Here is a 41,844-nt window from a genome sequence, read left to right as displayed (position 1 = left end):
GATCCTGCTCAACACCGCGCGCGGCGGCATCGTGGACGAGCGGGCCCTGGCCGAGGCCCTTCGCGACCCGGCGCACCCGCTCGCGGCCGCCGCGGTCTACCACTGCGTGGTGGTCACCAACAACTTCCACGCGTTCCGCGCCGCGCTGACCGCCCGCAAGACGGGCGTCAACGGGCACGTGTTCGGGTCGCCGACCGCCGCCTACTACTGGCCGAGCGCGACGATCCGGGAGTTCGCCGCCGTCTTCCTCGCCCACAAGCTGGTCAACTTCGGCATCTGCGGCCTCCTCGCGCTCTGCGGGGTCCTCGCCGCGCTCTGAACCGGCGCCGCGGTCCCGAGTGCCGTGGCCCGGAGCACCGTGGCCCCGAGCACCGTGGCCCGGAGCACCCGAGTCCCGGGCACCGAAGTCCCGCCCGTCGCCGTCCGGAGCACCGCGGTCCGGGCCGGCCGGGTGCGGGCCATGGCGGTCGGTGCCATGACGGGGCAGTGGAGGCCGGGTGGCCGTCACATGGCGTCGCGGCGGGTGGCGCGGCACGCTGCACGGCAGCCGCTCCCACTCCTCCCCCACCCAGGAGCCACCATGCGCCTCCGACCCGTCCTCGCTGGGCTGTTGACGGCCGTCGCACTCACCGTCGGCGCCCCGGCGCCCGCCCCGGCCGGCGCCGACACCGCGAGCGGGACCTTCCAGCAGGTCACCGGCTTCGGCGCCAACCCCGGCAATCTGGCGATGTACTCCTACACCCCGGCCGGTCTGCCCACCGGCGCACCGCTGGTGGTCGCCCTGCACGGGTGCCTGCAGAGCGCCGCCGACTACTACCGCGACTCCGGTTGGACCACGTTCGCGGACCGCTACGGCTTCGCGGTCGTCTTCCCCCAGACCGGCAGCGCCAACAACAGCCTCTCCTGTTTCAGCTGGTTCGACGCCGCCAAGGACGCCCGGGGCGTCGGCGAGGCGGAGTCCGTCGCCGAGATGGTCGCCAGGGCGAAGTCCCTCTACGGCTCGGACGGCAACCGGGTGTTCGTCACCGGCCTGTCCGCCGGCGGCGGGATGGCCGCCGACCTGCTGGCCGACTACCCGGACCTGTTCGCCGGCGGGGCGATCGACTCCGGCCTGCCCGCCCGGTGCGCCACCACCCAGGCCGCCGCCTCCGGCTGCCAGAACTCCGACCAGGGGCTCACCCCGGCCCAGTGGGGTGACAGGGCCCGGGCCGGCTACCCGGGCTACTCCGGGCCGTGGCCCAGAGTCGCGATCTGGCAGGGCAGCGCCGACACCGTGGTGAAACCGGTCAACGCGACCGAGCTTCGCGACCAGTGGACGGACGTCCAGGGCGTCGGCCGACGCCCGACCGGCACCCGGAGCCTGCCGGGCGGCACCACCGAGGACGACTACGCCGACGCGGCGGGCCGGCCCGTCGTCGCGGTGTTCACCGTCGCCGGCATGGGTCACGGACTCGCCGTCGACCCCGGGTCCGCGGCGGACCAGTGCGGGGCGACGGGCGCCTACTTCCTCGACGCGATCTGCTCCAGCTACCACACCGCACGGTTCTGGGGCCTGGACGGCGGCGGACCCACCACGCCCGGCCTGCCCGCGCCGTCGGGACTGACCGCCGCCCCCGCCGGGGCGAGCTCGATCGCCCTGGCCTGGCAGGCCGTCAGCGGTGCGGCCTCCTACCGGGTCTACCGGGACGGGGCCGTCGTCGGCGGCACCACCGGTCCGTCCTTCACCGACGGCGGGCTCGCCCCCGGGACGGCGTACGGCTACGCCGTCGCCGCGGTCGACGCCGCCGGGGCGGTGGGCGCCCGCTCGGCCACCGTGACCGGAACCACCGGCGGCGGCGCACCCCCCTGCTTCACCGACGACAACTACGACCACGTGCGGGCCGGCCGGGCCACCCAGAGCGGTGGCCAGACCTACGCGCTCGGCTCGGGCCAGGGCATGGGGCTCTGGAACACCTTCGTCACCCACACGTTGCGGCAGACCGCGCCGGGCTACTTCGTGCTCGCGGACGGCCAATGCTGATCCTCCCCTCCTGAACGGATCCCCGCGAAGAGGTCGGTCTCGACCGCTCCGCCCACCGGTGGGCCCCCGACCGAGCCGGAGGGACCACGCCCGCCCCCACCGGGCAGCAGGCTCCGGGCGAGGTGGTAGTCCTCCGTCGGCCAGACCTCGCGCTCGACGTCCCGCGGGTGGGCCATGAAGGCCACCCCGGGCTCGACCTGGGTGGCGTGCGCCAGCATCGCGGCGTCCCGCACGGCGAACCGGTCGGCGCACGCTATCCGGGTGGTGGTGGCGAGGGCGGGCGGGGTGTCCGGCCAGTCGGCCAGCAGGCCGCCCATCCCGGACGGCAGGCCCCTCGCCGTCAGGGCGTCGTGGAGGGTCTGGAACCAGGCCCGGGACAGGGCCAGGTGGTAGTAGAGCTTCACCGCCTGCCAGGGCTCCCCCGCCTCCGGGTGGCGGCCCGGATCCGCGGCCGCCTCGAAGGCCTCGACCGTGACCCGGTGGGTCATCACGTGGTCCGGGTGCGGGTACCCGCCGGTCTCGTCGTAGGTGACCACCACGTGCGGACGGAACTCCCGGATCAGCGCGATCAGCGGGGCCGCCGCGACCGCCACCGGGAGGGCCGCGAAGCAGCCCTCCGGCAGCGGTTCGCCGGGCCCGGGCAGGCCGGAGTCGACGAAGCCGAGGAAGCGCTGCCGGACCCCGAGGACCTCCCGGGCCGCGGCCATCTCCTCCCGTCTGATCCTGGCGAGGTCGGCCCGGACCTCCGGGCGGTCCAGTGCCGGGTTGAGCACGGACCCGCGCTCGCCGCCGGTGCAGGTGGCGACCAGGACGTCGACCCCCTCCGCCGCGTAGCGGGCCAGGGTGGCGGCGCCCTTGCTGGACTCGTCGTCGGGGTGGGCGTGGACGGTGAGCAGGCGCAGACCGCCGGGGTGCTGGGTGAACAAGGGCCCTCCCGGGCGGTGGTCGACGGGATCGTGCGCGCCGGAACGGCGGTCGATCCCCCGGTGGACGAGCGGCCGGGCGGCCCCCCGAGGAAGAACTTAGGACGGACCCATCGAGTGGGTCAAGCCTAATTACTGTGCCCGACCCAGCGAACCGCGCTAGGCTGCCGCCATGACCGAGACCCGGGCGACCCCGAACCTGCGCGAGCTCAACAAGCGCCGCACCCGCGAGGCGATCTCGCACGCCGCGACGAGGCTCTTCATCGACCAGGGCTTCGAGCGCACCACCATCGCGGAGGTCGCGGCCGCCGCCGGGGTCGCCAAGATGACCGTCACCAACCACTTCCCGCGCAAGGAGGACCTGCTCCTCGACCTGCACGAGGAGCTGGTCGGCCGGCTCGCCCGGGCGGTCCACGAGCGGGCGCCCGGCGAGTCCGCCCTCGCCGCCCTGCGCCGCGACTGCCTGGGCGGGCTCGACCGGCACGACCCCCGGCTCGGCTTCTCCGGCCGGGCCTTCGCCCGCACCATCACCGACAGCCCGGCCCTGGTCGCCCGGCTGCGCGAGCTGCACGAGCAGGGCGAGGCCGCCCTCGCCGAGGCGCTGGCGGCGGCCGGCGCCGCCGGAAGCGGCACCGCCGACGGCGACAGCACCGGCAGCACCGGGAGTCACGCCACCGGGGCCGCCACCGACTCGACCGCGATACCGGGCGGCGCCCCGGTCGACTTCGAGAGCCGGGTCGCCGCCGGGCTGCTCGCCGCGGTCGACCGCGCGGTGTTCACCGAGGTGTTCCACCGCGTGCTGGCCGGCGAGGAGGCCGGTGCGATCGCGGCCGCGGTGCGCCCCTCCGCCGTCCGGGCCTTCGACCGCCTGGAGGGCGCCCTGGGCACCTTCGCCGTCCGCCCCGGCCCCTGACCTGCCCGGGAGCACCCGCCCGCCGCCGGTCCGCACTTGACGAAAGGTTGACCTGCTCACGGCAGAAGGTTGGTGATGCCCACCCCTATCGTCGGCCCATGCCCTCACAGCCCATCAGGCCCACCACCCTGCCGGTCCTGCCCTACCGCAAGCCCACCCGCGGCCGGGACTACTGGGTCCTGGACAACGTCCTCACGGACCCGGACGCCGTCCGCGAGCGCGTCCTGTCCCGCGGCGACTGGACCGAGGGCTATCCGCACCGCCCCGAGACCTGGCCCGGCCTGCGCACCATGCCCGGGCTGGAGCCGGACGAACTGGCCCGCGTCGAGGCACTGGTCCGCAAGGCCACCGGCGCCCCCCGGCTCTGGGTCCAGAGCACCCCGGGCGGGGGCACGCTCAACCACAACTGCGTGCAGGTGGTCGGCGCCGGGGAGTCGGAGTCCCGCCCGCACACCGACTCCCGCGCGCTCTGCCGCTACGCCGCCGTGCTCTACCTCAGCCCCGGCGCACCCAAGGACGCCGGCACCAGCTTCTACCGGCAGCAGTTCCCCGGCGGCCGGCTCGGCGGGAACCACGTCAACGCCCCGCACAACAACCTGGTGGAGGCGCTCGGTACCCGGCACGTGCCCGCCGACCACTTCACCGAGGACGTCCGCGTCCCCAACCGGTACAACCAGCTGCTCCTCTACCACGCCAACCTGATCCACAGCGCGACCACCTACTACGGCACCGAGCTGCCGGAACGGCGGATGACGGCCGTCTTCTTCTGGATGGCCTGACGGCGCCCGACCGCACGCCGGAGCCCGCCCGATGACCCGACCGCACGTCCTGCTGCTGGACGCCGCCCCCGGAGAACTGCTGCACCGCGAGCTGGAGCGCCTGCTCGGCCACGGCCTCGACGTCACCCTCAACCTGCGCCGGGTCGACGACCGGGCGGGCGCCCATGCGGCCTGGGGCGGCCGGGTCGGGTTCACCGACCTCGACGCCTTCGACGAGGCCGCCCTGGTCGAGGAGTTCCGGCGCGGCGCCGGCTACCACGCCGTCAAGTCGCGCGGCGGTGTGCCCCTGCGCGCCGCCGTCCTCGCCGCGGCGACCGACCCGGGCCGGCCCGCCCGCCTGCGGGTGATCGGCCGGGCCGGGGCCGGTACCGACCACGTCGACCTCGCCGCCGCGGCCCGGCACGGCGTCACCGTCACCCACACCCCCGGCTCCAACGCCGCCGCCGTGGCCGAGTTCGCACTCGCCCAGCTCCTCACCCTCATCCGCGGCCTCCCCGCCCATGACCGGGCCGCCCACCAGGGCCGCTGGGGCGCCCCCACCACCCCACCGCGCGAACTCTCGGAGCTCACCCTCGGCATCGTCGGCCTCGGTCGCACCGGCCGGGCACTCGCAGCCCGGGCCGGCGCACTCGGCATGGCCGTGCAGGCCCACTCCCGCCGACCGCCAGTCCCGCCGGTGCGGTCGGCCGCCTCCCTGGACGCCCTCCTCGCCGGCAGCTACGTCGTGTCGTTGCACGTGCCACTCACCCCGCAGACCCGCGGCCTGCTCGGCCGCCGCGAACTCGCCCTCCTGCGGCCGGGATCGATCCTGCTCAACACCGCGCGCGGCGGCATCGTGGACGAGCGGGCCCTGGCCGAGGCCCTTCGCGACCCGGCGCACCCGCTCGCGGCCGCCGCGGTCGACACCTTCGAACGGGAACACGCCGCGTTCGACTCCCCGCTCCTCGGGCTGCCGAACGCCCTGCTCACCCCGCACGTCGCCGGGATGACCCGGACGGCGATGGCCGAGGCCGCCGTCCGCTGCGCCGACCACCTCGCCGCACTCCTCTACGGCCGACCGGAGGGCATCCCGGTGGCCACCCCTTCGGCCACCCCTTCGCTCGCACCTTCGGCCACCCCGGCCGCGCCTCCGGCGCAGGCCGACAGCTGAAGCAGCCCACCCGCAGCCACGGACGGTCAGAGAGACGGCGGTGGCGTCCAGCCGAGACCGCTCCGGTCGACCTGGCGAAGGATCCAGGCCCGCCGCTCGGGACCGCTGACGTTCCAGACGTGACTCATCGGTCGCTCGGTCAACGCCCGCTCACGCGGGCTGCAGAGGTCCCCCAACCGCCGCCGCCGGCGTGTTCCGGAAGCCGCCAGCAGCTCGGTGCAGAACTTCGCCCAGGCGTCGATCTCATCGACGACCTCGGCGGCAGGTCCTTCGTCCGGGTGCCGGCCTGCACGAACGGCGAGCGAACGGATCTCGAACAGGGCTTCCCCCGCAAGACGGGCCGCGAGCTCCCTGTCCTCGTTGCCCGCCGCCCGCAGGCGCCATCGCGACATCAGCATGCGCGGAGTCTGCCACGAGGCCACCCGCCGGCCGGCGAGCGCACCTCCGCTGCAGGAGGACCACCGGGCAACGTGCCACCGGTGGGAAGCCTGAGCAGTCCTCACCCATGCGGGGGAGGCCGGTGGAGGCATCGACCAGCACCCATCGCGGGCGTCCTCGTCCGGGGGCGCCCGGTGGGGAGCGGGCGACGAGCCGGCCGCCCTCCTCCCGGGTGCCGGGCCGGATTGGCCGTCGTCGCCCCCGGGGACGCTGGCAGGCATGAACCAGAACGCCGTGCCGCCCACCGAGACGATCCGCGCCGACTGGGCCGGGATCGACCGGCTGCCGACCGTGGACCTGCTACGCCTGATGAACACCGAGGACCGGACCGTCCCCGCCGCGGTGGCCGGGGAGCTGGACCGGATCGCCGCCGTGGTGGACGCGGCGGCGGCCCGCATGGCGGACGGCGGGCGGCTCGTGTACGCGGGGGCGGGGTCGGCCGGGCGGCTCGGGGTGCTGGACGCCGCCGAGTGCCCACCGACCTTCGGCACCGAACCGGCCCTGGTGGTCGGGCTGGTCGCCGGCGGGCCGGCCGCCGTGACCGCGGCGGTCGAGGGCGCCGAGGACCGCCCGGAGCTGGCGGAGGCCGATCTGGCCGGGCTCGGCCTGACCCCCGCCGACACCGTGGTGGGCGTATCCGCCTCCGGTCGCACGCCGTACGCGGTCGCGGCCGTACGCACCGCGCGGGCGGCCGGGGCGCTGACCGTCGGTCTGGCCTGCAACCGGGGCTCGGCACTGGTGGCGGCGGCGGAGCTGGGGATCGAGGTCGAGGTCGGCCCGGAGGTCCTGGCCGGATCGACCCGGCTGAAGGCCGGCACCGCGCAGAAGCTCGTGCTCAACATGCTGTCGACCGCGGTGATGGTCCGTCTGGGCCGGACGTACGGCAATCTGATGGTCGACGTCCGCGCCACCAACGCCAAGCTCCGCGAGCGGGCCCACCGGATCGTCACCGAGGCCACCGGCGCCGACGAGGCGGCGGTCCGGCGCGCGCTCGCCGCCACCGGAGGCCGCGCCAAGGACGCGATCCTGGTCCTGCTCGCGGACGTCGACGCCCCGACCGCCGCCCGACGCCTCACCGCCTCCGGCGGGCGGCTGCGCGAGGCCCTGCACGCGCACCGCCCCTGAGCGTGCTCCAGGAGGCGGGACGGAGCCCGGGCCCGCGGTGCGAGGAGGTCCGCGACCCGGCCGTCAGGACACCAGCCCGAGAGTCACGCCCACCGCGCCGAGTGCGGCTTGACACGCTCCGATGCGCTTCATCGTCCGCAGCGTCACATCGGCGCCGCGGTACTGGTGGTTGATCAGCTGCCACCACTTGGCGGCATGACGGACGTCGAAGGCGGTGGCGAGCCCGTTGAGGGCGAGCGCCGCCCCGGGGACGATCAACTCGGTGGTCACAGCGCGAGCATAGGGCTGCGCCCGACGGGCTCTCCTCACCCGCTGCCGGCTCCGGATCCGCCGTCCGCCGTCCGCCGTCTCGCGCGATCTCGGCACGGAAGCCCTCGATCAGGACGCGCAGTCAGCCCTCCCCGGATCCCGGCGAGGACCGCGCCCCTCGCCGGATCCCACCCTGGACCCCGCACCGTGAGCCGCGCCCCGTGAACCCCGCCGGCAGCAGGGCGCGCACCTGCCCCGCCCGCCCGCTCCCCGCCCGGTGACGCGAATCCGCCGCTGCCGCCGCCGCACCCGTTGACCGCGGACGCCGGCGACGGTTGGCTCGGCCGGAGCCGGCCATCCAGTCGGCCGCCGGTGCGCCCGACGGGGAGGTCGACGCGAGCCGGCGCGATCCCAGGGGAGGGACGACAGATGACCCGAACGACCTCCGTGCCGCGCCTGCTGCGCGCGGCCTGCGTCCTGGCGGCGGCCGCACTGGCCGCCGTCACCGCCGCGACGCCCGCCGGGGCCGACCCGTCCCGCGGCCGCACCGAGCGGGTGTCGGTCGGTTTCGGCCAGTCCGCGCCCGGTGGCGCCGCCCAGCCCGACGGCGCCTCGTACGCCGCCGGGCTGAGCGCCGACGGCCGCTTCGCCGTCTTCACGTCGGAGGCCACCAACCTGGTGCCGGGCGACTCCAACGGCAAGTCCGACGTCTTCGTCCGCGACGCGTGGAGCGGCCGCACCGAGCGGGTCAACACCGGCCCGGGCGGGGCGCAGGCCGGCGACCACTCCTACGACGCCGCGATCAGCGGCGACGGCCGCTACGTGGCGTTCAGCTCCTACGCGACCAACCTCGCCCCCGGCGGGAACCTCGGCTTCGAGGACGTCTACGTCCACGACCGCTGGACCGGGAGCACCGAGCTGGTCTCCACCGGCCACGGCCCGGCGGTGCCGCAGACCGACCGCCAGTCCGGCCACCCGTCGATCAGCTGGGACGGCCGGTACGTCGCCTACCAGTCCAACCGCTCCGACCTGGCGCCCGGCACCGTCACCTGGACCGGCGGCAACATCTACGTCACCGACCGCTGGACCGGCCGGACCAGGGTGGTCAGCCTCGGCGCGGACGGCGCCGAGGCGAACGCCTCCTCCGCAGAACCGGTGATCAGCGCCGACGGCGGATCGGTCGGCTTCGTCTCCAAGGCGACCAACATCATCGGCCAGGGCCGGCCCGGCGCCCTCGCCGCCGAGGCCACCGCCCGGCTCGACGCCGTCTCCGACGAGGAGTTCGTCCGCGACTCCTTCCGGCACGACCGGGGGGCGGCGATCCTGAAGCCGCGCCTCTACCCCCTGTACGTGCGCGACCTCCGCGCCGAGCAGACCGTCCTGGCCAGCCCCGACGGCGCGGGCGGCTACCGGGGCGCGGCCCGGCCCGCGCTCGGCGCGGACGGCCGGTACGCCGTCTTCTCCACCCTGGTCAACGACGGTGGCGACCCCTGGGCGCGCCACTACGAGGTCTATGCGCGCGACCTGAAGCGCGGCACCGAGACCCTCGTCAGCGCCGGGCTCCCCGGCACGACGACCACCGCCGACTCCCTCGGCGCGCAGATCACCGCGGACGCCCACTGGGTCTACTTCGGCTCCGCCGCGGAGAACCTGGTGCCCGGCGACACCAACAACACCCGGGACGTCTTCCGGCGCGACCTCTGGACGGGCCGCACCGAGCGGGTCAGCGTGGCGGGCGACGGCTCGCAGACCGCAGGCGCCTCGGACGACCCCTTCGTCGACGCCCTCGGCACCACGGTGCTGTTCACCTCGGAGGACGGCACGCTCGCCCCGGGCGACACCAACGGCGTGACGGACGTCTTCCTGCGCCGGCTCTCGCTGTTCTGACGCCGCTCGGCGCTCACCGGACGCCGGACGCCGCCCCGCCCGCACCGGGTGGGGCGGCGTCCGGCGTCCGTCCTCACCACCCGTCGGGACCGGCGCCACCCACCCGTTCACCGCCCGTCGAGCCGCGCGCCACCCGGCCGACCGCCGCCCGTCCACCCGGGCCGACCGGCGCCGCGTGGGCACCGCACTGCCCTGCCCCGTCAAGCCAAGAACACCCAAAGGATCATTGACTGACGCTTGGTCAAATATTCACCACTTCCGGTCTACCCGCATAGACCGACCGGTGATGGCATGGACACACCGCTTGGCCGACCGAGCCGAGCCCCTTCAGGGAGCCCCCATGCCTCGCCCCCACCGTCTCGCCCCCGCCCTGGCCACCGCCGTGCTCGCCGCGGCCGCCCTCGCCACCGGCGGCACCGCGCACGCCGCCCCCGCGGCCCACACCGCCGGACGCGCCGCCACGGCCGCCACCTGCTCGCAGGCCTACCTGCCGCTGCCCGACCCGGCCTGTACGCCCGGCGCCACCAACCCCGACGTCACCCAGGACACGATCGACGACACCATCTGCGTCGGCGGCTACAGCACCTCGATCCGCCCCTCGACCAGTTACACCAACCGGCTGAAGGTCCAGCAGATCGCCCAGTACGGCTACGCCGACACCAGCACCGCCGACTACGAGGAGGACCACTTCATCCCGCTGTCGCTCGGCGGCCACCCGACCGACCCGCGCAACCTGTGGCCCGAGCCGCACTACGCCACCGGCTCCGGCGACGGGACGTCCCTCGACAAGGACTCCGTCGAGTACAAGCTCTACCGGGCCGTCTGCAACCACCAGGTGGACCTGGTGCCCGCCCAGCGGGCGATCGCCACCGACTGGACCACCGCCCTGTCCGTCCTCGGCCTCGCCTGAGCCGCGCGGCGGCCCGCTCCTACGGCCCCGCGCCACTCCGAAGCCCCCGGCCGGTGCCGGTCCCGGCCCGGTGCACCGCACCGGGCCGGGTGGCCCGACGACCGGAGGGACGGCGGTCGCACCTCAGGACGCGGCCGCGAGGGAGGCGGCGGGCTGCCAGGCGAACCCGTCGGGGTCGGTGAACGACGTGCCGGAGCTGCCGATCACGAGGCCGTGCGGCCCGTCGCCCTCCGGGGAGACGCCCGCGTCCTTGGCGAGCGCGCGACGCCGGTACAGCGCGAGCTTGACCGCGCCCCCGCCGCCGTCGAACTCCACGTACATCTTGCTGAAGCTCTTCGCGACGGTGAGCCCCTGCTCGACGTAGAAGCGCTTGCTCGCGCCCACGTCCGCGACGCCGATCAGGATCACGAACTGGTCGATCTTCCGGGTGACCGGGCCGGTGTCCTTCTTGGCCGAGGTCGCGATCTTCCAGATCGCCCCGTCCGGGGCCTGGAGGACGGCGCCGTAGCCCCAGAGGGACTTCGCGGCGGGCTTCAGGGCGGTGGCGCCGTTCTCCAGGGCGGAGCCGACGAGGCTGTCGACGTCGCCCGGCTGGGCCACCGTGAGCGAGAGCGTGAACCCACGGTAACCGTCGGTCGGGGCCTGGATGCCCTGTACCCGCAGCTGCGCGTCCAGGCCGAAGGCGGTGGTGTAGAAGTGCTTGGCGGCCGTGGGGTCGGCGGCCTCGAGGATGATGCTTTCGATGGAGGTCATGTCCATCAAGCTAGTTGCAGCCCGCTGACCGGCGCTTCTCGATTCCTGACCGGTCTCGCCGACTGCGCGGGCAGCCGTACCGGCCCCTGCGCCGCGCCGCCCGACGTGCGTCGGAGGTAGGCGCCGGGGGACATCCCGACCAGCTCGGTGAAGCGCGCGCTGAAGCTGGCCGGCGACGAGCAGCCGACCGCGGAGCAGACCTCGGTGACGCTGAGCTCACCACGCCGCAGCAACGCCGCGGCACGCTCGATCCGGCGCGCCATCAGGTACCCGTACGGCGATTCGCCGTACGCGAGCCGGAACGCGCTGCTCAGGTTCCCGGTCGACATCCCGGCGCCTCGGGCGAGCGCCTCGACGTCCAGGGGCTGTGCGTACTCCCGATCGATCCGGTCACGGACGCGGCGCAGCAGCGCCAGGTCGTTCAGGCGCTGCGCCGCGGCGCGGGCGCGCCCCCACCCGGGGTGACACATGACAGAACTCCTCTCGTCGACGTCGACACGTGCCTGGGGTGACTTCCTGCTCGGCGGCGGGGTGCCCGCCGGTCCGCGCCGGTGTCGGGCTCAGCGCACCTCCTGGATCCGGATCATGTTGCCGGCGGGGTCGCGGAACGCGCAGTCGCGGACCCCGTAGGGCTGGTCGGTCGGCTCCTGGACCACCTCGGCCCGGCTGGCCCGCACCTTCTCGAAGGTGGCGTCGAGGTCGGGGGTGGCCAGCTGGATCCAGCCGTAGGTGCCCTTGGCCATCATCTCGGCGATGGTGCGGCGCTCGTCCTCGGTGATCCCGGGGTCGGCGGCCGGCGGCGCCAGCAGGACGGACGTGCCGGGCTGGTTGACGGGGCCGACGGTGATCCACCGCATCCTGCCGTGTCCGACGTCGCTGCGGACCTCGAACCCCAGGGTGTCGCGGTAGAAGAGCAGCGACGCGTCGGGGTCGTCGTGCGGGAGGACGGTCGTGAAGATGGTGATGTCCATACTGCCCATGCTAGGGGCAGCCGCGGGGCGGGCGCTTCTCCGCGTCTGCCCGTTTCGGCACCGTTCTCCGGCCACCGAGGGGCCGTGCCGTGCCACCCCGGCCGCGGCGTCAAGTGGCCGACGGGCCCGGGCCGGTGGACTGACCGGCGGGAGCCCGCGGCCGGCGCGCCAGCCGTGCTCGTCCGGCCGGAACACACCGGCCATCCGGAACACACCCGGAACGACGACGCCGGGGGTGCCGTGGCGGCACCCCCGGCGTGCGTCGAGGGCGAGGAAAGCGAACGGACTAGTTCAAGTGGAGTGAGAAGGAAGCCCGTTCATGGCCTCACCGAGGTCCACCGTAGCAGTCAGGCGGGGATCAGGTCGCGCAGGTTTTCCGGCGTGACCACCACGGAGTCGGGGTGCAGCCCCTCCGGCCGCGCCAGACCGACGTAGGTGACGGGGCCGGGCGGCACCGCCCCGCCGTCCCAGAGCGTGGTGGCCGCGGCCTGCTCGCCCAGCAGGCCCGCGAGATGACGGACCGTCAGGAAATCCCGTTCGACGATGCCGCGCAGCAGTGTGGCCACCGACACCCGGTTCCCCTCGACCTGGTTGGCGCTCGGGGTGCCCCGGAGGTACAGGTGCAGCCACTTGGCGTGCCAGCGGCCGTCCCCGTCGCGCAGGAACGCCAGCGGCAGCGCGACCCGGCCCGGGCCGCGCAACTCCGACTTCATCCGGACGGTGCGCGCCTCGAACGGCATGCCCTGCTGCTCGGACTCCCGCAGCATGAAGCCGAAGAAGGACTCCTCGACCTCCTCGAAGCCCTCACCGTCGTAGATGTTGACCTGCGGCACGATGAAGGAGCCGCGCACTGCGCCCAGGCGCAGGTTGATGAACTCCGAGGCGCCGTGGGTGGCGTCCGTGATGTCGCCGGAGTGCTCGCCCTCGACCTGGGTGAGCGTGGTGTAGGACAGCCAGCAGACCGTCCGGTAGGCGCCGTCCAGCATCAGCGCGGACAGGTCGAAGTCGGTGCTCTTCCTGGTCTGCTTCCAGTACACGAAGAACCGCAGCAGCTCGCCGTCGACCGGGGAGAGCGAGCCGCGCGGCAGCACGCCGAGGCCGCCGGTCGTCGCCCGGCCGCTGAGCGGCAGCGCGACGTCGAGGACGGCGGGGTCGACGAGCAGGTGCCCCGGGGCGGGCAGCCGGCGGCCGGTCTCCGCGTCCAGCGCCTCGATCAGCCGCCTGCGCTCGGGCTCGGGCAGCGGCACGCGGGTGTCCGCGGCGGCCCAGGCGCGGCCGAGCCGGTTCACGAAGAGCCGGCGCCCGTCCGTCGCCCCGGTGCGGTTCTGCAGGTGTTCCCGGAGCGAGAGGAGGACCCGGCCGGAGACCTGCGGGGCGGCCCGCTCGACGGCGGCGACCACGGCGTCCCGCTCGTCCCGGGTGCGGCAGGCCCGCAGCAGGTGGTCCAGGGCGCGGAACAGCCGGCCGGGGGCGGCGGCCAGCAGTCGCACCGCTCCGGTGACGTCGCCCGCGCCGAGCAGCTCCTGGACCAGGCTGTCGAGGGAGCGGGCCGCCCGCTCGCCCCGGGCGACGGCGAACACCTCGGCGGCGTGCGGCCAGCGCGGGTGCTCGTGCGGGTGCAGGCGCTCGCCGAGCCGCTTGAACGCCTCGCGGTGCGCGGTGACGTCGGCGAGCTTGGCGGGTGCCGCGGCGACCACCGCGTCCAGGCCGGCCAGCAGCGCGCGGCGGACGGGGCGGGGCATCGACCGGAACCTGGTCGGCTCGACCAGGGTGACGTCGCCCCCGGACAGCGCGCAGGCCAGCCGGAGCACGTCGGTGACGGTGTCCAGCAGGAGGTCCGCGCCGGCGTCGAGGCGCACGCGGTTGACGACGGCGCGGTTCTCCCGCACCGGTATCTCCGCGGGCTGCGGCCCGGCGACGCAGTGCCCGGCGAGCACGCCGAGGTCGCGCAGGTGCTCCTCGCCGAGCGGGCTGGCGCTGCCGGCCAGGGCCAGGTAGAGCGCCGCCACCTCGTCGTCCGGGGCGCCGCCGAGGTGCAGGACCGTCAGCCGGTCGCCGGCGGCGGCGATCAGCTCGTCGTGGGCGGCGAGCACGTCGGCGTACGCGTGCCCGTAGACGCCGTACCCGGGGAGGGTCAGCAGGTCGACCGTGCCGGTGCTCAGTTGCGCGAGCACGCCCTCGCGTGACGCGTGGTCGTCGAGCGCGCCGACGATGCACCGCATCCAGAAGTCGAGGGTGTCCGGCACGTGGCGCGGGAAGTCGACGAAGTAGACGTTGTGCGCGACGTGGTCGCCCACCATGGCGCGGACGGTCGCCAGGGTGCGCACGGCGGTCTCGCGGACGGCCTCCTCGGCCGTCCCGGACAGCCGTTCCAGCAGCTCCGCCGACAGCTTGAAGCCCACGGACATCAGTGCGGAGTCGAACTGCCGCGCCGCGGCGGCACCTTCGCCCGCCGGGCCGGGCGGCACCGGGACGCGGTGCGTGTGACGGAGGACCATGGCCTCCAGGAGCTGGGACATCCCGGCATGGTCCCAGACCGGCGCGGGCCGCCGCACCCCGGTTTCCCGCACCCGCGCCCGGACCCTGACGCGGCGGGGGCGAGGACGCGGACAGGGCGAGCGCGCGGACGGCCCGCGCCCGGCTCAGTGCGCGGCGAGCGGGTAGTGGTCGGAGAGGTCGGTGTAGGTGTAGCTCTTGCCCCAGCTGCTCACCGTCCACGGCGCGCTGTGGGTGCGCACGACCTGGTTGGTGTACTGCTGCGGCCGGGCGTGGTCGGCCCGGTAGAGCACGTAGTCCAGGTCCTCCTTGGGCTCGCCCGGGTAGCGGTAGGCGGCGATGGAGTTGTCCGCGGTGTCGAAGGAGTACGGCCAGCCGGTGCGGGCGGAGGCCGGGGCGAGGTTCCCGTTGTCGAGCAGGGCCTGGTACTCGGAGCCGTGCGAGTCGATGTTGAGGTCGCCGGCGAGCAGCACCGGCTCGTCCGCCGGGATCCGCTTCGCGTCCAGGAAGTCCCGCATGGCGGTGAGCTGCTTGGCCCGGACGTCGGCCGGCTGGCCGCTGGAGCAGCCGGAGTCGGTGGACTGCAGGTGGGTGCCGACCACGTGGGTGCGCAGCCCGTTGACGTTCAGCACGGCGTAGACGAAGCCCTTGTTGGACCACCAGTCGGATCCGCAGGCGTCCTTGAAGACGTACTGCTCCTTGCGCAGGATCGGCCACTTGCTGAGCAGCGTGACACCGCCGTCCTCGGGGGTGGTGGAGCTGTAGCTGCCGGAGGTGGCGTCCCATCCGCCGGTGGAGCGGCCCACCACGGGCGTGTGGTACGGGTACGCGGCCGAGGCCCCGGCGGTCAGCGCGTCGGAGGCCGCGTTGTCGAAGGCCTCCTCGAGCACGACCACGTCGTGGCCCTGGAAGAAGTCCGCGGCGGCGATCGCCTGGGCGCGGTGGTCCTGACCCCAGTTCGGGTAGAGGGACTTGCTCATCAGGAACACGTTGTACGTGAGGACGTCCAGGGCGGGCGCGGTGACCGGGGCGCTCTCGGCCGCCACGCCGGTGGCGGCCGTGGCGGGGGCGGCGGCGACGGTGCCGAGCACGGCGGCGGCCGCGCAGACCGCGGCGGCCTTGCGGGTGGCGTGGCGGACGGACGACAGGGGCATCGGGGCTCCGTGACAGGTGACGTGAACGCGACGGACGGCGGAATGTCGTCCATCCAACGTCGCCGCCCGCACACCGCACAAGACGTCGGGCGAGCATTCGGTGAACGCACCCGGAACAATGCGCTCGCGCCGTCCTGAACGGGCTGGTCAGCGTGCTGGTGGGACGGTGGCGTGAGCGGACCCGTGGTCGCGGTCGTTCTTCCGGTCCGGCCCCTGTCGTCCGCCCCTGCCGTCCGCCCCTACCGTCGGCGCGGCACGAGTCCGGTGTCGAAGGCGATGATCGCCAGGTGGACGCGGTCCCGGGCTTCGAGCTTGGCGAACAGCCGCGCGACATGGGTCTTCGCGGTCGCCGCGCTGATCACCAGCCGCTCGGCTATCTCGGTGTTCGACAGTCCCTGTCCGACCAGTGCCAGCACCTCGCGCTCCCGGTCGGTGATCCCCGCGAGGGGACTCGGGTCCACGGCGGGCCCGGCGTCCGGTCCGGGGGCCGCGGGGCCGGACGTTCCGGCGAAGTCCGCGATCAGCCGTCTGGTCACGCTCGGCGCGATCAGCGCGTCGCCCGCGGCCACCACGCGGATCGCTTCCAGGATCGCGTCCAGGGCCATGCTCTTGAGCAGGAATCCGCTGGCCCCGGCGCGCAGTGCGCCGTAGACGTACTCGTCGTGGTCGAAGGTCGTCAGCACCAGGACCTTGGGCGGGTCCGGCTCGGCGGTCGCCTGCCGGGTCGCCTCGATCCCGTCCACGCCCGGCATCCGGATGTCCATCACCACGACGTCCGGCCGCAGTTCGCGCACCAGGCGCACCGCCTCGCGGCCGTCGCCGGCCTGGCCGACCACCTCCAGGTCGTCGGTGTCGCCGATCAGGATCCCGAGCCCGACCAGCATCAGCGGCTGGTCGTCGACCAGCAGTACCCGCACGCTCATGCCGGGAGCCTCGCCGTCACCCGGAACCCGCCCTCCGGGCGCTGGCCGGCGCTGAACTGGCCGGACAGCAGCGTCACCCGTTCGCGCATGCCGAGCAGGCCGAAGCCGCTCCCGCCGGCCGCGGAGGGCCTCGGACGGCCCGGCCCCCCGAGACCGTCGTCCCCGTCGTCCACCACCTCGATCGTCACCCCTTCCGGCTCGTAGCCGACCGCGACCCGGCACATCCGCGCCCTGGAATGCCGCACCACGTTCGTCACCGACTCCTGGATGATCCGGAACGCCGACAGTTCGATCTCCGGCGGCAGTTGACGCCGCTCACCCCGCCAGGTCACCTGAACCCGCACCCCGGCGCCGGCCGTGCGTTCGGCGAGCTGCGGGACGTCGGCCAGGCTGCCGGCCGGCGTCAGCGGAGCGGCCTGCGGCGTGGCGTCGTCCGGCTCGGCGCGGCGGAGCGCCCCGAGCATGCGCTGCAGCTCCAGCAGCGTCTCCCGGCTGGTGGTCTCGATGCCGGTCAGCGCCTGCCGCGTCTGCTCGGGCTTGGTCTCCACGACCCGTGCCGCCGCTCCCGACAGCACCGTGATGATCCCGATGCTGTGCGCGACGCTGTCGTGCAGCTCGCGGGCGATCCGCAGCCGCTCGGCCATGACGACGCGGGCCGCGGTCTGCTCCTGCAGGGCTTCGAGGTATTCACCGCGTTTGCGGTAGACCCCGCCGAAGACCCACGCGACGGCGAACCACAACGCGAACTGCCCGGCCCACTGGGACGCGTCGCCGACGGTCTGCTCGCGGCCGTGGAGACAGTTGAGGAACGCGGCCGCGACGGCCGCGACGGAGCCGACGGCGGCAGCCTTCGGCCGCCGGACGGCGAGGTACCAGCCCAGGCCGACGAGCAGGACGAACACGATCAGGGGCCGCGCGCCGAAGAGATCGCCGAGGACCGCTTCGCCCAGGACCGCGGCGAAGACCGCCGCCGGCAGACGGCGCACCAGAAGCACCGGCAGGGCGAGCACGACGCAGAGACCGAGCATCTGGAAGGGCTCGATGTCGGGGAACCGGAACAGGCCGTCGTAGTGCGCCCAGTCGGTGGGCAGCATCGTCAGGGCGAGGATCAGCGCGTACAGGCATGCGGTGGCCAGCACCGCGGCCTGCGACATCAGCCAGGTCACGCGCTTCGATGTCGACAGACGCTGGAGAAGCTGTTCCATGCGGAGATCGTATTCAGTGGCCCCGGCTCCTCGCGTCGCCCCGGGGATGTACGCCGGGTACGCCCCCGGGCCGACGGCCCGGAAGAGGTGACATCCGCCGGCCGACGCGGTGGATCGCGGTCCGTTCCTAGGTTCGGGGCCATGACGAACGCACCGATGATCGATCTTCGCGACACGACGAAGACGTACGACGACGGCCCGCCCGCACTGGCCGGCGTCACCCTGTCCGTGGCGGCCGGTGAGTGCGTGGCGGTCCTCGGCCATTCCGGCAGCGGCAAGTCCACGCTGCTGAACCTGATCGCGGGTCTGGACAAGCCTTCCAGTGGCACCGTGACCGTCGACGGCACCCGCGTCGACCAGCTCGGCGAGGCCGATTCGGCGAGGTACCGCCGGGCCTCCGTCGGCATGGTCTTCCAGTTCTTCAACCTGCTGGACGACCTGACCGTGCTGGACAACGTCATGGTTCCGGCGCAGCTGGCCGGGATGGGCAGGCGCGAGGCGCGGCGGCGGGCCGTCGAGCTGCTCGGCTCGCTGGACATCGACCGGCACGCCCAGGCCTATCCGCAGCGGCTGTCCGGCGGGCAACGGCAGCGGGTGGCGGTGGCCAGGGCCCTGATGAACGAGCCGGCGCTGCTGCTGGCCGACGAGCCGACCGGCGCTCTGGACTCGAGCTCGGCCGAGGACGTGCGCCGGCTGCTGCTGGAGCTGAACGCCGACGGCCAGACCATCCTGCTGGTCACCCACGACGTGCAGCTGGCCGCGAGCACCGCGCGCCGCACGATCGAGTTGGTGGACGGCGCGGTCGAGCGGGACGTCGTCGACGACGGCAGCGGTACCGGCCAGGCCGCCCGCACGCCGCTGACCCGTCCGGCGGGAGCGGTCGGATGACGCTGCGCAAGCCGCCGATGCCTCGGCGCGTCTCCGGGGTCGGTTTCCGGGCCGTGGCCCGCCCGCTGCCGGCGGTGAGCCGGTGAGCGCTCTGGGCAAGGTCGTACGTTCCGGCGTGGGCCGCCGTCGGGTCCAGTCCCTCGTCATCGCTCTGACGACGTTCGCCGCGGTGACGTCCTCCGTGCTCTCCCTCGGTCTGCTGGCTGTCGTGCAGGCCCCGTTCCAGCACGCCTTCAGCGCTCGGAACGGGGCGCACCTGGCGGTCCAGTTCGACGCTTCGAAGGTCACGGCCGCACAGGCCGCCGCCACGGCTCACGCCGCCGGCGTCACCGAGGCGGCCGGGCCGTACCCGGTCGCCGCCGCCCTGGACACGACCGTCGGCACGGACTGCCCCGAGAACGACCTCGCCGGTACGGAGAACCATCCGATCACCGTCACCACCCGGCCCGACCTGGGCAGCACCTCCGGGATGGACCAGCTGGCGCTGACCCGGGGGCGCTGGCCGACCGGCCCGGGCGAGATCGCCCTGCCGTGGCAGCACTACGCCGTCGCCTGCTTAGGCAGTTCGGTGGTGTTCTCCTCCCTGCCGGGCAAGCCGTCGTTCAAGGTCGTCGGCTTCGGCGGCTCGGTGACCGACAGCGCGACCGCCTTCGCCACCGCCGACGGTTTCGCGCGGCTCACCGCCGCCGGTGCCAGGTCCGACGAGCAGATGCTCTACCGGTTCGCCGAGGCCGGGACCGCCGCCGACATCGCCGTCGACAAGCAGGCGGTGGCCGCCGCCGCGCCGACCGGCGCGGTCGAGGCCGGACAGTCGTACCTGACCGCGGAGCAGCAGGCGACCGGCAACGCCAAGGCGTACGTGCCGTTCCTGGTCGCCTTCGGGATCCTCGGCCTGCTCATGTCGGTGCTGATCATCTCGATCGTGGTCGGCGGGGCCGCGGCCTCGGGAACCCGGCGCATCGGGATCCTGAAGTCCTTGGGCTTCACCCCGTCGCAGGTGGCCCGCGCCTACACCGCGCAGGCCGTGATCCCGGCGACACTCGGCCTGGTGCTCGGCACGGTCTCCGGCAACCTCCTGGCCGTACCGATCCTGGACGGCGCCACGAAGCAGCTCGGCGCGGCCAGTGCCACGATCCCGTGGTGGGTCAGTGCCGTGGTGCCGCTGGGCACCCTGCTGATCGTCGGCGTCACGGCCTCGATCCCGGCACTGCGGGCCGGCCGGATGCCGACGGTACGGGCCCTGGTGGTCGGCCGTGCCCCCGAGACCGGCGGCGGTCGGGCGGCGCAGCGTCTGGCCTCGCGGCTGCCGCTGCCCCGGGCCGTGTCGTTGGGGCTGGCCCAGCCGTTCGCCAAGCCGGTCCGGGCCGTACTGGTCGGTGCGGCGGTGCTGTTCGGCGTGGTGAGTGCCACGTTCGCGGCGGGTCTGGAGACCGGGTTCAACAAGTACCTGGACGCCAGCACCGCAGGCTTCAACGTCGGGTCGGAGTTCGTGATCCCCACGGCCGCCGTGGGCATGCCGTGGGGCCTCTACGGCCCCGACGACCCGCGCCACCCGTACCTGGATGCCGACGAGGTGGCCGCCGCGCTCGCCGGGACCCCGGGCACGAAGGCCGCGTTCGGCTGGGGCGAAAGCGGCGCGACCATGGTCGGCGCCCCGCCCGGCGGCGAACCGCCGAGGGTGTTCACGGTCACCGGCGACTTCTCCTGGACGCACATGGAGCTGCTGTCCGGCCGCTGGTACACGGCGCCCGGCGAGGCCGTGGTCGGCGACAAGCTGGCCTCGGCGGCGGGGATCCACGTCGGTGACGACGTCGCCGTGGTGCAGCACAACGAGCACCTGTCGCTGAAGGTCGTCGGCATCAACTTCGACACCAACCAGGGCGACTACACGGTCATGACGGATGCGGCCACCTTCACCGCCGCCGGTCTGACCCCGCGCATCGACCAGTTCAACGTCGAGCTGGCCGACGACGTCGACGGACCGGACTGGTCCGCCTCGGCCGCCGCCGCGCTGACCCCGCTGAACGCCTCGGTCCAGCCGAACTCGGACGGGGGCAAGAACATCGTGGTGATCACCATGGGCGCCCTGGTGGTCGCGCTCACGCTGATGATGATCGCGGTCGCCGCGCTCGGGGTGCTGAGCGTGGTGGTGCAGGACACCCGGGAGCGGAGCCATGACCTGGGGATCCTCAAGGCCCTCGGGATGACGCCCGGGCAGACCGTCGCGATGGTCCTGACCTCGGTGACGCTCACCGGCCTGGTCGCCGGGCTGATCGGGGTCCCGCTCGGGGTCGCGGTGGAGAGGGCGACGCTGACCCCGATGGGGAGCGCGATCGGCCGGCACCTGCCGCCGAGCGTGTCCCACGTCTACACCGCCGGGCTGCTCGTCCCCCTGCTGGCCGGCGGGATCGTGATCGCCCTGCTCGGGGCACTGCTGCCGGCCGGCCGGGCGGCCCGGTCGCGGACCGCCACCGCGCTGCGGACCGAGTAGGGCCGAACAGGGCCGAACAGGGCCGAGTAGGACCGAGTAGGGCCGGACAGCGCCGCTGGTCGCCGCGGCAGAAGCGGTGCTGCGCCGGTCCCGCCCGCGCCACCGACCTCCCGCGCACCCTGACGGACCGTCGGTCACAGGACGAGGGAGCGGGCCGAGGCTCGGATCGGGGCGGGCAGTTCGGTGGCACCGCGCAGGTAGCGGTCGACGGCGGCGGCGGTGGACCGCCCCTCGGCGATCGCCCAGACCAGCAGGGACTGGCCGCGGCCGGCGTCGCCGGCGACGAAGACGCCCGGGGCGGGCGCCGCGAAGTCGTCGTCCCGGGCCAGGGTGCCGTCCGGGGCGGTGGTCAGGCCGAGTTGGGCGGCGAGCGGCTGGTCCGGGTCCGGTCCGGTGAAGCCGAGGGCGAGGAGGACCAGTTGGGCCGGAAGGGTCCGCCCGGTGCCGGCCCGGGGCGTTCGGTCGGGCGGCTCGGCCTCGGCGACGTGGACGGCCGCCAGCCGGCCGTCGGGACCGGGCCGGAAGCCGAGCGTGGTCGTCGCGAAGATCCGGCCGCCCTCCTCCGCCGTGCCGGACTCCTCGTGCGAGGTGGTCTCCCGGTACAGCTTGGGGTGGGTCGGCCAGGGCTGGCCGGGGGCGCGGTGCACGGGCGGGCGAACGTTGATGTCGAGTTGGGTGACGGAGGCCGCGCCCTGGCGCAGGGCCGTGCCCAGGCAGTCCGCGGCGGTGTCGCCGCCCCCGACGATCACCACCTGCCGGCCCTCGGCGGAGAGCGGCGGGGCCGGGAGGTCCCCCTCGTCCACCCGGTTCGCCCAGGTCAGGTAGTCGATGGCCTGGTGCACCCCGGGCAGCGCGCGGCCGGGGGCGGGCAGCTCGCGGCAGGCCGTCGCGCCGACCGCGACCACCAGCGCGTCGCAGTCGGCCCGCAGCCGGTCCGCCGGGACGTCCCGGCCGACCAGCACCCCGGTGCGGAAGACGGTGCCCTCGGCCCGCATCTGTTCCAGGCGGCGGTCCAGCCGGTGCTTCTCCAGCCGGAACGGCGGGATGCCGTAGCGCAGCAGCCCGCCCGGGCGGTCGGCCCGCTCGTACACCGTGGTGGCGTGGCCGGCCCGGGTGAGCTGCTGGGCGGCGGCCAGCCCGGCGGGGCCCGAGCCGACCACCGCGACCCGGTGGCCGCTAGCGCGCTCGGCCGGCTGCGGGCAGTCCCAGCCCTCCTCCCAGGCCCGGTCGGCGATCGCCAGCTCGATGTTCTTGATCGTCACCGCGGCGGCGTCGATCGCCAGCACGCAGGCGCTCTCGCAGGGCGCCGGGCAGAGCCGGCCGGTGAACTCGGGGAAGTTGTTGGTGGCCAGCAGCCGGGCCGCGGCGGCCCGCCAGTCCGCCTCCGCCACCAGCCGGTTCCACTCCGGGACGAGGTTGCCGAGCGGGCAGGCGCTGTGGCAGAACGGCAGCCCGCAGTCCATGCACCGGGCCGCCTGCCCGCCCACCACCGGCAGCAGCGCCCCGGGCCGGTAGACCTCCCGGCGGTCCCCCAGCCGCTCCCGCGCGTCCCGCCGCTCCCGCTCCGCGCGCGGGGTGGTCAGGAAGGCCATCCGGTCCGCCATCACGGCCTCCGGCGGTGCGTGCCGACTCGAACCCGGCGGCACGGGCGGCCCGGGCGGTCGCGGAGGGCACCGGCCGGACGCCGGGACGCGCACCGCGGCCGCGTCCGACGGACGCGCCACCGTGTGGCCACCGTACGCCCCCGAACGAGCGCGCGGAAGCTCCCGACGGCGGCCGGCCCGCGCTCCGCGGTCTGGACGCCGCACCGGCGCCGCTGGCATCGTGCGTCGGTGAGGTCCGGCCGTCTGCTGCGCGCCCCGGCCGGCGGCCGGACGACCGCCCGGCCGCCGCCGTCCGCCGTGCCCGCGGCCACGCCCACCCGTGCCCCCGGCCCCGCCGACCGCCCGCCCGTGCCGGGCCCGTCCGGGCGCCCGCGGCACCCCGGGGCGGCCGGCCCCGCGGGCCCGACCCGCCCGAAACCGTCGTGAGCACGCCAGGGAGAATCGGCCCCATGACCCACACCGTGCTGATCGCCGAGGACGATCGGGCCATCCGCGACTCCCTCACCCGCGCCCTCCAACTCGAGGGCTACCGGGTGAGCACCGCCGCGGACGGCGCGCAGACCCTCGCCGCACTCGCCGCACAGCGCCCGGACGTGCTGGTGCTGGACGTGATGATGCCCGGACCGGACGGCCTGGAGGTCTGCCGACGACTGCGCGCGGACGGCGACCGCACCCCGGTGCTGATGCTCACCGCCCGGGTGGACGTCCCGCACCGGATCGCCGGCCTCGACGCCGGGGCCGACGACTACCTGGTCAAGCCCTTCGACGTGGGCGAGCTGTTCGCCCGACTGCGCGCCCTGCTGCGCCGCAACCCGCCGGGGCCGGAGGAGGACGTCCTCGCCGTGGCCGACCTGCGGGTCGAGCCGCACGCCCGGCGCGCCTGGCGGGACGGCCACGAGCTGGAGCTCTCCCGCACCGAGTTCGACCTGCTGGAACTGCTGGTCCGGCACGCCGGCGCGGTGCTCGACCAGGCCACGGTGTACGAGCAGATCTGGGGCTACGACTTCGGCCCCGGCTCGAAGAACCTCGCGGTGTTCATCGGCTACCTACGCCGCAAGCTCGACCGGCCCGGGCTGGCACCGCTGATCCACACCGTCCGCGGCGTCGGCTACACGCTGCGCGCCTCGTGACCGGCCGGTTCCGGCCGCGGCTGCGGTGGCCGGGCCCGGGGCTGCGGTGGCCCGGCCCGGGGCTGCGCACCACCATCTCGCTGGCGTTCGCCGCGATGGCCGCGCTGGTCGCGGTGCTGATCGGCATGCTCGGCTACCACGCCGCCGCGCGGCTGATCCGGAACGACGAGGGGGCGGACTTCACCGCGGCGCTGCAGGCGGTGCACCAGCAGGTCGGCCGGCAGAAGCTGTTCCCCGGCGACTTCAACGGCTCGGACGGGCTCAGCCCGGATCTCCTGCGCCCGATCCGGGTGACCCCGCAGGCGCTCGGCCCCGACGGCGGAGTGCTGCCCGGCACCGCCCGGATCGACCTCCCGCCCGTCCCGGACGACCGCGAGCTCGCCCGCGCCGACGACCCCGGCCGGACCGCCACGGGACTGCGGCGTGCGGACGGCGACACCTACCGGGTGGCCGTCGTCTCCCTCGGCGGCGGCCGCGGTGCGGTCCAGATCGCCCAGCAACTCGGCCCGACCGAGCATCTGTTGGGGGTCCTGCGGGCCCGCACGGTGCTGTCGGTGGCAGTGGTCGCGGTGCTCGCCGGAGCGGCCGGAGGGCTGCTGGCCCGGCGGGTGACCCGCCGGCTGGTCCGGCTCACCGAGGTGGCCGAACTGGTCGCCGCCAGCGGCCGGTTGGACGTCCCGGTGCCGGCCGCCGGGACGGACGAGATCGGCCGCCTCGGCCGGGCCTTCGACCGGATGCTGGACCGGCTGGCCGCGGCCCGGGAGAACCAGCGCCGGCTCGTCCAGGACGCCGGGCACGAGCTGCGCACGCCGCTGACCAGCCTGCGCACCAACCTCGCGGTGCTGCCCAGCCTGGACCGCCTGCCGGCCGCCGAGCGGTCCGCGCTGATGAACGACCTGGCCGAGGAGGCCAGGGAGTTGACGCTGCTGGTGGAGGAGCTGGTGGCGCTCGCCGCGGAGCAGAAGGCGGACGAGCAGCCGACCGTCCTGGTGCTGGCCGAGGTCGTCCGCGAGGCCGTCGCGCAGGCCCGGCGGCGCAGCGGACGGCTGATCACCGTGGACGCCGACGACACCTCGGTGACCGCCCGGGCCGACGCGCTGGCCCGCGCGGTGGGGAACCTGCTGGACAACGCCGCCAAGTTCGACCCGGGCGGCACCGCCCCGATCGAGGTGGTGGTGCGCGGTCCCCGGGTCGAGGTGCTGGACCGCGGGCCGGGCATCGCCGAGGCCGACCTCGGCCGGGTCTTCGACCGCTTCTACCGCGCCACCGCCACCCGCAGCCTGCCCGGGTCGGGGCTGGGCCTGGCCATCGTGCACGAGGTGGCCCTCTCGCACGGCGGCACCGCCTTCGCCGCCAACCGGGACGGCGGCGGCGCGGCGATCGGCTTCACCCTCGGTTCCTGACGGACCGGCCGCCCGGCGTCACCCCGCGGCGAGCAGCCCGCGCCCGAGCCAGTCGGCCTCGTCCCGCACGCCCGGCAGGACGAAGAAGTAGCCGCCGCCGGTCGGCGAGATGTAGTCCACCAGCGGCTCGTCGACGAGCCGGGTCTGGGTGGCCTCGAACTGCCGCACCACGTCCTGCTGGTAGCAGCAGAACACCAGGCCCATGTCCAGGTTGCCGGCCTTGTCGACGCCCCGGTCGTAGTTGTAGCCGCGGCGCAGGATGCGGGTGGCGTCGGTGTCGGCGGTGCGCGGGTTGGCGAGCCGGATGTGCGCGGTGAGCGGGATCGCCTTGCCCTCCGGGTCCTTGCCGTAGTCCGGTGCGTCGGTCTCCTGGTGGCCGTCCAGCGGGGCGCCGGTGTCGCGGCGGCGGCCGAACATCTTCTCCTGCTCGGCGAGCGTGACGCGGTCCCAGAACTCGATCAGCATCCGGATGATCCGGATCACCTGGTAGCTGCCGCCGGTCGCCCACGCGGGCTCGCCCGCCCCGTCGGTGACCCAGACCAGCCGGTCCATCTCCCGGGCGGAGCGGGTGTCCGGGTTGACGATGCCGTCCTTGAAGCCCAGCAGGTTGCGCTGCGCGCCGTCCGGGCGGGACTGGTTCTGGAAGCCGTCGATCCGCCAGAGGATCTGCAGGGCGCCGCGGGTGTGCCGGGTGATGTCGCGCAGCGCGTGCAGCACGGTGTCCTGGCGGTCGGCGCAGATCTGCAGGGAGAGGTCGCCGTGGAGTTCGGCGGCCTGCAGGTTGTCGTTGGGGAAGGTCTTCATCGGGGCGAGCCGGGCCGGTTTGGCCTTGGCCAGGCCGTACCGGTCGTCGAAGAGGGAGGCGCCGACGCCGACCGTGACGGTCAGGTCGTCGGCGGGCACGGTGGGGCCGAGGATGCCGCTGTCGGAGGGCGGCGCGCCGACGCCGAGGTCGGGCGGGGTGCCGCCGGTGGTGAGGAAGCGGATCCGCGCGGTCAGCGTCCTGAGGAGGTCCTCCAGTGCCTTGCGGTCCTGGGCGATCACCTGGCACGACAGGAAGGCCGCGTAGCCGGGGGCCGGGGTGGTGACGCCGGCCTGGTGGTCGCCGTGGAAGGGGACGGCGCCGGCCCCGGCCCGGTGGGTGTCCCCGGCGGCGGCCTGCCCGCGGGCCTGGGTGAGGGCGCCGCCGGCGAGCACCGCGGCGCCGGCCCCGGCGCCGAGGGCGGCCCGCACGAAGCTGCGCCGGGCCGGGCCGGCCGGGCAGCCGCCGGGCTCGGCCGCGGCCAGTGGCCCGACGGCCGGCCGGGCGGGGGTCACGGCGGGCGTCGCGGCGGGGGCCTGGGCGGCGGTCGGGAACGGGCAGGTGCCTCCGGCGGCGGGGCGGTCGGTCATCAGGCGGCCTTCCGGATCTCGAGCAGGGCGGGGACGGGGGCGAGGTCCTCGAGCAGCTGGCCGGTGGCGCCGTCGAGCTGTCGGCGGGTGTCGGCGGGGAGCCGGTCGAGCGGGGTCCAGCCCTCGGGCCGGTGGGCGGCGGCGAGGAGGTCGCCGACCCGCTTCATCCCGGCGCCGACGCGGGTGAGCAGCTGCGGGTCGCGCTCGTCGAGCAGCGGCTGCAGGACGGTCAGGAGTTCCTGGGTGCCGGTCAGGTTGGCCTGGGCGGTGGCGAGGTTGGTGCCGCTGCCCTGGTCGGTGTCGCCGGTGAGCTCGAACTGGAGGGTGTTCTCCAGGATCTCGTGGGCGCGCAGCGGGAGGTCGGCCGGGTCGAAGTCCTGGCCGGGGAAGTCCTGCCCGAGCTTGGCGACGTCGGCGGCCAGCTGGTCGGCGACGGGCGTCAGGTCGGCGGCGGACTCGCCGTGCCAGAGGCCGTGCTCCAGGCGAAGGAAGCCGGTGAAGTCCTTGTCCCCGGCCTTGTCGGGGAGGCCGTCGGGGCGTCCGTCGATCTTGCCGTCGAGCTCGGCGAAGGTCCCGTAGGCGGCACCCAGCGAGGCGTACCGGAGGTGGGCGGTCAGCCAGTCGGCCCTGGCCGCGGCGAGGTCGCCGCCGTGCACGTCGGCCTGGAGCTGCCCGGTCTCGGTCTGCAGGGCGGCGAGGCCCGCGGTCACGTACTGCCTGTAGGCGTCGAGCGGGCCCTTGAGGTCGTCCTCGCCGACCGGCTTGACGGCCCTGACCTCGGTGCCGCCGGTCACGTGGACGGCGCCGGAGGTGACGGCCCGGCCGCCGGTGGGGACGCAGCGCCAGGCGTAGTCGCCGGAGCCGATGGTGGCGGTCAGCGCGCGGGTGGTGCCCGGGGCCAGGCCCTCGATCTCGCCGTAGACGGCGCCGCTGGCCGGATCGACCAGGTAGACCTCGGCGACCTTGTCACCGGTGTTGTGCATCTGGAACACCTGCTGGCCGGGCAACGGGGTGCCGAAGCCGCGGCCGCAGTCCCGCTCGGACACGGCGACGGTGGCGGAGCCGCCCTGCTTGCCGTCGCTGACCGCGATGACGGTGCCGGCGGCCACGACGGGCACCGCGACCAGCGCGGCGGGCAGCACCCACCGCGGCCGGCCGGACCGCGCCGGGGAGGCGGCCGCGGCCGGCTGCTGCGCGCCCGCCGTCCCGCCCCCGCCCGGGCCCTTCCCCGGCGCCGCGCCTGCCGCGCCTGCCGGGGCCGTTGTGCCGGCGTGGGCCGCCGCGCCGCCCCGGACGCCCTCGACGAACAGCGTCATGACGATGCACAGGTAGGCGACGTACCCGACGACCTGCAGGACCGTCATGGTGACGGTCAGGTTCAGGGTGCCCTGGACCAGCGTGGCGTACCAGGAGGAGGCGTCCAGGTGGGCGCTCAGGTCGAAGGCGTAGGTGGCGCCGCCGCCGAGCAGTCCGGACTCCTGCAGGTCGCGCAGTCCGTAGCCGAGCACACCGGCCGCGACGACGATCAGACCGGCGCCGGTGATCGTGAAGAACCGGGTGAGGTTCATCCTCAGGGCCCGCCGGTACAGCCCCCAGCAGAGGGCGGTGGAGAGCAGCAGGCCGACGGCCGCGCCGATCAGCGGGCCGGTGGACTCCCCGGCGGTGCGCACGTTGGTCCACAGGAAGAGCGAGGTCTCCAGGCCCTCCCGGGCGACGGCGAGGAAGCTGGTGAGCACCAGCGCCCCGGCGCCCAGCGCCAGCGAGGCCTGGACCTTCTCCTTCAGCTCCGCGGAGAGGGTGCGGGCCGAGCGGCGCATCCAGAACACCATGGCGGTGACGAACGCGACGGCGATCAGGCTCAGCACCCCGCCGAACGCCTCCTGGGCGTGGCCGGAGAGGTTGGCGGCGGTGAAGGTGAGCACTGCGCCGAAGCTGAGGCTGAGCGCGACGGCCGCCGCGACGCCCGTCCACACCTGCGGCAGCCGGGACTTCTGGTCGAAGCGGACGAGCGTGGCGACCAGGATCGACACGATCAGCCCGGCCTCGAGGCCTTCGCGCAGTCCGATCAGGAAGCTGGGAAACGCCTCGTCCCACATGCGGCGGGCTCCTCCCCCGGGCGGCCCGGGTGGTAGCTGTCCTGAGCGGCCCGCCGCGGGTGGCGGCGGCGCGGCACAGCCGAACGCCCCGGACACGGGGCCCAGGGCGTTTCCGCTTAGCTTAGGCAAACCTTAGATCCGCCACGGTCAACCGCGCCTCCCGATCGGGTAAGGGTTCGGTATGAGGGGGCCGAACGGCCCAACGCCGCCCCGCCCGTCCGCGTTCACCCCCACCACTGCTCGGGAACCCCCTCCGCCTCCGCCGGCACCGTCACCGGCACGGCGGCCGGGGTGACCAGCAGCTCGCCGTCGCCGGTCTCGGCCACCAGGTAGCCGCACTCGCGCAGCACGACCGCGGCCGCGCCGCCGACCGCCTCGCGCGCCTCCCGGGAGGGCGGCCCGTCCGCCCCCTCCCCCGGTGACCAGCCGACCACCACGCCCTGGGGGCAGTGGCCGATCCGCAGCCCGGACGGGCCTGACGCGGTGTCGAACCCGGCGCGGGCGAGGGCCGCGGCGACGTCCTCGAAGAGTTCACGGTGATCCACCATTGGCGCAGCGTAGGCCCGCCCCCGCAGGAGGCCCGGACGCGGCGCGCGCCGAAACGGTTCAGCGGCACCCGACCGCAGCATCGCCCCCGTCCGAGCGGCCGATCGGACGTCAGAACCCCCCGTCCGGCCCGACACGAGCCGCCGGACGGGCCGATGGACGTGCACAGTCGGCCCCCTGCCGACAGCATGACAGAGTAAGCGCTTCATCACCCTGAGCAACGGGCCCAGCGGGTCGACCCGCTTCGCGCGCCGGTCCGACCGGCGGGCCCGTATCGAGAGGTCCCATGATCACAACACTTCGCCGGCCGGCGTTCCCGCCGGCGGGCCTCCAGCACGGTACGCCGAGGACGCCGGGGAGCCCGTCGTGAGAACCGACCAGCAGTCGCAGCCGGGACCGGTGACCAGCACACGCGCCAAGCCGGCGAACAAGGCCGAGGCGCTCGCCGACTGGGCTGACGGCCGACTCGGCGTCTACTCCCTGGCCAAGGCCAACCTCCGCAAGATCTTCCCGGACCACTGGTCCTTCATGCTGGGCGAGATCTGCCTGTACACCTTCGTCATCATCATCCTGACCGGCGTCTGGCTGACGCTGTTCTTCAAGCCGAGCATGGCCGAGGTGATCTACGAGGGCTCGTACGTCCCGCTCAGGGGCATCGAGATGTCGGAGGCCTACGCCTCGACCCTCGACATCAGCTTCGACCTGCGCGGCGGCCTGCTGATCCGCCAGATCCACCACTGGTCGGCCATCGTGTTCGTGGCCGCCATGCTCACGCACATGATGCGCGTCTTCTTCACCGGCGCGTTCCGCAAGCCGCGCGAGCTCAACTGGATCTTCGGCGCCGTCCTGCTGTTCCTCGGCATGTTCGACGGCTTCATGGGCTACTCCCTGCCGGACGACCTGCTGTCCGGGACGGGCATCCGGTTCATGGAGGGCGCGATCCTCGCGGTCCCCATCATCGGCACGTACATCCAGTTCTTCGTCTTCGCCGGGCAGTTCCCGGGCATCCTGATCGTGCCCCGGCTGTTCACCGTGCACATCCTGCTGATCCCCGGCATCATGCTGGGCCTCCTGGTGGCCCACCTGATCCTGGTCTTCTACCACAAGCACACCCAGTTCGCGGGCCCGGGACGGACCAACGACAACGTCGTCGGCATGCCCCTGATGCCGGTCTACATGGCGAAGGCCGGCGGGTTCTTCTTCCTGGTCTTCGGCGTCGTCTCGGTGATGGCGGCGATCGCGACGGTCAACCCGATCTGGGCGTACGGGCCGTACCGGCCCGACCAGGTCTCCACCGACGCCCAGCCGGACTGGTACATGGGCTTCTCCGAGGGCCTGATCCGGGTGATGCCAGGCTGGGAGATCAGCGTCTGGGGCGGTCACACGCTGAACCTCGGGGTGTTCGTCCCGCTGATCGTCTTCCCGCTGGTGCTGGTGGCCGTCTGGGGCTACCCGTTCATCGAGGCCTGGGTCACCGGGGACCGCGGCGAGCACCACATGGCCGACCGGCCGCGCAACGCACCGGTGCGCACCGCCTACGGCGCGGCCTGGATCAGCCTGTACCTGGTCCTGCTCGCCGGCGGCGGCAACGACCTGCTCGCCACCCACTTCCACCTGTCGATCAACGCGATCACCTACGCGGTGCGGGTCTGCTTCTTCGCCCTCCCGATCGTCGTCTTCGTGATCACCAAGCGCTGGTGCCTGGGCCTGCAGCGGCGCGACAAGGAGAAGGTGCTGCACGGCCGCGAGACCGGCGTCATCAACCGGCTCCAGCACGGCGAGTTCGTCGAGGTGCACGCCCCGCTCCCGCAGGGCCGGCTGTACACCCTCACCTCGCACGACCAGCCGCAGCCCTCGACCCTGCCGCCCGCGGTGGACGAGAACGGTGTGGCCCGCAAGGCCGGGCTGTTCACCCGCGCCCGGGTGAAGCTGTCCCGCGGCTTCTTCGGCGAGGGCAGCCAGATCGCCAAGCCCACGGCCGAGGAGCACGAGGAGATCACCAGCGGCCACGGCCACCACTGAGCACCGCGGACACCACGGGGGCCCGCTGCGCCGTCACCGGCGCGGCGGGCCCCCGTCGTTCCACGGGCCGGGCTCAGCCCCGCAACGCCGCGGGGACGACCGCGAACAGCGCCGCCGCCATGGTGACGGATAGGCAGAGCGCGGCCCAGCGGGTGCAGATCCGGCGGCACTCGGCGCGGTAGCGGGCGGCCAGCCGGCGGCAGCGGTCCACCGCGCGGTCGACGACCTCCTCCGCGTAGCGCAGCCGGTCGGCGGTGTAGGCCTGCTCCAGTCCCTCGCGCTCCGCGGCGGGCAGCCACGGGAACTGTCCGGCGAAGGCCCGGGCGTCCCGTTCGGCCGCCGCCACCTCCGCCTCCCAGGCCAGGTAGCCCTCCAGCCGGGCGATCTCCACCCGGGCGTTCACCCGGCCGCCGCCCGGGGCCCCGCTCCGCCGAGGGGTCCGCGCTCCCGGCGGACGCCGTCTGCCACCCATGACCGCTCCTCATGTCCTGTCGGGCCGTCCGGTGCGTACGGCCGGCCGGGCCGCCACAGCGCACCCCGGCCGGCCGTCGGCCGGATCGTCACGCGGAGATCGCTCCGCGACCAGGCCACTACTACCAGTGACGAAACGGGGGTGCGGGGCGACTCGCCGAACCTCCGGCCGACCCACGGCGGCCACGGCGCCGGCCCCGCACCGCCCCGCACCGGGTCCGGGTCCGGGTCCGGGTCCGGGTCCGGGGCGCACCACCCCCGGCGGGCGCCCGACGACCGCGGCGTGGTCCACGGACCGCACGGTGATCGCCGACTGAGGCCGGGTCAACTAGGGTCGTCGCCGGGCCGCCCCGCCGTGGGGCGGCCGCTGAGGTCGCACGAGACGGGTGGAGAAGCAAGTGCGCATCGGAATCATCGGCACGGGTGTGGTCGGCCGGACGCTGGGGAGCAAGCTGGTCTCGCTCGGCCACCAGGTGACGCTGGGCTCGCGGAGCAAGGACAACGAGAACGCGGTGGCCTGGGCCGAGCAGGCGGGCGCCGACGGCCACGCCGGCACCTTCGCCGAGGCGGCGGCCTTCGGCGAGGTCGTCCTGAACGCCACCGGCGGGACGGTCGCGGTCGAGGCGCTGCGCGCCGCCGGGGCCGAACACCTGGCCGGGAAGCTGCTGGTCGACGTCTCCAACCCGCTGGTCTTCGGCCCCGACGGCGGGTTGACCCTCGACCCGGTCAACACCGACAGCGTCGGCGAGCGGATCCAGCGCGAGTTCCCCGAGGCCCGGGTGGTCAAGACGCTCAACACCGTGAACTGCGCCGTGATGGTCGACCCGGGGCGCCTCGCCGGCGAGCACAACGTCTTCGTCGCCGGCGACGACGCCGACGCCAAGGCCGAGACGGTGGCGCTGCTGGGCGAGTTCGGCTGGCCGGCCGGGTGGGTCATCGACCTCGGCGACATCACCGGCGCCCGCGCGACCGAGATGATGATGCCGCTCTGGATCCGGATGTACGGGATCCTCGGCACCGGCGACTTCAACTACGCTTTCCAGCGCGCGAAGTGACCTCCCCGGGCTCGCCCCCGCGACCCTGCGCGGGGGCGAGCCCGGCGTTCGCCGAGCGGCCCGGACGCCGAACGCGCGCCTCGGCTAGCTCCGCGCGGACGGGCTCGCGGACGCCCGGCCCCGGCCGCTGCCCGGCGTCCGGGTCGACCCGCCCGGCGCCGCCGGGTCCGGCGGCAGGAACTCCCCGGCGTTGTGCCGCCCCGCCGGGACGAACACCGGCCCGTCCAGCCCCGGCAGCCGGAAGGTGCCGATCCGGGCCTGCGTCCGCGGCTGCAGCAGGTAGTCCTGGAAGGCCTTCGCCCCGGCCTCGTTGACCCCCGCGACCTTCGCCGGGTCCACCACCGCCGTCACCATCACCCGCTGCAGCAGCGGGTCGTCCAGCACCAGCGGCACCAGGTCGACCGGGTGCTCGCGCAGGTACTCCCGGAACGGGGTGAGCCCCCAGAGCGTGTACCCGCCGGAGGCGGCGGCCTCGTCCACGGCCGCGCCGGTCGCCAGCCCGCGGTCGCTGAAGACCGACCCGCCCAGGCCGGCCTCGGCCGCCACCGTCCGCATCAGGTAGCGCACGCCGTCGATGTCGTTGACCACCAGGGGCCGGCCGGCCGCGGCGATCCGGCGGAACGCCTCGGCGAGGTCGGCCAGCCCGCGCACCCCGGCCGGGTCCGCCGCCGGCCCGGCCAGGCACATCAGGTTGGCGAGGACCGTCCGCGGCCACTGCACCAGCCCGTCGGTGACCAGCCCGGTGACGTCGCGGTGCCCGAAGTGCGAGAGCACCACGTCGGCCTGCCCGGCCCGGGCCGCGGCGCCGACCTCCTCGGTGACGGTGAGCCGGACCTTCAGGCCGCTCTGCGCCTCGAACTCGGGCAGCAGCACGTCGTACAGCCCGCCGTCGCGCACGGTGGTGACGCTGGTCAGCCGGACGGTGCCGCGATCGGCCTCGGACGCAGCGGACCGCGTCGAGGCGGTCGGCACGGCCGTGGCCGACCGGTCCGCGCCCTGCTCGGGACGCCGGTCGCGGGAACAGCCCGCCAGCGCCGCGATCGGGAGGGCGAGGACCGCCCCCAGCCGCAGGAAAGCCCGTCTGCCGTCCGTGCCCGTGCCGCCGGTGCCCATGCGCCGCCCCGCTCCCGCGGCGCACCGGTGGGACCGCCCGGCGTGCGCCGCCGACCGGCCGGGAGCACGCCGAATCCTCGCGGACGGGCCGGACGCCGCGGAAGTGGTCGATCACCCGACGCGGCCGGCCGCGGCCTGGTCGGTCCACCGGTTGCGGCCCGCGGACGGCCCCGATTCCGGACGCCCGCCGGGAGGGGAGAGAATGGACCGCATGTCCCGACGTCGCCCCGCGCCCCGCGCCGCCTCCGCCGCGCCCCGGCTGCTGCCCTCCTCCCCCTGCCCGTGCGGCCTGACCGCCGCATACGGCGACTGCTGCGGCCGGCTGCACCGCGGCCTGGCGGCGGCCGGCACCGCCGAGGCGCTGATGCGCTCGAGGTTCAGCGCCTTCGTCGCCCAGGACGAGGCGTACCTGCTGCGCACCTGGCACCCGGACACCCGCCCCGCCGAGGTGGAGTTCGATCCGGGGCTGCGCTGGACCGGGCTGGAGGTGGTCTCCACCACCGACGGCGGCGCCTTCCACGCCGAGGGCACCGTCGCGTTCCGCGCGCACTGGACGGAGGGGCGCGAGCAGGGCGTGCTCACCGAGCACAGCCGGTTCGTCCGGCACGAGGGCGCCTGGGTGTACCTGGACGCCCTCTCGCTCGGCTAGGTCCGGACCGGGCCCGGACCTCCGCTACAGGTAGTCGTCGAGGCGGCCGAGGGAGAAGCCCTCGGCGGTGACGTCGTTGACGACCTTGCGCAGCAGGTCCGTCATGGAGGCCTTCCAGATGTCGGGGCCCCGGAAGTGCGTGAGGATGATGTCGCCCGGGTGGAGCCTGCGGTCCGAGTAGCGCCATTCCATGTGGTCGGGGAAGGCCTCCTCGTTCCACATCGGCACCGCCTCGACCCCGCAGGACGCCGCCGCGCGCAGGGTGTCGTCGTTGTACTCGCCGTACGGGGGGCGGAACAGCCGGGGCCGGACGCCGATCTGCTGCTCCAGCTGGTCCTGCTGGCGGCAGATCTCACCGCGCTGGGTCTCGTAGTCGAGGACCTTCAGGTTGCGGTGGTTGATGGTGTGGTTGTTGATCTCCACTCCCTGGGCGTGCAGGTCGCGGAAGTAGCCGTAGTTCTCGCGCGCGAGGTAGTCGGAGACGTAGGTGCTGAGCGGGATGCCGAGCTCCGCGGCCATCCGGGAGAACTCCGGGTCCTTCTCGGCACCGTCGTCGACGGTCAGGAAGACCACCTTGTCGTCGGTCGGCACCCGGTACACCACCGGCGGCCGCCCGTCCTTGAGCTTCACGCCCTGCACGGGGGTGAGGACGGCCCTGGTCGCCGGGCGCGGGGGCGTCTTCAGCGGCGGGCGCTCCAGGCCCCAGCGGTGCGCGGTCTCCAGGGCCGCCTGCTGGGCCGCCGCCTGGCGGGCCACCGCCTCGCCGTGGGCCTCCTCCTCGGCGCGGGCCAGGCCCGGCAGCACCGCGGGTGCGACCGCGCGGGCGGCCTTCGCGCCGTTGGCGCCGGCGGGCGCGGCGTCCGGTCGGGCGGGGCTCGTGGGCCCGGCGCAGCCGGCGGCGACGGCGGAGAGGCAGACGGTGGCCAGCAGGCCGGTCCGTACGACCCTGGTGCCGCTCCCCCGCTGATTCCCCCTCAAACCCTCATTAATGTGACGATCTGATGGTCTGTTCATAGACGCACTGCTCCCCAGCAGTGCACCCCCGCCAATCCCCCCGTCACCCGTGCGGGGCAACGACGCGCCGCACTCCTTGCCCGCCCTTTGCCGAACCGCGGGTCCCCAGGGGGCCGCACCGGGCGAAACCCCGTTGCCGCGGACGCGCGCGACCACCGATCATGCGCCCATGACGACGACCACGCCCCGCGCCACCGACCTCTGGACCGTCACCACGGCCGACGTGTCCGCACCCGAGGCCCTGGACCTGCTGCGCGACTACTACCACGACGTCGCCAACCGCTACTACCGCCTCCACTTCGACCGCGAGGGCACCCCCGAGGAGCTGGCCTCCGGCCTCGCCGGCTCCCCCAGCGACGACCTCGCCGCGCCGGACGGCGCCTTCCTGATCGGCCGTCACGAGGGCACCGCCCACGCCTGCGCCGGACTGCGCCGGCTCGACGCCGACACCGTCGAACTGACCCGCGTCTACGTCCGGCCCGCGCTGCGCGGCACCGGCGGCGGCGCCCGGCTGCTCGCCGCCGTCGAGGACGCCGCCCGCGCCCTCGGCGCCCGCCGCATCGTCCTCGACACCCGCACCGACCTGATCGAGGCCCGCTCGCTCTACCTCCGGCACGGGTACCACGAGATCCCGGCCTACAGCAGCGGCCCGTACGCCCAGGTCTGGTACGGCAAGGAGCTCGCCGGGTAGGCCCCGCCGGGCCCGGGTGCGGCGGGCGGGTCCTGTGGATCTCGTCGGACGGGCTGCCTAGGACGCGGCGGCGGCGAGGGCGGCGGCGAGTTCGGCGGCCGTGGGCGGGTTGGCGCCGGGGCGGGCGACGGTGAGGGCCGCGGCGGTGACGGCCCGGGTGAGGCAGCCCGCGAGGTCCGCGCCGGCCGCGCGGGCGTGCAGCAGCGCCGCCATGAACGCGTCCCCGGCGCCGACGGTGTCGGCGACCACCACCGGTACGGCCCCCGCCCGGACCAGTCCGCCACCGGGGGCCAGCGCGAAGGCCCCGTCGGCTCCGAGGGTCACCGCGACCACCGACGGGCCGAGCGCGAGCCAGCGCTCCGCCACCGCCTCCGCGGCCTCGCCCGGATAGAGCCAGGCCAGGTCCTCGTCACTCGCCTTGACCACGTCGCTCAGCGCCACCCAGCGCTCCACCCGCCGCACGGCCCGCTCCCGCCCGCCCATCAGCGCGGGGCGCACGTTCGGGTCGTAGCTGATCTGCGCCCGGCCGTGCCACCGCTCGACCAGGTCGAGCACGGCGGCGGCGCCCGGGTCGGTGACCGCGGCGATCGACCCGAGGTGGATCGCCGCCGGGGGGTCGGCCGGCTCGGTGGGCGGCAGCGTCCAGCCGATGTCGAAGGTGTACCGGGCCCGCCCCCGACCGTCGAGCCGCACCACGGCCGACGGCGTCCGGGCCACCTCGGCGGCCCGCACCCGCACCCCGGCCGACTCCAGGTGAGCCCGGATCAGCCGACCGTTGGCGTCCGCCCCGAGTTCGGTGAGCAGGGTGGCCGGGTGCCCCAGCCTGGCCAGCCCGTAGGCGACGTTCGCCGGGCTACCACCGGGGTGGACCACGTCCGGGGCGCCGTCCGAACGGACGACGTCGGCGACGCACTCGCCGATCACCAGGACGTGCGGATCGGGGGTGGTCACGGCGGCTCCTGGCATCCGGTACGCGGGCGGCGTCTCGCTCGCCAGCCTACGGGCTGCACGCGGGCACGAGGAACGGCCGCCGGACCTGGCCAGGTTCTCCGACGGCCGTGGCCCCGTCCGTCAGGGGACGAAGCACTTCGAACGCTATCCGGCCCGCGACGGGGCCGCCAGCACGGTGGGCCGTCCGGGGGACGACCGCGTGTCGTCGGCCCTCCGGGAAAGCCGCCCGCACGGCGCCCCCGGTCCACTAGGGTCTGTGCCCGGTGCGTCGCACACGCACCGCGGCCCGGGGGCGGGGGGCCGCACGACCACCCCACCGCACGACGCCTCGACCGCGCCGGCGGATCCCCGCGCCCGGCCCCGCTGCCAGGTCTCCCGGCACCAGCACCCGGAAGTACGGTGATCACCCTGCCCAGGCCCCGCGCCGGTCTCCTCGTGGCGCTCGCGTTCAGTGCGTCGCTGCTCTCCGCCAGCGTCCCGACGGCCACCGCGGCGGACGGCCTGGGCGATCCGGTCTTCCCCTCCCTGGGCAACACCGGCTACGACGCGCTCGCCTACGACCTCTCGTTCGACTACCGGGCCGACACCCGCACCGTGGACGCCACCGCGGTGATCACCGCCCGACCGTCCCGCACCCTGCGGAGCCTGCGGCTGGACGCGCTCGGCCTGACGGTGCGCGCCGTCCGGGTCGACGGGCGCCCGGCCCGGTTCACCGTCCGCGACGCCAAGCTGACGGTCGCTCCGCCGCGGCCGCTGCACCCCGGCACGGCCGTGCAGGTCGCGGTGGAGTACTCCGCCGACCCGCACGCCCGGCGCCCGCACAGCGGCTGGGTCCCCACCGCGAACGGCTTCGCGGTGGCCGGCCAGCCGGACGGCGCGCACACCGTCTTCCCGTGCAACGACCACCCGAGCGACAAGGCCCGCTTCACCGTCGCCGTCACCGCACCCGACCCCCTGCTGGGCGTCGCCAACGGGGAGTTGACGGAGACCGAACGGCTCGGCGACGGCCGGACCACCCGCCGGTACGTCTCCCGCGAGCCGATGGCCACCGAACTCCTCCAGGTCTCGGTCGGCGACTACACGGTGCGCGAACGCCCCGGCCCGGGCGGCCTGCCGCTGCGCGACGTCGTCCCGACCGCCCGCGCCGCGGAGCTCGAACCGGCCCTCGCGCTCACCGCCAACCAGCTCGCCTGGGCCGAGCGGCACCTCGGGGCGTTCCCGTTCGAGAGCTACGGACTGCTGCCCGCCGACACCGACGACCCGGCCGCCTTCGGCTTCACCGGTCTGGAGACCCAGACGCTCACCCTCTACAAGCCGGACTTCCTGCGCCGGCCGGAGTCCGCGATCGGCTCGCACATGATGCACGAGCTGGTGCACTCCTGGTACGGCGACAGCGTCTCCCCGGCCACCTGGGCGGACCTCTGGCTCAACGAGGGGCACGCCGACTTCTACGCGCTGACGTACCGCTACGAGCGCGGCTGGCCCGACGCCTCGGGCCACACCACCCTGGTCGACCGGATGCGCGAGGTCTACGGCCTCGGCGACCAGTGGCGCCACGACTCCGGCCCGGTCGCCGCACCCGGCGCCGACGACCTCTTCGACAGCCAGCGCTACACCGGCGGCGCCCTGGTCCTGTTCGCGCTGCGCGAGCGGGTCGGCGCGGAGACCTTCGACCGGATCGAGCGCACCTTCCTGCGCGAGCACCGCCACGCCACCGCCTCCACCCGCGACTACCTGCGGACCGCCTCCGAGGTCTCCGGGCAGGACCTCACCGGCTTCCTCACCGACTGGCTGTACGGGCGGCGCACCCCGCCGATGCCCGGTCACCCCGACTGGACCGTCGCCCCGGTGGGCCAGGCGCCGTCCGCCGCCCACGGGCTCCCCGGCAGGGTGCCGCAGGGCTCGGGGACGCTCTGACGCCCTCCCCCGCACGCCCTCGCTCCCGGTCGCGCCGCGACGTGCCCCCGGGCGCCCGGTGCGCGCCCTTGGTCCCCCGGGCGGGGCGGGCCATCGTGGTGGCACGGCCCGCCCGCCGCCCGGCCGAGTCCCGGCCGGCTCGCGGGCCGTCCAGCTCCCCGGACCAGGACCGGTCGTCGTCCCCGTCATCGGACCGGGCGCCGCGCACGCACGGTTCCGGGCGCCGCGCGCCACCGTTCCGGGCCGTGTACCGCGGGCCGGTCCGGACCGCCGGAAAATTCTCCGCGCCGACGGGCAACCGAAAGCGCCGCCCATCGCGTTCAGCAGCCGTGAGATGCACACCACGACCGCGGCCCGCCGGGCCGCCACGACCGACGGGAACGGCGCGGACACCATGGCGGGGACGGCACGATGAGCGATGCGAATCCGGACTTCGAGGAGTTCGTCGCCGCCTGCGGCCCGAAGCTGCTCCGGGTGGCCTGGTTGCTGACCGGCGACCCGCACCAGGCCGAGGACCTGCTGCAGACCGCGTTCGCCCGGGTCTGGCCCAAGTGGGACCGGGTCGCCATCGACCGGCCCGAGGCCTACACCCGCAAGGTGCTGGTCAACTGCCACGTCTCGTGGTGGCGCCGGCGCTGGACCGGCGAGCTGCCGCACGGCGAGCTGCCGGAGCCCGTCCCGACGGGCGGGGACCCGTACGAGGAGGTCGTGGTCGAGCAGGTGGTCGCCCAGGCCGTCCGGGCGCTGCCGCCGCGTCAGCGGGCGGTCGTGGTGCTGCGCTACTTCGAGGACCTCAGCGTGGAGGAGACCGCCGAGGTGCTCCGCTGCAGCACCGGCACGGTCAAGAGTCAGACGCACCGGGCGCTGTCCGTGCTGCGCGGCCGGCTGCCCAGCCGGGAACTGCTGCTCACCGGGGGACCTCGTGACCGGTACTGACCCGCTCGACGCGTACGGCCGCGCGGGCGGCGAGGACGACTGGGGCGACCGCGACGGGGCCGCGGAGGAGGAACTGCGGATCCTGCTCCAGCGGGCCGTACCGGCGCTGGACGACCCGGCGGACCGGATGGAGCGGATCCGGGCCCGGGCCGCCCGGGTCCGGCGCAGGCGGCGGGCCGCCGCGCTCGCGGCCGGGCTGACCGGAGGGCTGCTCGTCGCGGCGCTGGTGGCCGCGCCGGCGATCGCTCCCGCACCGGACCGGGGGGCGGCGCTGCGGCCTGCCGGGCCGGTGTCGGCACCCGCCTCGGCCACGCCCTCCGACGGCCCGACCGTCCCGGACGAGCTCGTCGGGATCACCATCGGCCTGCGGGAGTGGAACGTCGTCGCCCGCGTCCCGCAGGGCTGGTTCTCCCAGGCCTCCGACGCCGACGACCCGGAGGGCGGCGTCCTGCTGACCGATCCGCCGGGCCAGTCGCCGCAGGCCACCGCGCAGTCCGGCCCCCCGACACCCTGCCCGACGACGGAGTCCGACGCGTGCCGGCTGCCGAAGCTGCTCCCGGTCGACGGGGCCGTGCTGTCCTTCCTGAAGGTGGACGACCCGGGCCTGGTCGGGAAGGTCGCCGCCGAGCCGGCCACCGCCCGCGAGCAGGCGCCGGAGAAGCCGTGCCTGGTGCGGGGCGGCAACCGGGAGTTCGTCGGCCACAAGCTCATCACCCGGCCGGGCGCGCGGGCAGCGCTCATCGAGCTGACGGTGTGCCTGCGGCAGCCGTCCGACGCCACCGTGGGGTTGGTCCAGCCGGTGCTGGACTCGATCCAGGCCGTCGGGGGGGCGACCCCGTCGCGGGGAACCCCCACCCCCCTCGGCTGACCCGGCCGCCCGCCGGGGCTTCACGGTCCCTGCCGGGACCGGCCGGCGCCCGCCGGGGACGGATTGTCAGTGGGCCCTGCTAGCGTCCTGAACACAATCGGAGAACGAACGGGGGTCTTCTCATGGGTGCGGAGCTGCGGGGGGTCGGAGCCGGTGTCTACGACCGGTGGACGGCGCTGTGGAACGGCGAGCTGCGGCTCGCCGCGGAGATCATGGCACCCGAGTTCACGCTGCGGTACGCGCAGGCGGGGACGGAGGTGTTCGACGAGGTGCGGACGCCGGAGCGGCTGGCCGAGGTGATCGCTCAGTGGCGTGCCATGCGCGGTCCGGGGCTGCGCTTCGAGGCCGAGGGCGTCGCGGTGGTCGACCTCGAACCGGCCGGCGGCACGGTCTCCGGCCTGGTGGCCCGGCCGTACCGGGCGAGTTTCGTCGACGCGGACGGCGCGGTGGTGGCCAGGAGCGGTACGGACACCCTGCGGATCACCGACGGGCTGATAACCGAGGTGTGGTCCGTCTCCTCCGGTGCCGCCGGGCGGACGTTCTACCCGGGCTGACCGGGCTGGCCGGGCCGCCGGTGTGACACAGCCGTGGGGGGGGCGCCGGGGGGGGGGCGCCCCCCCCGCGCCCCCCCCCCGCCCGCCGCGCGGGGGGGGCGGGGGGGCGGCCGGGGGGGGGGGGGCGGGGCTGTACCGCTGGAGAGCGGCGCTTCGG

General features: G+C 74.9%; 37 protein-coding genes and 1 pseudogene. 20 read left to right on the top strand and 18 right to left on the bottom strand.

Going from position 1 to position 41,844, the window contains the following annotated elements:
* Together ACIA8Q_RS25575 and ACIA8Q_RS25570 are read left to right on the top strand one after the other, a co-directional pair.
* A pseudogene (locus ACIA8Q_RS25575) lies at positions 1 to 319 on the top strand (hypothetical protein); the annotation flags it as partial.
* Between the two features lie 261 nt (positions 320 to 580).
* Positions 581 to 2,020, top strand: a complete 1,440-nt coding sequence (locus ACIA8Q_RS25570) for a PHB depolymerase family esterase (RefSeq protein WP_360213733.1) — start codon at positions 581 to 583, stop codon at positions 2,018 to 2,020.
* On the opposite strand, the gene mca is transcribed toward ACIA8Q_RS25570, so the two are convergent.
* Positions 1,990 to 2,946: a mycothiol conjugate amidase Mca gene (mca, locus tag ACIA8Q_RS25565; protein ID WP_360213731.1), complete on the bottom strand. Its 957-nt coding sequence runs from the start codon at positions 2,944 to 2,946 to the stop codon at positions 1,990 to 1,992. The two genes, ACIA8Q_RS25570 and mca, sit on opposite strands and share 31 nt — an antisense overlap.
* Positions 2,947 to 3,115: 169 nt before the next feature.
* Between mca and ACIA8Q_RS25560 the strand changes: the two genes are divergently transcribed.
* From ACIA8Q_RS25560 to ACIA8Q_RS25550, 3 genes are all read left to right on the top strand, one after another.
* Complete coding sequence (locus ACIA8Q_RS25560) at positions 3,116 to 3,856, top strand: TetR family transcriptional regulator (protein WP_360213729.1); 741 nt, start codon at positions 3,116 to 3,118, stop codon at positions 3,854 to 3,856.
* 98 nt (positions 3,857 to 3,954) lie between these two features.
* Complete coding sequence (locus ACIA8Q_RS25555) at positions 3,955 to 4,635, top strand: DUF6445 family protein (RefSeq protein ID WP_360213727.1); 681 nt, start codon at positions 3,955 to 3,957, stop codon at positions 4,633 to 4,635.
* A gap of 31 nt (positions 4,636 to 4,666) precedes the next feature.
* Positions 4,667 to 5,785, top strand: coding sequence for an NAD(P)-dependent oxidoreductase (locus ACIA8Q_RS25550; RefSeq protein WP_396317731.1), 1,119 nt, complete (start codon positions 4,667 to 4,669; stop codon positions 5,783 to 5,785).
* Between the two features lie 26 nt (positions 5,786 to 5,811).
* Here the strand turns inward: ACIA8Q_RS25550 and ACIA8Q_RS25545 are convergent, their stop codons facing one another.
* A complete protein-coding gene (locus ACIA8Q_RS25545; RefSeq protein ID WP_396317730.1) occupies positions 5,812 to 6,183 on the bottom strand; it encodes a hypothetical protein in 372 nt (123 codons plus the stop codon).
* 259 nt (positions 6,184 to 6,442) lie between these two features.
* Here ACIA8Q_RS25545 and murQ point away from each other — a divergent pair, with 259 nt between their 5' ends.
* Complete coding sequence (gene murQ, locus ACIA8Q_RS25540; protein ID WP_360213721.1) at positions 6,443 to 7,348, top strand: N-acetylmuramic acid 6-phosphate etherase; 906 nt, start codon at positions 6,443 to 6,445, stop codon at positions 7,346 to 7,348.
* A gap of 63 nt (positions 7,349 to 7,411) precedes the next feature.
* On the opposite strand, the gene ACIA8Q_RS25535 is transcribed toward murQ, so the two are convergent.
* On the bottom strand, positions 7,412 to 7,618 hold the full coding sequence (locus tag ACIA8Q_RS25535; protein ID WP_360213719.1) for a hypothetical protein: 207 nt from the start codon (positions 7,616 to 7,618) through the stop codon (positions 7,412 to 7,414).
* A gap of 408 nt (positions 7,619 to 8,026) precedes the next feature.
* Between ACIA8Q_RS25535 and ACIA8Q_RS25530 the strand changes: the two genes are divergently transcribed.
* Together ACIA8Q_RS25530 and ACIA8Q_RS25525 are read left to right on the top strand one after the other, a co-directional pair.
* Entirely contained in the window at positions 8,027 to 9,484 is a 1,458-nt protein-coding gene (locus ACIA8Q_RS25530; protein WP_360213717.1) for a hypothetical protein, read from the top strand.
* A gap of 340 nt (positions 9,485 to 9,824) precedes the next feature.
* Positions 9,825 to 10,394, top strand: a complete 570-nt coding sequence (locus ACIA8Q_RS25525; RefSeq protein WP_387904190.1) for a hypothetical protein — start codon at positions 9,825 to 9,827, stop codon at positions 10,392 to 10,394.
* A gap of 123 nt (positions 10,395 to 10,517) precedes the next feature.
* On the opposite strand, the gene ACIA8Q_RS25520 is transcribed toward ACIA8Q_RS25525, so the two are convergent.
* The 7 genes from ACIA8Q_RS25520 to ACIA8Q_RS25490 form a co-directional block, all read right to left on the bottom strand.
* Positions 10,518 to 11,147, bottom strand: a complete 630-nt coding sequence (locus ACIA8Q_RS25520; RefSeq protein WP_360213713.1) for a glyoxalase — start codon at positions 11,145 to 11,147, stop codon at positions 10,518 to 10,520.
* 5 nt (positions 11,148 to 11,152) lie between these two features.
* Positions 11,153 to 11,617: a helix-turn-helix transcriptional regulator gene (locus ACIA8Q_RS25515; RefSeq protein WP_360213711.1), complete on the bottom strand. Its 465-nt coding sequence runs from the start codon at positions 11,615 to 11,617 to the stop codon at positions 11,153 to 11,155.
* Between the two features lie 90 nt (positions 11,618 to 11,707).
* Positions 11,708 to 12,118 (bottom strand): VOC family protein, encoded by a 411-nt coding sequence (locus ACIA8Q_RS25510; RefSeq protein ID WP_360213709.1) that lies wholly within the window; start codon positions 12,116 to 12,118, stop codon positions 11,708 to 11,710.
* A gap of 347 nt (positions 12,119 to 12,465) precedes the next feature.
* Positions 12,466 to 14,637: a hypothetical protein gene (locus ACIA8Q_RS25505; RefSeq protein WP_396317729.1), complete on the bottom strand. Its 2,172-nt coding sequence runs from the start codon at positions 14,635 to 14,637 to the stop codon at positions 12,466 to 12,468.
* 123 nt (positions 14,638 to 14,760) lie between these two features.
* The gene (sph, locus tag ACIA8Q_RS25500; RefSeq protein ID WP_360213705.1) at positions 14,761 to 15,768 is read right to left on the bottom strand and encodes a sphingomyelin phosphodiesterase; all 1,008 of its coding nucleotides are present in this window, start codon (positions 15,766 to 15,768) and stop codon (positions 14,761 to 14,763) included.
* Between the two features lie 239 nt (positions 15,769 to 16,007).
* Positions 16,008 to 16,691 (bottom strand): response regulator, encoded by a 684-nt coding sequence (locus ACIA8Q_RS25495; RefSeq protein ID WP_396317728.1) that lies wholly within the window; start codon positions 16,689 to 16,691, stop codon positions 16,008 to 16,010.
* On the bottom strand, positions 16,688 to 17,896 hold the full coding sequence (locus ACIA8Q_RS25490; protein WP_396317727.1) for a sensor histidine kinase: 1,209 nt from the start codon (positions 17,894 to 17,896) through the stop codon (positions 16,688 to 16,690). The genes ACIA8Q_RS25495 and ACIA8Q_RS25490 overlap by 4 nt, the downstream gene beginning before the upstream one ends.
* A 141-nt stretch (positions 17,897 to 18,037) precedes the next feature.
* On the opposite strand from ACIA8Q_RS25490, the gene ACIA8Q_RS25485 reads away from it, so the two are divergent.
* Positions 18,038 to 18,784: an ABC transporter ATP-binding protein gene (locus ACIA8Q_RS25485; RefSeq protein ID WP_396317726.1), complete on the top strand. Its 747-nt coding sequence runs from the start codon at positions 18,038 to 18,040 to the stop codon at positions 18,782 to 18,784.
* Positions 18,785 to 18,953: 169 nt separating this feature from the next.
* Complete coding sequence (locus ACIA8Q_RS25480) at positions 18,954 to 21,275, top strand: ABC transporter permease (protein WP_396317725.1); 2,322 nt, start codon at positions 18,954 to 18,956, stop codon at positions 21,273 to 21,275.
* 134 nt (positions 21,276 to 21,409) lie between these two features.
* On the opposite strand, the gene ACIA8Q_RS25475 is transcribed toward ACIA8Q_RS25480, so the two are convergent.
* Positions 21,410 to 22,879 (bottom strand): glutamate synthase subunit beta, encoded by a 1,470-nt coding sequence (locus ACIA8Q_RS25475; protein WP_360213695.1) that lies wholly within the window; start codon positions 22,877 to 22,879, stop codon positions 21,410 to 21,412.
* 449 nt (positions 22,880 to 23,328) lie between these two features.
* On the opposite strand from ACIA8Q_RS25475, the gene ACIA8Q_RS25470 reads away from it, so the two are divergent.
* Together ACIA8Q_RS25470 and ACIA8Q_RS25465 are read left to right on the top strand one after the other, a co-directional pair.
* Positions 23,329 to 24,009, top strand: coding sequence for a response regulator transcription factor (locus ACIA8Q_RS25470; RefSeq protein ID WP_360213693.1), 681 nt, complete (start codon positions 23,329 to 23,331; stop codon positions 24,007 to 24,009).
* Positions 24,006 to 25,412 carry a HAMP domain-containing sensor histidine kinase gene (locus ACIA8Q_RS25465; protein ID WP_360213691.1) on the top strand — a complete coding sequence of 469 codons (1,407 nt, stop codon included), beginning with the start codon at positions 24,006 to 24,008 and terminating at the stop codon, positions 25,410 to 25,412. The genes ACIA8Q_RS25470 and ACIA8Q_RS25465 overlap by 4 nt, the downstream gene beginning before the upstream one ends.
* 18 nt (positions 25,413 to 25,430) lie before the next feature.
* Here ACIA8Q_RS25465 and efeB read toward each other — a convergent pair whose 3' ends face one another.
* The 3 genes from efeB to ACIA8Q_RS25450 all read right to left on the bottom strand — a co-directional run bounded on the left by efeB (position 25,431) and on the right by ACIA8Q_RS25450 (position 29,448).
* On the bottom strand, positions 25,431 to 26,804 hold the full coding sequence (efeB, locus tag ACIA8Q_RS25460; protein WP_360213689.1) for an iron uptake transporter deferrochelatase/peroxidase subunit: 1,374 nt from the start codon (positions 26,802 to 26,804) through the stop codon (positions 25,431 to 25,433).
* The gene (gene efeU, locus ACIA8Q_RS25455; RefSeq protein WP_360213687.1) at positions 26,804 to 28,900 is read right to left on the bottom strand and encodes an iron uptake transporter permease EfeU; all 2,097 of its coding nucleotides are present in this window, start codon (positions 28,898 to 28,900) and stop codon (positions 26,804 to 26,806) included. Before efeU ends, efeB begins: the two co-directional genes overlap by 1 nt.
* Positions 28,901 to 29,124: 224 nt before the next feature.
* Positions 29,125 to 29,448: a hypothetical protein gene (locus ACIA8Q_RS25450; RefSeq protein WP_360213685.1), complete on the bottom strand. Its 324-nt coding sequence runs from the start codon at positions 29,446 to 29,448 to the stop codon at positions 29,125 to 29,127.
* Positions 29,449 to 29,845: 397 nt separating this feature from the next.
* On the opposite strand from ACIA8Q_RS25450, the gene ACIA8Q_RS25445 reads away from it, so the two are divergent.
* Positions 29,846 to 31,468: a ubiquinol-cytochrome c reductase cytochrome b subunit gene (locus ACIA8Q_RS25445; protein ID WP_360213683.1), complete on the top strand. Its 1,623-nt coding sequence runs from the start codon at positions 29,846 to 29,848 to the stop codon at positions 31,466 to 31,468.
* Between the two features lie 73 nt (positions 31,469 to 31,541).
* On the opposite strand, the gene ACIA8Q_RS25440 is transcribed toward ACIA8Q_RS25445, so the two are convergent.
* Entirely contained in the window at positions 31,542 to 31,871 is a 330-nt protein-coding gene (locus ACIA8Q_RS25440) for a hypothetical protein (RefSeq protein WP_360213681.1), read from the bottom strand.
* A 466-nt stretch (positions 31,872 to 32,337) separates the two neighbouring features.
* On the opposite strand from ACIA8Q_RS25440, the gene ACIA8Q_RS25435 reads away from it, so the two are divergent.
* Positions 32,338 to 32,994 (top strand): NAD(P)-binding domain-containing protein, encoded by a 657-nt coding sequence (locus tag ACIA8Q_RS25435; protein WP_360213679.1) that lies wholly within the window; start codon positions 32,338 to 32,340, stop codon positions 32,992 to 32,994.
* An 84-nt stretch (positions 32,995 to 33,078) separates the two neighbouring features.
* On the opposite strand, the gene ACIA8Q_RS25430 is transcribed toward ACIA8Q_RS25435, so the two are convergent.
* Entirely contained in the window at positions 33,079 to 34,107 is a 1,029-nt protein-coding gene (locus ACIA8Q_RS25430) for a substrate-binding domain-containing protein (protein ID WP_360213677.1), read from the bottom strand.
* A gap of 211 nt (positions 34,108 to 34,318) precedes the next feature.
* Here ACIA8Q_RS25430 and ACIA8Q_RS25425 point away from each other — a divergent pair, with 211 nt between their 5' ends.
* Positions 34,319 to 34,756, top strand: a complete 438-nt coding sequence (locus ACIA8Q_RS25425) for a YchJ family metal-binding protein (RefSeq protein ID WP_360213675.1) — start codon at positions 34,319 to 34,321, stop codon at positions 34,754 to 34,756.
* Between the two features lie 24 nt (positions 34,757 to 34,780).
* Here the strand turns inward: ACIA8Q_RS25425 and ACIA8Q_RS25420 are convergent, their stop codons facing one another.
* Complete coding sequence (locus ACIA8Q_RS25420; protein WP_360213673.1) at positions 34,781 to 35,734, bottom strand: polysaccharide deacetylase family protein; 954 nt, start codon at positions 35,732 to 35,734, stop codon at positions 34,781 to 34,783.
* Positions 35,735 to 35,939: 205 nt separating this feature from the next.
* Here ACIA8Q_RS25420 and ACIA8Q_RS25415 point away from each other — a divergent pair, with 205 nt between their 5' ends.
* Positions 35,940 to 36,461: a GNAT family N-acetyltransferase gene (locus tag ACIA8Q_RS25415; protein WP_360213671.1), complete on the top strand. Its 522-nt coding sequence runs from the start codon at positions 35,940 to 35,942 to the stop codon at positions 36,459 to 36,461.
* 57 nt (positions 36,462 to 36,518) lie between these two features.
* On the opposite strand, the gene ACIA8Q_RS25410 is transcribed toward ACIA8Q_RS25415, so the two are convergent.
* Complete coding sequence (locus tag ACIA8Q_RS25410; RefSeq protein ID WP_360213669.1) at positions 36,519 to 37,412, bottom strand: carbohydrate kinase; 894 nt, start codon at positions 37,410 to 37,412, stop codon at positions 36,519 to 36,521.
* 399 nt (positions 37,413 to 37,811) lie between these two features.
* On the opposite strand from ACIA8Q_RS25410, the gene ACIA8Q_RS25405 reads away from it, so the two are divergent.
* The 4 genes from ACIA8Q_RS25405 (at position 37,812) to ACIA8Q_RS25390 (ending at position 41,687) form a co-directional block, all read left to right on the top strand.
* Positions 37,812 to 39,329, top strand: coding sequence for a M1 family metallopeptidase (locus tag ACIA8Q_RS25405; RefSeq protein WP_396317724.1), 1,518 nt, complete (start codon positions 37,812 to 37,814; stop codon positions 39,327 to 39,329).
* A 411-nt stretch (positions 39,330 to 39,740) separates the two neighbouring features.
* On the top strand, positions 39,741 to 40,265 hold the full coding sequence (locus tag ACIA8Q_RS25400) for a SigE family RNA polymerase sigma factor (protein WP_360213667.1): 525 nt from the start codon (positions 39,741 to 39,743) through the stop codon (positions 40,263 to 40,265).
* Positions 40,252 to 41,133, top strand: coding sequence for a hypothetical protein (locus ACIA8Q_RS25395; RefSeq protein ID WP_360213665.1), 882 nt, complete (start codon positions 40,252 to 40,254; stop codon positions 41,131 to 41,133). Before ACIA8Q_RS25400 ends, ACIA8Q_RS25395 begins: the two co-directional genes overlap by 14 nt.
* 122 nt (positions 41,134 to 41,255) lie before the next feature.
* The gene (locus ACIA8Q_RS25390; protein ID WP_360213663.1) at positions 41,256 to 41,687 is read left to right on the top strand and encodes a nuclear transport factor 2 family protein; all 432 of its coding nucleotides are present in this window, start codon (positions 41,256 to 41,258) and stop codon (positions 41,685 to 41,687) included.
* The last annotated feature ends 157 nt before the right edge of the window (positions 41,688 to 41,844 follow it).

Source organism: Kitasatospora sp. NPDC051705 (assembly GCF_044453265.1).
Classification (GTDB): Bacteria; Actinomycetota; Actinomycetes; order Streptomycetales; family Streptomycetaceae; genus Kitasatospora.
This window is presented reverse-complemented; position numbering and strand designations above follow the sequence as displayed.

Bases quoted from the DNA above. Each gene is read 5' to 3' on its own strand.
- ACIA8Q_RS25550 (WP_396317731.1), top strand. From the start codon at position 4,667: ATGACCCGACCGCACGTCCTGCTGCTGGACGCCGCCCCCGGAGAACTG.
- ACIA8Q_RS25450 (WP_360213685.1), bottom strand. From the start codon at position 29,448: ATGGTGGATCACCGTGAACTCTTCGAGGACGTCGCCGCGGCCCTCGCC.
- ACIA8Q_RS25490 (WP_396317727.1), bottom strand. From the start codon at position 17,896: ATGGAACAGCTTCTCCAGCGTCTGTCGACATCGAAGCGCGTGACCTGG.
- ACIA8Q_RS25390 (WP_360213663.1), top strand. From the start codon at position 41,256: ATGGGTGCGGAGCTGCGGGGGGTCGGAGCCGGTGTCTACGACCGGTGG.
- ACIA8Q_RS25475 (WP_360213695.1), bottom strand. From the start codon at position 22,879: ATGGCGGACCGGATGGCCTTCCTGACCACCCCGCGCGCGGAGCGGGAG.
- ACIA8Q_RS25515 (WP_360213711.1), bottom strand. From the start codon at position 11,617: ATGTGTCACCCCGGGTGGGGGCGCGCCCGCGCCGCGGCGCAGCGCCTG.
- ACIA8Q_RS25555 (WP_360213727.1), top strand. From the start codon at position 3,955: ATGCCCTCACAGCCCATCAGGCCCACCACCCTGCCGGTCCTGCCCTAC.
- ACIA8Q_RS25505 (WP_396317729.1), bottom strand. From the start codon at position 14,637: ATGTCCCAGCTCCTGGAGGCCATGGTCCTCCGTCACACGCACCGCGTC.
- ACIA8Q_RS25415 (WP_360213671.1), top strand. From the start codon at position 35,940: ATGACGACGACCACGCCCCGCGCCACCGACCTCTGGACCGTCACCACG.
- efeU (WP_360213687.1), bottom strand. From the start codon at position 28,900: ATGTGGGACGAGGCGTTTCCCAGCTTCCTGATCGGACTGCGCGAAGGC.
- ACIA8Q_RS25400 (WP_360213667.1), top strand. From the start codon at position 39,741: ATGAGCGATGCGAATCCGGACTTCGAGGAGTTCGTCGCCGCCTGCGGC.
- ACIA8Q_RS25495 (WP_396317728.1), bottom strand. From the start codon at position 16,691: ATGAGCGTGCGGGTACTGCTGGTCGACGACCAGCCGCTGATGCTGGTC.
- ACIA8Q_RS25470 (WP_360213693.1), top strand. From the start codon at position 23,329: ATGACCCACACCGTGCTGATCGCCGAGGACGATCGGGCCATCCGCGAC.
- ACIA8Q_RS25525 (WP_387904190.1), top strand. From the start codon at position 9,825: ATGCCTCGCCCCCACCGTCTCGCCCCCGCCCTGGCCACCGCCGTGCTC.
- ACIA8Q_RS25430 (WP_360213677.1), bottom strand. From the start codon at position 34,107: ATGGGCACCGGCGGCACGGGCACGGACGGCAGACGGGCTTTCCTGCGG.
- ACIA8Q_RS25545 (WP_396317730.1), bottom strand. From the start codon at position 6,183: ATGCTGATGTCGCGATGGCGCCTGCGGGCGGCGGGCAACGAGGACAGG.
- ACIA8Q_RS25530 (WP_360213717.1), top strand. From the start codon at position 8,027: ATGACCCGAACGACCTCCGTGCCGCGCCTGCTGCGCGCGGCCTGCGTC.
- efeB (WP_360213689.1), bottom strand. From the start codon at position 26,804: ATGACCGACCGCCCCGCCGCCGGAGGCACCTGCCCGTTCCCGACCGCC.
- ACIA8Q_RS25560 (WP_360213729.1), top strand. From the start codon at position 3,116: ATGACCGAGACCCGGGCGACCCCGAACCTGCGCGAGCTCAACAAGCGC.
- ACIA8Q_RS25570 (WP_360213733.1), top strand. From the start codon at position 581: ATGCGCCTCCGACCCGTCCTCGCTGGGCTGTTGACGGCCGTCGCACTC.
- sph (WP_360213705.1), bottom strand. From the start codon at position 15,768: ATGCCCCTGTCGTCCGTCCGCCACGCCACCCGCAAGGCCGCCGCGGTC.
- murQ (WP_360213721.1), top strand. From the start codon at position 6,443: ATGAACCAGAACGCCGTGCCGCCCACCGAGACGATCCGCGCCGACTGG.
- ACIA8Q_RS25485 (WP_396317726.1), top strand. From the start codon at position 18,038: ATGACGAACGCACCGATGATCGATCTTCGCGACACGACGAAGACGTAC.
- ACIA8Q_RS25510 (WP_360213709.1), bottom strand. From the start codon at position 12,118: ATGGACATCACCATCTTCACGACCGTCCTCCCGCACGACGACCCCGAC.
- ACIA8Q_RS25425 (WP_360213675.1), top strand. From the start codon at position 34,319: ATGTCCCGACGTCGCCCCGCGCCCCGCGCCGCCTCCGCCGCGCCCCGG.
- ACIA8Q_RS25520 (WP_360213713.1), bottom strand. From the start codon at position 11,147: ATGACCTCCATCGAAAGCATCATCCTCGAGGCCGCCGACCCCACGGCC.